64 protein-coding genes and 2 pseudogenes (1 of these 66 running past the window's edge) are annotated in these 54,932 nt (G+C 69.9%); 56 read left to right on the plus strand and 10 right to left on the minus strand.

Translation table 11 applies throughout. The annotated features are described in order from the left end of the window. Positions 1 to 110: 110 nt before the first annotated feature. On the minus strand, positions 111 to 497 hold the full coding sequence (locus Asi02nite_RS11865; protein WP_203712530.1) for a GntR family transcriptional regulator: 387 nt from the start codon (positions 495 to 497) through the stop codon (positions 111 to 113). Continuing rightward, positions 494 to 1,270 (minus strand): hypothetical protein, encoded by a 777-nt coding sequence (locus tag Asi02nite_RS11870; protein WP_203712531.1) that lies wholly within the window; start codon positions 1,268 to 1,270, stop codon positions 494 to 496. Before Asi02nite_RS11870 ends, Asi02nite_RS11865 begins: the two co-directional genes overlap by 4 nt. Positions 1,271 to 1,383: 113 nt before the next feature. Between Asi02nite_RS11870 and Asi02nite_RS11875 the strand changes: the two genes are divergently transcribed. From Asi02nite_RS11875 to Asi02nite_RS11900, 6 genes are all read left to right on the plus strand, one after another. Then, entirely contained in the window at positions 1,384 to 2,103 is a 720-nt protein-coding gene (locus Asi02nite_RS11875) for an ATP-binding cassette domain-containing protein (protein WP_203712532.1), read from the plus strand. A 2-nt stretch (positions 2,104 to 2,105) separates the two neighbouring features. Then, on the plus strand, positions 2,106 to 2,768 hold the full coding sequence (locus Asi02nite_RS11880) for a hypothetical protein (RefSeq protein WP_203712533.1): 663 nt from the start codon (positions 2,106 to 2,108) through the stop codon (positions 2,766 to 2,768). A gap of 251 nt (positions 2,769 to 3,019) precedes the next feature. Further along, positions 3,020 to 3,574, plus strand: coding sequence for a 50S ribosomal protein L10 (gene rplJ / locus Asi02nite_RS11885; RefSeq protein ID WP_203712535.1), 555 nt, complete (start codon positions 3,020 to 3,022; stop codon positions 3,572 to 3,574). Between the two features lie 44 nt (positions 3,575 to 3,618). Then, complete coding sequence (gene rplL, locus Asi02nite_RS11890) at positions 3,619 to 4,005, plus strand: 50S ribosomal protein L7/L12 (RefSeq protein ID WP_203712537.1); 387 nt, start codon at positions 3,619 to 3,621, stop codon at positions 4,003 to 4,005. Positions 4,006 to 4,451: 446 nt separating this feature from the next. Further along, positions 4,452 to 7,883, plus strand: coding sequence for a DNA-directed RNA polymerase subunit beta (rpoB, locus tag Asi02nite_RS11895; protein ID WP_203712538.1), 3,432 nt, complete (start codon positions 4,452 to 4,454; stop codon positions 7,881 to 7,883). A gap of 77 nt (positions 7,884 to 7,960) precedes the next feature. Continuing rightward, the gene (locus tag Asi02nite_RS11900) at positions 7,961 to 11,848 is read left to right on the plus strand and encodes a DNA-directed RNA polymerase subunit beta' (protein ID WP_203712539.1); all 3,888 of its coding nucleotides are present in this window, start codon (positions 7,961 to 7,963) and stop codon (positions 11,846 to 11,848) included. Between the two features lie 61 nt (positions 11,849 to 11,909). Here Asi02nite_RS11900 and Asi02nite_RS11905 read toward each other — a convergent pair whose 3' ends face one another. Both Asi02nite_RS11905 and Asi02nite_RS42725 read right to left on the minus strand, forming a co-directional pair. Next, the gene (locus Asi02nite_RS11905; protein ID WP_239126661.1) at positions 11,910 to 12,482 is read right to left on the minus strand and encodes a dihydrofolate reductase family protein; all 573 of its coding nucleotides are present in this window, start codon (positions 12,480 to 12,482) and stop codon (positions 11,910 to 11,912) included. A 92-nt stretch (positions 12,483 to 12,574) separates the two neighbouring features. Further along, a pseudogene (locus tag Asi02nite_RS42725) lies at positions 12,575 to 13,277 on the minus strand (APH(3') family aminoglycoside O-phosphotransferase). 4 nt (positions 13,278 to 13,281) lie between these two features. On the opposite strand from Asi02nite_RS42725, the gene Asi02nite_RS11915 reads away from it, so the two are divergent. The 41 genes and pseudogenes from Asi02nite_RS11915 to truA all read left to right on the plus strand — a co-directional run bounded on the left by Asi02nite_RS11915 (position 13,282) and on the right by truA (position 38,742). Next, on the plus strand, positions 13,282 to 13,626 hold the full coding sequence (locus Asi02nite_RS11915; RefSeq protein WP_203712541.1) for a hypothetical protein: 345 nt from the start codon (positions 13,282 to 13,284) through the stop codon (positions 13,624 to 13,626). 72 nt (positions 13,627 to 13,698) lie between these two features. Beyond that, complete coding sequence (locus Asi02nite_RS11920) at positions 13,699 to 14,184, plus strand: hypothetical protein (RefSeq protein WP_239126662.1); 486 nt, start codon at positions 13,699 to 13,701, stop codon at positions 14,182 to 14,184. Between the two features lie 395 nt (positions 14,185 to 14,579). Continuing rightward, the gene (gene rpsL, locus Asi02nite_RS11925) at positions 14,580 to 14,954 is read left to right on the plus strand and encodes a 30S ribosomal protein S12 (protein ID WP_014440718.1); all 375 of its coding nucleotides are present in this window, start codon (positions 14,580 to 14,582) and stop codon (positions 14,952 to 14,954) included. Between the two features lies 1 nt (position 14,955). Continuing rightward, positions 14,956 to 15,429: a 30S ribosomal protein S7 gene (gene rpsG / locus Asi02nite_RS11930; protein WP_203700023.1), complete on the plus strand. Its 474-nt coding sequence runs from the start codon at positions 14,956 to 14,958 to the stop codon at positions 15,427 to 15,429. 33 nt (positions 15,430 to 15,462) lie between these two features. Beyond that, positions 15,463 to 17,559, plus strand: coding sequence for an elongation factor G (gene fusA, locus Asi02nite_RS11935; protein WP_203712542.1), 2,097 nt, complete (start codon positions 15,463 to 15,465; stop codon positions 17,557 to 17,559). Between the two features lie 114 nt (positions 17,560 to 17,673). Then, positions 17,674 to 18,867: an elongation factor Tu gene (tuf, locus tag Asi02nite_RS11940; RefSeq protein WP_203712543.1), complete on the plus strand. Its 1,194-nt coding sequence runs from the start codon at positions 17,674 to 17,676 to the stop codon at positions 18,865 to 18,867. A gap of 258 nt (positions 18,868 to 19,125) precedes the next feature. Then, the gene (gene rpsJ, locus Asi02nite_RS11945) at positions 19,126 to 19,434 is read left to right on the plus strand and encodes a 30S ribosomal protein S10 (RefSeq protein WP_007073037.1); all 309 of its coding nucleotides are present in this window, start codon (positions 19,126 to 19,128) and stop codon (positions 19,432 to 19,434) included. A 12-nt stretch (positions 19,435 to 19,446) separates the two neighbouring features. Further along, positions 19,447 to 20,109: a 50S ribosomal protein L3 gene (gene rplC / locus Asi02nite_RS11950; protein ID WP_203712544.1), complete on the plus strand. Its 663-nt coding sequence runs from the start codon at positions 19,447 to 19,449 to the stop codon at positions 20,107 to 20,109. Then, complete coding sequence (gene rplD / locus Asi02nite_RS11955; protein WP_203712545.1) at positions 20,106 to 20,753, plus strand: 50S ribosomal protein L4; 648 nt, start codon at positions 20,106 to 20,108, stop codon at positions 20,751 to 20,753. The genes rplC and rplD overlap by 4 nt, the downstream gene beginning before the upstream one ends. Next, a complete protein-coding gene (rplW, locus tag Asi02nite_RS11960; protein ID WP_203700028.1) occupies positions 20,753 to 21,055 on the plus strand; it encodes a 50S ribosomal protein L23 in 303 nt (100 codons plus the stop codon). The genes rplD and rplW overlap by 1 nt, the downstream gene beginning before the upstream one ends. A gap of 12 nt (positions 21,056 to 21,067) precedes the next feature. After that, the gene (gene rplB / locus Asi02nite_RS11965) at positions 21,068 to 21,907 is read left to right on the plus strand and encodes a 50S ribosomal protein L2 (protein WP_203700029.1); all 840 of its coding nucleotides are present in this window, start codon (positions 21,068 to 21,070) and stop codon (positions 21,905 to 21,907) included. Between the two features lie 6 nt (positions 21,908 to 21,913). Further along, positions 21,914 to 22,195: a 30S ribosomal protein S19 gene (gene rpsS / locus Asi02nite_RS11970; protein ID WP_046567212.1), complete on the plus strand. Its 282-nt coding sequence runs from the start codon at positions 21,914 to 21,916 to the stop codon at positions 22,193 to 22,195. A 35-nt stretch (positions 22,196 to 22,230) separates the two neighbouring features. Continuing rightward, a pseudogene (rplV, locus tag Asi02nite_RS11975) lies at positions 22,231 to 22,647 on the plus strand (50S ribosomal protein L22); the annotation flags it as partial. Between the two features lie 176 nt (positions 22,648 to 22,823). Next, positions 22,824 to 23,702 (plus strand): 30S ribosomal protein S3, encoded by an 879-nt coding sequence (gene rpsC / locus Asi02nite_RS11980; RefSeq protein ID WP_203712549.1) that lies wholly within the window; start codon positions 22,824 to 22,826, stop codon positions 23,700 to 23,702. 5 nt (positions 23,703 to 23,707) lie between these two features. After that, positions 23,708 to 24,133 carry a 50S ribosomal protein L16 gene (gene rplP / locus Asi02nite_RS11985; protein WP_089244873.1) on the plus strand — a complete coding sequence of 142 codons (426 nt, stop codon included), beginning with the start codon at positions 23,708 to 23,710 and terminating at the stop codon, positions 24,131 to 24,133. Then, positions 24,133 to 24,366 (plus strand): 50S ribosomal protein L29, encoded by a 234-nt coding sequence (gene rpmC, locus Asi02nite_RS11990; protein ID WP_203712551.1) that lies wholly within the window; start codon positions 24,133 to 24,135, stop codon positions 24,364 to 24,366. Before rplP ends, rpmC begins: the two co-directional genes overlap by 1 nt. Next, the gene (gene rpsQ, locus Asi02nite_RS11995; RefSeq protein ID WP_203712553.1) at positions 24,366 to 24,641 is read left to right on the plus strand and encodes a 30S ribosomal protein S17; all 276 of its coding nucleotides are present in this window, start codon (positions 24,366 to 24,368) and stop codon (positions 24,639 to 24,641) included. Before rpmC ends, rpsQ begins: the two co-directional genes overlap by 1 nt. Before the next feature lie 64 nt (positions 24,642 to 24,705). Further along, positions 24,706 to 25,074 (plus strand): 50S ribosomal protein L14, encoded by a 369-nt coding sequence (rplN, locus tag Asi02nite_RS12000; protein WP_089244879.1) that lies wholly within the window; start codon positions 24,706 to 24,708, stop codon positions 25,072 to 25,074. Then, entirely contained in the window at positions 25,071 to 25,391 is a 321-nt protein-coding gene (rplX, locus tag Asi02nite_RS12005; protein WP_203712610.1) for a 50S ribosomal protein L24, read from the plus strand. The genes rplN and rplX overlap by 4 nt, the downstream gene beginning before the upstream one ends. Next, complete coding sequence (gene rplE, locus Asi02nite_RS12010; protein ID WP_203712555.1) at positions 25,391 to 25,957, plus strand: 50S ribosomal protein L5; 567 nt, start codon at positions 25,391 to 25,393, stop codon at positions 25,955 to 25,957. The genes rplX and rplE overlap by 1 nt, the downstream gene beginning before the upstream one ends. Positions 25,958 to 25,961: 4 nt before the next feature. Further along, on the plus strand, positions 25,962 to 26,147 hold the full coding sequence (locus Asi02nite_RS12015) for a type Z 30S ribosomal protein S14 (protein WP_033342853.1): 186 nt from the start codon (positions 25,962 to 25,964) through the stop codon (positions 26,145 to 26,147). 73 nt (positions 26,148 to 26,220) lie between these two features. Beyond that, the gene (rpsH, locus tag Asi02nite_RS12020; protein WP_203712557.1) at positions 26,221 to 26,628 is read left to right on the plus strand and encodes a 30S ribosomal protein S8; all 408 of its coding nucleotides are present in this window, start codon (positions 26,221 to 26,223) and stop codon (positions 26,626 to 26,628) included. 17 nt (positions 26,629 to 26,645) lie between these two features. After that, complete coding sequence (rplF, locus tag Asi02nite_RS12025) at positions 26,646 to 27,185, plus strand: 50S ribosomal protein L6 (RefSeq protein WP_203712558.1); 540 nt, start codon at positions 26,646 to 26,648, stop codon at positions 27,183 to 27,185. Further along, the gene (rplR, locus tag Asi02nite_RS12030; RefSeq protein ID WP_203712560.1) at positions 27,182 to 27,571 is read left to right on the plus strand and encodes a 50S ribosomal protein L18; all 390 of its coding nucleotides are present in this window, start codon (positions 27,182 to 27,184) and stop codon (positions 27,569 to 27,571) included. The genes rplF and rplR overlap by 4 nt, the downstream gene beginning before the upstream one ends. A 31-nt stretch (positions 27,572 to 27,602) precedes the next feature. Then, entirely contained in the window at positions 27,603 to 28,217 is a 615-nt protein-coding gene (gene rpsE / locus Asi02nite_RS12035; protein ID WP_203712562.1) for a 30S ribosomal protein S5, read from the plus strand. Next, positions 28,217 to 28,399, plus strand: coding sequence for a 50S ribosomal protein L30 (gene rpmD / locus Asi02nite_RS12040; protein ID WP_203700040.1), 183 nt, complete (start codon positions 28,217 to 28,219; stop codon positions 28,397 to 28,399). The genes rpsE and rpmD overlap by 1 nt, the downstream gene beginning before the upstream one ends. Then, positions 28,399 to 28,842, plus strand: a complete 444-nt coding sequence (gene rplO, locus Asi02nite_RS12045; RefSeq protein WP_203712564.1) for a 50S ribosomal protein L15 — start codon at positions 28,399 to 28,401, stop codon at positions 28,840 to 28,842. Before rpmD ends, rplO begins: the two co-directional genes overlap by 1 nt. A 230-nt stretch (positions 28,843 to 29,072) precedes the next feature. Further along, complete coding sequence (gene secY, locus Asi02nite_RS12050; protein WP_203712566.1) at positions 29,073 to 30,404, plus strand: preprotein translocase subunit SecY; 1,332 nt, start codon at positions 29,073 to 29,075, stop codon at positions 30,402 to 30,404. After that, positions 30,404 to 31,057, plus strand: a complete 654-nt coding sequence (locus Asi02nite_RS12055) for an adenylate kinase (protein ID WP_203712568.1) — start codon at positions 30,404 to 30,406, stop codon at positions 31,055 to 31,057. The genes secY and Asi02nite_RS12055 overlap by 1 nt, the downstream gene beginning before the upstream one ends. Before the next feature lie 18 nt (positions 31,058 to 31,075). Next, the gene (gene map / locus Asi02nite_RS12060; RefSeq protein ID WP_203712569.1) at positions 31,076 to 31,936 is read left to right on the plus strand and encodes a type I methionyl aminopeptidase; all 861 of its coding nucleotides are present in this window, start codon (positions 31,076 to 31,078) and stop codon (positions 31,934 to 31,936) included. A gap of 37 nt (positions 31,937 to 31,973) precedes the next feature. After that, positions 31,974 to 32,768 (plus strand): DPP IV N-terminal domain-containing protein, encoded by a 795-nt coding sequence (locus tag Asi02nite_RS12065; RefSeq protein WP_203712571.1) that lies wholly within the window; start codon positions 31,974 to 31,976, stop codon positions 32,766 to 32,768. Positions 32,769 to 32,905: 137 nt separating this feature from the next. Beyond that, entirely contained in the window at positions 32,906 to 33,592 is a 687-nt protein-coding gene (locus Asi02nite_RS42730; protein WP_373312236.1) for an alpha/beta hydrolase family protein, read from the plus strand. Next, positions 33,522 to 33,968 carry a DUF1707 SHOCT-like domain-containing protein gene (locus Asi02nite_RS12070; protein ID WP_373312237.1) on the plus strand — a complete coding sequence of 149 codons (447 nt, stop codon included), beginning with the start codon at positions 33,522 to 33,524 and terminating at the stop codon, positions 33,966 to 33,968. Before Asi02nite_RS42730 ends, Asi02nite_RS12070 begins: the two co-directional genes overlap by 71 nt. A gap of 190 nt (positions 33,969 to 34,158) precedes the next feature. Then, positions 34,159 to 34,380, plus strand: coding sequence for a translation initiation factor IF-1 (gene infA / locus Asi02nite_RS12075; RefSeq protein WP_007073013.1), 222 nt, complete (start codon positions 34,159 to 34,161; stop codon positions 34,378 to 34,380). A 96-nt stretch (positions 34,381 to 34,476) separates the two neighbouring features. Beyond that, positions 34,477 to 34,590, plus strand: coding sequence for a 50S ribosomal protein L36 (gene rpmJ / locus Asi02nite_RS12080; RefSeq protein ID WP_023358216.1), 114 nt, complete (start codon positions 34,477 to 34,479; stop codon positions 34,588 to 34,590). Positions 34,591 to 34,742: 152 nt separating this feature from the next. Continuing rightward, a complete protein-coding gene (gene rpsM, locus Asi02nite_RS12085; protein ID WP_203700047.1) occupies positions 34,743 to 35,123 on the plus strand; it encodes a 30S ribosomal protein S13 in 381 nt (126 codons plus the stop codon). Between the two features lie 18 nt (positions 35,124 to 35,141). Further along, positions 35,142 to 35,549 carry a 30S ribosomal protein S11 gene (gene rpsK / locus Asi02nite_RS12090; RefSeq protein WP_030329919.1) on the plus strand — a complete coding sequence of 136 codons (408 nt, stop codon included), beginning with the start codon at positions 35,142 to 35,144 and terminating at the stop codon, positions 35,547 to 35,549. 14 nt (positions 35,550 to 35,563) lie between these two features. Continuing rightward, positions 35,564 to 36,190 carry a 30S ribosomal protein S4 gene (rpsD, locus tag Asi02nite_RS12095; RefSeq protein WP_203712575.1) on the plus strand — a complete coding sequence of 209 codons (627 nt, stop codon included), beginning with the start codon at positions 35,564 to 35,566 and terminating at the stop codon, positions 36,188 to 36,190. Between the two features lie 98 nt (positions 36,191 to 36,288). Continuing rightward, complete coding sequence (locus Asi02nite_RS12100; protein WP_090787972.1) at positions 36,289 to 37,311, plus strand: DNA-directed RNA polymerase subunit alpha; 1,023 nt, start codon at positions 36,289 to 36,291, stop codon at positions 37,309 to 37,311. 32 nt (positions 37,312 to 37,343) lie between these two features. Continuing rightward, a complete protein-coding gene (gene rplQ, locus Asi02nite_RS12105; protein ID WP_203712577.1) occupies positions 37,344 to 37,856 on the plus strand; it encodes a 50S ribosomal protein L17 in 513 nt (170 codons plus the stop codon). A 55-nt stretch (positions 37,857 to 37,911) separates the two neighbouring features. After that, a complete protein-coding gene (truA, locus tag Asi02nite_RS12110) occupies positions 37,912 to 38,742 on the plus strand; it encodes a tRNA pseudouridine(38-40) synthase TruA (RefSeq protein WP_203712611.1) in 831 nt (276 codons plus the stop codon). A gap of 1 nt (position 38,743) precedes the next feature. Here the strand turns inward: truA and Asi02nite_RS12115 are convergent, their stop codons facing one another. After that, on the minus strand, positions 38,744 to 39,493 hold the full coding sequence (locus Asi02nite_RS12115) for a hypothetical protein (RefSeq protein WP_203712579.1): 750 nt from the start codon (positions 39,491 to 39,493) through the stop codon (positions 38,744 to 38,746). Positions 39,494 to 39,606: 113 nt separating this feature from the next. Between Asi02nite_RS12115 and Asi02nite_RS12120 the strand changes: the two genes are divergently transcribed. Genes Asi02nite_RS12120 through Asi02nite_RS12135 form a run of 4 tightly spaced genes read left to right on the plus strand, consistent with a single transcriptional unit; the run spans position 39,607 to position 44,127 of the window. Continuing rightward, positions 39,607 to 40,209, plus strand: coding sequence for a class I SAM-dependent methyltransferase (locus tag Asi02nite_RS12120; protein ID WP_203712613.1), 603 nt, complete (start codon positions 39,607 to 39,609; stop codon positions 40,207 to 40,209). 37 nt (positions 40,210 to 40,246) lie between these two features. Continuing rightward, on the plus strand, positions 40,247 to 41,926 hold the full coding sequence (locus Asi02nite_RS12125; protein ID WP_203712580.1) for an ABC-F family ATP-binding cassette domain-containing protein: 1,680 nt from the start codon (positions 40,247 to 40,249) through the stop codon (positions 41,924 to 41,926). A 19-nt stretch (positions 41,927 to 41,945) separates the two neighbouring features. Then, positions 41,946 to 42,950 (plus strand): lysylphosphatidylglycerol synthase transmembrane domain-containing protein, encoded by a 1,005-nt coding sequence (locus tag Asi02nite_RS12130; RefSeq protein ID WP_203712581.1) that lies wholly within the window; start codon positions 41,946 to 41,948, stop codon positions 42,948 to 42,950. 37 nt (positions 42,951 to 42,987) lie between these two features. Then, a complete protein-coding gene (locus Asi02nite_RS12135; RefSeq protein WP_203712582.1) occupies positions 42,988 to 44,127 on the plus strand; it encodes a glycosyltransferase in 1,140 nt (379 codons plus the stop codon). Positions 44,128 to 44,337: 210 nt separating this feature from the next. Here the strand turns inward: Asi02nite_RS12135 and Asi02nite_RS12140 are convergent, their stop codons facing one another. Both Asi02nite_RS12140 and Asi02nite_RS12145 read right to left on the minus strand, forming a co-directional pair. Then, positions 44,338 to 45,846 (minus strand): ArnT family glycosyltransferase, encoded by a 1,509-nt coding sequence (locus Asi02nite_RS12140; RefSeq protein ID WP_203712583.1) that lies wholly within the window; start codon positions 45,844 to 45,846, stop codon positions 44,338 to 44,340. 11 nt (positions 45,847 to 45,857) lie between these two features. Continuing rightward, positions 45,858 to 46,811, minus strand: coding sequence for a glycosyltransferase family 2 protein (locus tag Asi02nite_RS12145; RefSeq protein WP_203712584.1), 954 nt, complete (start codon positions 46,809 to 46,811; stop codon positions 45,858 to 45,860). 191 nt (positions 46,812 to 47,002) lie between these two features. Between Asi02nite_RS12145 and Asi02nite_RS12150 the strand changes: the two genes are divergently transcribed. Beyond that, positions 47,003 to 47,947 (plus strand): aldo/keto reductase, encoded by a 945-nt coding sequence (locus Asi02nite_RS12150; RefSeq protein WP_203712615.1) that lies wholly within the window; start codon positions 47,003 to 47,005, stop codon positions 47,945 to 47,947. 94 nt (positions 47,948 to 48,041) lie between these two features. Then, positions 48,042 to 48,848 (plus strand): bifunctional hydroxymethylpyrimidine kinase/phosphomethylpyrimidine kinase, encoded by an 807-nt coding sequence (gene thiD, locus Asi02nite_RS12155; RefSeq protein ID WP_203712585.1) that lies wholly within the window; start codon positions 48,042 to 48,044, stop codon positions 48,846 to 48,848. 399 nt (positions 48,849 to 49,247) lie between these two features. On the opposite strand, the gene Asi02nite_RS12160 is transcribed toward thiD, so the two are convergent. The 3 genes from Asi02nite_RS12160 to Asi02nite_RS12170 all read right to left on the minus strand — a co-directional run bounded on the left by Asi02nite_RS12160 (position 49,248) and on the right by Asi02nite_RS12170 (position 52,741). Then, entirely contained in the window at positions 49,248 to 52,130 is a 2,883-nt protein-coding gene (locus Asi02nite_RS12160) for a hypothetical protein (RefSeq protein ID WP_203712586.1), read from the minus strand. Positions 52,131 to 52,200: 70 nt separating this feature from the next. Then, the gene (locus tag Asi02nite_RS12165) at positions 52,201 to 52,494 is read right to left on the minus strand and encodes a type II toxin-antitoxin system PemK/MazF family toxin (RefSeq protein WP_203712587.1); all 294 of its coding nucleotides are present in this window, start codon (positions 52,492 to 52,494) and stop codon (positions 52,201 to 52,203) included. Continuing rightward, entirely contained in the window at positions 52,484 to 52,741 is a 258-nt protein-coding gene (locus tag Asi02nite_RS12170; RefSeq protein WP_203712589.1) for a hypothetical protein, read from the minus strand. The genes Asi02nite_RS12165 and Asi02nite_RS12170 overlap by 11 nt, the downstream gene beginning before the upstream one ends. 141 nt (positions 52,742 to 52,882) lie before the next feature. Between Asi02nite_RS12170 and Asi02nite_RS12175 the strand changes: the two genes are divergently transcribed. From Asi02nite_RS12175 to rpsI, 3 genes are all read left to right on the plus strand, one after another. Next, positions 52,883 to 53,950, plus strand: a complete 1,068-nt coding sequence (locus tag Asi02nite_RS12175; protein ID WP_203712591.1) for a uroporphyrinogen-III synthase — start codon at positions 52,883 to 52,885, stop codon at positions 53,948 to 53,950. Positions 53,951 to 54,238: 288 nt separating this feature from the next. Then, the gene (gene rplM / locus Asi02nite_RS12180; RefSeq protein ID WP_203712593.1) at positions 54,239 to 54,682 is read left to right on the plus strand and encodes a 50S ribosomal protein L13; all 444 of its coding nucleotides are present in this window, start codon (positions 54,239 to 54,241) and stop codon (positions 54,680 to 54,682) included. 23 nt (positions 54,683 to 54,705) lie between these two features. After that, on the plus strand, positions 54,706 to 54,932 hold the beginning of the coding sequence (rpsI, locus tag Asi02nite_RS12185) for a 30S ribosomal protein S9 (RefSeq protein WP_203712595.1). The gene runs 259 nt beyond the window's last position; the window shows 227 of its 486 coding nt (coding positions 1–227); the start codon lies at positions 54,706 to 54,708; the stop codon falls past the right edge of the window.

Raw genomic sequence — 54,932 nt, forward strand, 5'->3', positions numbered from 1 at the left:
GTCGACAACAGCCGTGTGGCAATGCCTCTTTGTCGGTTGTTGCGCTTCGAGGGTCGGTCGTGGGTTGTGGATCCGGTCGAGCACGTCGCCGGTTCTCGCCCTGGCCGTGGTTATCGGCGGGGCAGGGCCGTTGTGAAGGCTGTGCTGACCGCGGCCAGGGCCTCGTCGTGGGTTACGCCTAGGCGGCGCATTGTGGTGGCGAAGTCTTCCGCGTGTTGGCGGAGGACGTCGGCGCGGCGTTTGCCGTGGTGCGGGGCCACCCTTGTGCCGCCGCCGCGGCGGGTTTCCAGGTGGCCCGTTGCCTCCAGTTCCTGGTAGGCGCGGGCTACCGTGCCGGTCGCCAGGCCCAGGTCAGCCGCCAGTTGGCGGACCGGGGGCAGGCGCGTGCCGGCCGTGAGCGAGCCCGTGCTGACCAGGTCGGCGATCTGGTCGCGGATCTGGACGTACGGCGGCACCGGTTGATCCGAGTCCACTGTGATCAGTGGTTCCGTGGTCATCGGGTCGGCACCAGCGCGCCCACGACGCGGTTGGTCGGGGCCGACGGGGGCAGCACCAGCCGGGTCGCGTAGTACGCGAACGAAGCCAGCGCCACCAGCATCAGCCCGACCAGCCACCGCCGGGCGTCCAACGCGACCGGCTCGTCGCAGACGCCCGCCTGCCCCAGGACCGAGTGGGTGAACCAGGCCGCGCCGCCCAGTGCCACCGCTACCAGCACGCCCAGGGCCGACACGACGCCGCTCGCGGTCGTCCGGCGGTACGCGTCGCCCGCCGCACCGTCGACGGGTCGGGTCGGGAGGCGGCGCAGGGCGATGACGGCGACCACCGCGGCGACGAGCAGCGTGCTGCCGATCGTGATCGCGTAGAACCAACCCGGCCACGGGCCCTGCTGGGCGACCCCGCCGGACACGCAGCCGATGTGCCGGCCGTCGTTCGGGTGGTTGGGCATCAGGTCCGAGTGCTTGTGCGGCGTCGACGCCGGGCCCGTCACGCCGAGCAGCCCACCCAGCGCGACCGTCAACAGCACCACACCGGCCGCGGGCGCCGCCGGCACCAGATCCAGCGTCCGGCGCCGGACCAACCGCGCGGTCCGTACGCCGGCGCCGGCCGGGCGGGCGACCGTGCGGTCCGCCAGCACCAGGCCGCCGGCCAGCAGCGCGGCCAGGGCCGGCACCGCGAACGCGGGAGCGACGACGCCCCACGCGCCCAGGACGCAGGCCAGCAGCACGCCCCCGGTCAGGCCGGTCAATCGCATGAGTCGTCCCCGCGCCATGCCTCTCCCTCCTCCGCCACTTGTATCGGCTGATTGTGACAAGCGACGCGACTTGTATCAAGGCCTTGGTGCAAGGGTTCCGTTTCCCCGTCCCGCGTGGGAGAGTCAGCCGCGTGCGGCTGGACGGGGTTTCGTACCGCTACGGGCGGCGTGGGGCGTGGGTGCTGCGGGACGTCTCGGTCGACCTGCCGCCCGGCGGCACGGGCGTCGTGCTCGGGCGCAACGGCGTCGGCAAGTCCACGCTGCTCCAACTCGTCGCCGGTGTCCTGCGGCCCAGCGCGGGCGAGATCCGCGAGCGTCCCGGGCCCGTCGGCTGGGTCCCCGAGCGCTTCCCCGCCGACCAACCGTTCACGGTGCACGGCTACCTGACCGCGATGGCCCGGCTGCACCCCATGACGGACCCGGTGGACACCTGGATCGACCGCCTCGGCCTGACCGCCTACCGCCGCACCCGCCTGGGTGATCTCTCCAAGGGCACCGCGCAGAAGGTCGGCCTCGCCCAGGCGCTGATCCCGCGGCCGAAGCTGCTGGTCCTCGACGAGCCGTGGGAGGGCCTCGACGCCGCCGCCCGGGAACTCGTGCCCGAGATCGTCGAAGAGGTGACCGCCGCCGGCGGCATCGTGCTCGTCAGCGACCACCGCGGCGAGACCGGCCGGCTGCCCGGCGCCATCACCTGGACGGTCGCCGACGGCACCGTGACCCAGGGCGACGTCGCGCAGGCCCACGCCGTCATCGAGATCGCGGTGCCCGCGGCCGAGGCGGAGGCGACCGCGGCCGACCTGCGGGCTGCGGGCCACGACGTGATCGCCGTGCGTACGAAGGCGGTGGTCTGAGCATGTCCGCCCTGGTCCGGATGCGGTTGACCGCCTTCGTCCGCGGCGGCCGCGCCCTGCCCGGCCTGCTCGGCACCCTGGTAATGGTCGGCATCATCTACGGCGGTGGCCGGTCCGACGCGGCCGAGGCGTACGGCTTCTCCGCCGTGGCCCTCTTCCCGGTGGTCGCCTGGCAGGCGAAGCTGCTGCTGGACACCGAGCCCGACGTCCAGCGCCGGCTCGCTGTCACCGCCGTCGGCCCGCACCGCGAACTCGCCGCCGGCCTGCTCGCGGCCGCCGCGGTCGGCGCCGGCACCGTCGCGTTCGCGATGATCCTGCCCTGGCTGTTCGGCGCGATCACCGGCCCGGCCGGCATCGCGCCCGGCCTCTGGGCGCACGCCGCGAGCCTGGTCGCCGCCGTCGGCCTCGGCGCCCTCGCGAGCCGGGCGGTGACAAGATCGACGTTGTACGGCATCGCCGTCCTCGTCACCGGCTCGGTCCTGGCGATCGTGCTGGGCCTCGACGGCTCGGTCGTGCCGTGGCTCGCGCCACCCCTGATGGCCGCCGCCCGCCGCCTGGCCGACCATCCGGACAGCGCCTCCCTCGTGACCCTGTCCGCGCACGCCCTGCTCTGGACCGCCGTGGTGATCGCCGGCTACGCCCGGATGCGGCGCACGCGCAGCTGACCGCCGTACCGGAAGCGGATTTGGCAGCGAGCTGTCGCGTCGCGTAACCTAGCGGCGAAGTTCCACCAAAGACCGCTGGTCATCGTGCCGTGAGGCGCGATCGAAGGCCCTGGCTCATCGGGCGGCCCGCGCAGGTTGGACGGTTCGTGAGTCAGCGACCATGTCGCCTCCCGCCCCGTGCGCCCTGCGCCGGGGCGTTTCCATTGCCGGAGCCGAGCACGACCAGCTTCGAGCATTGTGAAGGGAGGGACATGGCGGACAAGCCGGTTCGGGCCGACAAGGCCACGGCCGTCGCCGAGCTCACCGAGCAGTTCCGTAACTCGGGCGCCACCGTGCTGACCGAGTACCGGGGTCTGACGGTGTCGCAGCTGACCCAGCTGCGGCGCTCGCTCGGCAAGGAGGTCACGTACTCGGTCGCCAAGAACACGCTGGCCAAGCGTGCGGCGTCGGAGGCGGGCATCGACGGCCTCGAGCAGCTGTTCTCCGGTCCTACCGCGCTCACCTTCGTCTCCGGCGACGTCGTGGAAGCGGCGAAGAGCCTGCGCGAGTTCGCGAAGGCCAACCCGCTTCTCGTCATCAAGGGCGGCGTCTTCGAGGGCAAGGCGATCACGGCGGCTGAGGTCAACCGTCTCGCCGACCTCGAGTCCCGCGAGGTGCTGCTGGCCAAGCTGGCCGGCGGCATGAAGGCCAACCTGGCCAAGGCCGCGGCCCTGTTCCAGGCGCCGCTGTCGAAGACCGTCCGTACGGTCGCCGCTCTGCAGGACAAGCGCGAGCAGGAAGGCGCCCCGGCCGCCGACGCGGCCTGAGCGCACCACCGAGACCCACGATCTACCAAAAGAGGTTAGGAAACATGGCGAAGCTCAGCACCGACGAGCTGCTCGACGCGTTCAAGGAGATGACGCTGATCGAGCTCTCCGAGTTCGTGAAGCAGTTCGAGGAGACCTTCGACGTCAAGGCCGCCGCGCCCGTCGCGGTCGCGGCTGCCGGCCCGGCCGGCGGCGCCGCCGCCGAGGAGGCCGTCGAGCAGGACGAGTTCGACGTCATCCTCGACGCCGACGGTGGCAAGAAGATCCAGGTCATCAAGGTCGTGCGCGAGCTGACCGGCCTGGGCCTCAAGGAGGCCAAGGACCTCGTCGAGGCGGCCCCCAAGGCTGTCGTCGAAAAGGTCAACAAGGAGACCGCGGAGAAGGCCAAGGCCAAGCTCGAGGCCGAGGGCGCCAAGGTCACCCTCAAGTAATTCGCGTGTACGTCAACGGGCGGTGACCAGGACAGGTTGCCGCCCGTCGGCGTACCCTTAGGTCCGGATCAAGTTCAAAGACCTGGTCCGACCCGCGTCAGAACCCTTGACGCGGAGTGTGCTTACAGGCACGCTGACATCAGCAAGCAAGACCTTCCGCGCTTGCAACAGCCGCCGGTTGGGTATGGGACACCAAGCCCGATCGAGGTGGAGAAGACGCGTTCTGAGCGGCCAGGTGGCGCCCGTTTGGTGCCCCGGAGACACGCTCCGCGGACTTCTGCGCCATGGGCTGGACAGCGGTTAGCCGTTCGGCTACACTGCTAGTTTGCCGTGTCTTCCGTCTTTGACCCTGTCCGTAATGTCCAACTGGACGTTTGTGGGTAGGGCCCGTCGGACTGCACGAACAACGGCCGTATCAGCAACACCGGTCCTCGGAAGGACGCATCTTGGCAGCTTCCCGCCCTGCGAAGACCAGTCGTACGTCGAGCGCTTTCGCTCCCCGCCGAATTTCCTTCGGCCGGATCACCGAACACCTCGAGGTCCCCAACCTCCTCGCCATCCAGACCGAGTCGTTTGACTGGCTGGTCGGCAACGAGGCTTGGCAGGGCCGGTCGGCTGATGATCCGCACGCCCGCTCGGGTCTCGCAGAGATTCTCGATGAGATCAGTCCGATTGAAGACTTCTCTGGCACCATGTCCCTTTCCTTCTCCGCGCCCCGCTTCGACGAGGTCAAGGCCTCGATCGAAGAGTGCAAGGAGAAGGACCTGACCTACTGCGCGCCGCTCTTCGTGACCGCGGAGTTCACCAACAACACGACTGGCGAGATCAAGAGCCAGACCGTGTTCATGGGTGACTTCCCGATGATGACGCCCAAGGGCACGTTCATCATCAACGGCACCGAGCGGGTCGTGGTCAGCCAGCTCGTCCGGTCTCCGGGCGTCTATTTCGACAAGCAGCCGGACAAGACCTCCGACCGCGACCTCTCCAGCGTCAAGGTGATCCCGAGCCGGGGTGCCTGGCTGGAGTTCGACATCGACAAGCGCGACACCGTCGGCGTCCGCATCGACCGCAAGCGTCGGCAGGCGGTCACCGTCCTGCTGAAGGCGATCGGCTGGACCAACGAGCAGATCCGTGAGCGTTTCGGCTGGTCCGAGCTCATGATGACCACGCTCGAGAAGGACCACATCGCCGGCGTGGACGAGGCGCTCCTCGACATCTACCGCAAGCTGCGGCCGGGTGAGCCGCCGACGCGGGAGAACGCGCAGACCCTGCTCGACAACCTCTTCTTCAACCCGAAGCGGTACGACGTCGCCAAGGTCGGTCGATACAAGTTCAACAAGAAGCTCGAGCTCGACGTCCCGATCAACAAGGGCACGCTGACCGAGGACGACATCGTCGCCACCGTGGAATACCTCTGCCGGCTGCACGCCGGTGAGGAGGGCTACGAGGCCGACGACATCGACCACTTCGGCAACCGCCGCCTGCGGACGGTCGGCGAGCTGATCCAGAACCAGGTTCGGGTCGGCCTGTCCCGCATGGAGCGCGTCGTCCGCGAGCGGATGACCACCCAGGACGTCGAGGCGATCACGCCGCAGACCCTGATCAACATCCGCCCCGTCGTGGCGGCGATCAAGGAGTTCTTCGGCACGTCGCAGCTCTCGCAGTTCATGGACCAGACCAACCCGCTGGCGGGTCTCACCCACCGGCGCCGGCTGAGCGCGCTCGGCCCGGGTGGTCTGTCCCGTGAGCGCGCGGGCTTCGAGGTCCGTGACGTGCACCCGTCCCACTACGGCCGGATGTGCCCGATCGAGACGCCGGAAGGCCCGAACATCGGCCTGATCGGTGCGCTCTCGACGTTCGGACGGGTCAACCCGTTCGGCTTCATCGAGACGCCGTACCGCAAGGTCGAGGACGGCCGGGTCACCGACCAGATCGACTACCTGACCGCCGACGAGGAGGACCGTTTCGTCAAGGCGCAGGCCAACGCTGTGCTCAACAGCGACGGCACGTTCGCCGACGACCGGGTCCTGGTGCGTCGAAAGGGTGGTGAGGTCGACTTCGTGGCCGGCACCGCGGTCGACTACATGGACGTCTCGCCGCGGCAGATGACCTCGGTCGCCACCGCGATGATCCCGTTCCTCGAGCACGACGACGCCAACCGCGCGCTCATGGGCGCCAACATGCAGCGTCAGGCCGTGCCGCTGGTCAAGGCCGAGTCGCCGCTGGTCGGCACGGGCATGGAATACCGTGCCGCGGTCGACGCCGGCGACGTGGTCGTGGCCGAGGTCGGTGGCGTGGTCGAGGACCTGTGCGCCGACTACGTGACGGTGCACCAGGACGACGGCCACCGCCGTACGTACCTGCTGCACAAGTTCCGTCGGTCCAACTCCGGCTCCTGCGTCAACCAGAAGCCGGTGGTCTTCGAGGGCGACCGCGTCGAGGCCGGCCAGGTCATCGCCGACGGGCCGTGCACCGACGAGGGCGAGATGGCGCTCGGGCGCAACCTGCTCGTGGCGTTCATGCCCTGGGAGGGTCACAACTACGAAGACGCGATCATCCTGTCCCAGAAGCTGGTGCAGCAGGACACCCTCACCTCGATCCACATCGAGGAGCACGAGGTGGACGCCCGCGACACCAAGCTGGGGCCGGAGGAGATCACCCGCGACATCCCGAACGTCAGCGAGGAGATGCTCGCCGACCTCGACGAGCGGGGGATCATCCGGATCGGCGCCGAGGTCGTCACCGGCGACATCCTGGTCGGCAAGGTCACGCCGAAGGGCGAGACCGAGCTGACCCCGGAGGAGCGGCTGCTCCGCGCGATCTTCGGTGAGAAGGCGCGTGAGGTCCGGGACACCTCGCTGAAGGTTCCGCACGGCGAGACCGGCACGGTCATCGGCGTCCGCACCTTCTCGCGCGAGGACGGCGACGAGCTGCCCCCGGGCGTCAACGAGCTGGTCCGCGTCTACGTGGCCCAGAAGCGCAAGATCCAGGACGGCGACAAGCTCGCCGGCCGCCACGGCAACAAGGGCGTCATCTCCAAGATCCTGCCCGTCGAGGACATGCCGTTCCTCGAGGACGGGACGCCGGTCGACATCGTGCTCAACCCGCTCGGTGTGCCGAGCCGGATGAACATCGGCCAGGTCCTGGAGACCCACCTCGGTTGGGTCGCCAAGACCGGTTGGAAGATCGACGGCGACGACGCCAAGTGGAAGAGCGCGCTGAAGTCCATCGGTGCCGGTGAGTCCGTGCCGGACACCAACGTGGCCACGCCGGTCTTCGACGGTGCCAAGGAAGAGGAGATCACCGGGCTGCTCAGCAGCACCCTGCCCAACCGGGACGGAGTGCAGCTGGTCGGTGGCTCGGGCAAGGCGCAGCTGTTCGACGGCCGGTCCGGCGAGCCGCTGCCCGACCCGATCGCGGTCGGATACATCTACATCCTGAAGCTGAACCACCTGGTCGACGACAAGATCCACGCTCGGTCGACCGGCCCGTACTCGATGATCACGCAGCAGCCGCTGGGTGGTAAGGCGCAGTTCGGTGGCCAGCGGTTCGGCGAGATGGAGTGCTGGGCGATGCAGGCCTACGGCGCGGCGTACGCGTTGCAGGAGCTGCTCACGATCAAGTCCGACGACGTCCTGGGCCGCGTCAAGGTCTACGAGGCGATCGTCAAGGGCGAGAACATCCCGGAGCCGGGCATCCCGGAGTCGTTCAAGGTGCTGCTCAAGGAGCTGCAGTCGCTGTGCCTCAACGTCGAGGTGCTCTCCAGCGACGGCGTCGCCCTCGAGATGCGCGAGACCGACGACGAGGTGTTCCGCGCCGCGGAGGAACTCGGCATCGACCTGTCCCGGCGTGAGCCGAGCAGCGTCGAGGAAGTGTGAGTTGGGGGCCGGGACCGCGAGGTCCCGGCCGCCCCGCCCGGTAGGTAAAGAGCAACGACAGACTCGAGGGACATAAATTGCTCGACGTCAACTTCTTCGACGAGCTGCGCATTGGCCTGGCAACGGCTGACGACATCCGTCAGTGGTCGCACGGCGAGGTCAAGAAGCCCGAGACGATCAACTACCGCACCCTGAAGCCGGAAAAGGACGGGCTCTTCTGCGAGAAGATCTTCGGTCCTCAGCGGGACTGGGAGTGCTACTGCGGTAAGTACAAGCGTGTCCGGTTCAAGGGCATCATCTGTGAGCGCTGCGGCGTCGAGGTGACCCGGTCCAAGGTGCGGCGCGAGCGGATGGGCCACATCGAGCTCGCCGCCTCCGTGACGCACATCTGGTACTTCAAGGGTGTGCCGAGCCGCCTCGGCTACCTGCTCGACCTGGCGCCCAAGGACCTCGAGAAGATCATCTACTTCGCGTCCTACGTTGTCACCAGCGTGGACACCGAGGCCCGCCACCGCGACCTTTCCACCATCGAGAACGAGATCCTCGCCGAGAAGCGGCAGTCCGAGAACAGCCGGGACTCCGCGGTCGAGGGTCGCGCCGCCAAGCTCGAGGCCGACCTGGCCGAGCTCGAGGCCGAGGGTGCCAAGGCCGACGTGCGTCGCAAGGTCAAGGAGGGCGGAGAGCGCGAGATGCGCCAGATCCGCGACCGGGCGCAGCGCGAGATCGACCGCCTCGACGAGGTGCTCGACACCTTCCGCAAGCTCGACTCCAAGCAGCTGGTCACCGACGAGCTGCTCTACCGCGAGCTGCGCGACCGCTTCGGTGAATATTTCACGGGCGGCATGGGTGCCGAGGCCATCAAGGCCCTGCTCGAGAACATGGACCTGGACGCCGAGGCCGACCTGCTGCGCGAGATCATCCGCAGCGGCAAGGGCCAGCGGAAGATCCGTGCGCTCAAGCGGCTCAAGGTCGTCGCGGCGTTCCTCAACACCCGCAACTCGCCGCTCGGCATGGTGCTCGACTGCGTTCCGGTGATCCCGCCGGACCTGCGGCCGATGGTCCAGCTCGACGGTGGCCGGTTCGCCACCAGCGACCTGAACGACCTGTACCGCCGGGTGATCAACCGGAACAACCGGCTCAAGCGCCTGATCGACCTGGGCGCGCCCGAGATCATCGTCAACAACGAGAAGCGGATGCTGCAGGAGGCCGTCGACGCGCTGTTCGACAACGGCCGCCGCGGCCGGCCGGTCACCGGCCCGGGTAACCGCCCGCTGAAGTCGCTGTCCGACATGCTCAAGGGCAAGCAGGGCCGGTTCCGGCAGAACCTGCTCGGCAAGCGCGTCGACTACTCCGGCCGTTCGGTCATCGTCGTCGGCCCGCAGCTCAAGCTCCACCAGTGCGGCCTGCCCAAGCAGATGGCGCTCGAGCTGTTCAAGCCGTTCGTGATGAAGCGGCTCGTCGACCTCAACCACGCCCAGAACATCAAGTCCGCCAAGCGGATGGTCGAGCGCCAGCGCCCGGTCGTGTGGGACGTGCTGGAAGAGGTCATCGGCGAGCACCCGGTGCTGCTCAACCGCGCGCCGACGCTGCACCGCCTCGGCATCCAGGCCTTCGAGCCGCAGCTGGTCGAGGGCAAGGCGATCCAGATCCACCCGCTGGTCTGCACCGCCTTCAACGCCGACTTCGACGGTGACCAGATGGCGGTGCACGTGCCGCTGTCCGCCGAGGCCCAGGCCGAGGCGCGGATCCTGATGCTGTCGTCGAACAACATCCTCAAGCCGGCCGACGGCAAGCCCGTCACCATGCCCACCCAGGACATGGTCATCGGCCTCTACCACCTCACCCACTTCTCTCCGGAGGAGAAGGGCGCGGGCCGGGCGTTCAGCTCGGACGCCGAGGCGCGGATGGCGTTCGACAACGGCGAGCTGCACCTGCAGGCGCCGATCAAGGTCCGCCTCCAGAACGTCGTCGAGGTCGACAACGGCGCGGGCCAGCCCGCGTGGGAGGCGCCGGAGGAGTGGACGCAGGGTCAGCAGCTGACCGTCGACACCACCCTCGGCCGGATCCTGTTCAACGAGACCCTGCCCGCGGGCTACCGGTTCGTGAACTACGAGATCCGGCGGGGCCAGCTCTCGGCGATCGTCAACGACCTCGCCGAGCGGTTCCCGAAGGTGGCGCTGGCCGCGACCCTCGACGGGCTCAAGGAGGCCGGTTTCCACTGGGCCACCTGGTCCGGCGTGACGATCGGCATGGAGGACGTCATCCAGCCCCCGCGCAAGTGGGAGATCCTGGAGCGGTACGAGCGCGAGGCCGAGCAGATCGACAAGCAGTACCAGCGTGGTTTGATGACCGCGGAGGAGCGGCGTGGCGAGCTGATCGAGATCTGGACCAAGGCGACCAACGAGGTCGCCAAGGAGATGGAGACCGCGCTGCCGCAGGAGAACCCGCTGTGGAAGATGATCAACTCGGGTGCTCGCGGTAACCTCCTCCAGCTCCGGCAGATCGCCGCGATCCGTGGTCTGGTGGCCAACCCCAAGGGCGAGATCATCCCGCGGCCGATCAAGGCCTCGTACCGTGAGGGTCTGTCCGTGCTGGAGTACTTCATCTCCACGCACGGTGCCCGTAAGGGTCTGGCTGACACCGCCCTGCGTACCGCCGACTCGGGTTACCTGACCCGTCGTCTGGTGGACGTCTCGCAGGACGTGATCATCCGCGAGGAGGACTGCGGCACCGACCGGGCGATCACCATGCAGGTGGGCACCGCCGGCCCCGACGGCCTGATGGTCCACGAGCACGCCGAGACCGGTGTGCACGCGCGGACGCTGGCCGACGACATCAAGGGTGCCGACGGCTCGCTCGTGGTGGAGCGGGGCGCCGACCTCAACTCGATCATGGTCGACAAGCTCGTCGCCGCCGGTGTCGACACCGTGCGGGTGCGCAGCGTGCTGACCTGCGAGTCGAAGCTGGGCGTCTGCGCGGCCTGCTACGGCCGTTCGCTGCCGACCGGCAAGACCGTGGACGTCGGCGAGGCGGTCGGCATCATCGCCGCCCAGTCGATCGGTGAGCCGGGTACGCAGCTGACGATGCGAACCTTCCACACCGGTGGCGTCGCGGGTGAGGACATCACCCAGGGTCTGCCGCGTGTCCAGGAGATCTTCGAGGCCCGTGTCCCCAAGGGCAAGGCGCCGATCGCGGAGTCTCCGGGCCGCATCCGGATCGAGGACGGCGAGCGCTCGCGGAAGATCATCATCGTGCCGGACGACGGCAGCGACGAGATCGTCCACGACAAGGTGTCCCGCCGCGTCAAGCTCCGGGTCTCCGACGGTGGTCACGTCGAGGTGGGCGAGAAGCTCACCGAAGGCACCATCGACCCGCACGAGCTGCTCCGCATCCTCGGCCCGCGCGCGGTCCAGGTCCACCTGACCCACGAGGTCCAGGAGGTCTACCGCTCGCAGGGTGTGCTCATCCACGACAAGCACATCGAGATCATCATCCGCCAGATGCTCAAGCGGGTCACGGTGATCGACTCCGGCTCGACCGAGTTCCTGCCGGGTGTGCTGGTCGACCGGGCACTGTTCGAGTCGGAGAACCGCCGGCTGGTGTCCGAGGGTGGCGAGCCCGCGGCCGGTCGTCCGGTGCTCATGGGTATCACCAAGGCGTCGCTGGCCACGGACTCGTGGCTGTCGGCGGCCTCCTTCCAGGAGACGACCCGGGTGCTGACGGACGCGGCGATCCACGCCCGCAGCGACTCGCTGATCGGCCTGAAGGAGAACGTGATCATCGGAAAGCTCATCCCGGCGGGTACGGGCATCAGCAAGTACCGCAACGTCCGGGTCGAGCCGACCGAGGAGGCGAAGGCCAAGGTGTACTCGATGACCGGATACCCCGAGACCGACTACGGTTTCGGCCCGGCCAGCGGCCAGGCTGTTCCGCTCGACGACTTCGACTTCGGTTCCTACCGCTAGTCGCGGTCCGCACGACGGAAACGGGCGCTCTCCCTTCGGGGAGGGCGCCCGTTCCGTTTGCCTATCGCCGCACCCGGTAGCGCAGGTGGGTCGCCTCGGGAGTGTCGACGACCCGGACGATCTCGAGTTCGACCTCGGCCGGCAGCACGTCGAAGAGCCGGCGGCCCTGACCGAGCAGCACCGGGATCAGGTGGAGCTGGATCTCGTCGAGCACACCGGCGGCCAGCGCGCGCTGCGCCGTGTACGCGCCGTGGACCAGCACGTCCTTGTCACCGGCGGCCGCTCTGGCCTGGGCCATCGCGCTCTCGATGCCGTCCTGGACGTAAGTGACCAGCGGGTAGTTGGCGACCGTGGGACCGGGCGGCCGGTGGGTGGGCACGAAGATGGGCATGCCGTGGTGGGTGCCGCCCCAGTGGTCGGTGATCTCGGCGGTGCGCCGGCCGGCCACGACCGCGCCGGTCTCGTTGTAGAGGGCCATCAGCGCGCCGGCCGCGCCCTCGGTGCGGAAGGTCTCGCCGTCGGGCTTGAGGCCCCAGTGGTGCAGGCGGTTGCCGTCCTTCCCACCCAGCGCGTCGTTGGGGTCGGCGATGAAGCCGTCCACGGACATCGACATGAAGAGCACGGACGCTGCCAAGCGAACCTCCTCGAAATGCGGCGAGCATCGGGCAAGGTCGACACCACCTCCGGGTACGAGCCGGGCGTCGACGTCCTCGTCGGCTTTGTCGGTCAGTAGAACTCGTCCAGCAGGCGGTAGAACGCGATCCGCGCCGGATCCGGCGCGGGCAGGCCGTAGGCCGCCAGCAGCGCGGGGGACCAGCGGGCACCAAGGTTTCTCGTGGCGATCGCCAGGTCGTTGTGGCGGTCCGCGACGCCCAGGCGGCCGACGTCGAGCACCCCCGTCACGCGGCCGCGGTCGTCGAACAGGATGTTCGGTCGGCAGGGGTCACCGTGGCCGACGACCAGGTCCTCCGCGGCCCGCGGACGGGTGGCGTGCAGTTCCGCCAGCAGGCGCTCGGCCGACCAGCCGGCCCGGGCGGCGTCCAGGGCCTCGATGTCGACCCGGCCCGCGCGGGCGACACCCTCCGCCTCCGCGATCGTCACGGCCAACCGGCGGTCGAAGGGGCAGTCCGCCACCGGGAGCGCGTGCAGGTCGCGGAGCACGCCGCCGATCGCCGCGGAAGCCGGCGCGCCGGCCGGGTGACCCGGCCGGCGCCGCCGTGACCAGCTCGCCGGGGGAGTGGTCCAGCACCTCGGGGCACGGGAAGTTCTTGAGCCCCAGCCAGCGCAGCCTTTCGGCCTCGGCGGCGATCTCGGCCGGCGGGCCCTGCTTGCGGTACGCGTCGCGGCTTCGCCAGACCCGCGCCCCGGACTTGCCCGTGCGCACCGGGTGCCATTCCGTCACGCGCTCATGATGGGCGGATAGGGTCAGGTTCGTGCAACCCACGGAGGAGCTGCGGCATCCGTTCGATCCGGATCCCGTGCGGTCGACCAAGGCCGGCGCGGTGTTCGGGCTCGGGCTGCTCGCCGCCGTGACCGGGGTCTTCGTCGGCGGCATCGTGCCGGCCACCGTCGCGCTGCTGATCGTGCGGCAGGCGCGGCGCGAAGCGTACGCCTCCCGCGGTTTCCTGACCGGCAACATCTGGCTGCGCCGCGGCGAGCGGCTGGCCTGGGTCGGGATCATGCTCGCGGTGGCGACCATCGTCGTGCTCACCGTGATCGGCATCCTGACCTCGGCGAACCCGGCCGGCGTCCAGGATTTCGCGCCCGGCGTCGACTGACCGGCGAACCCGGGGTGAAACCTCGGCGAACTCCGCACCGGGCCGGGTGACCCGGCATGGCATGCTCGTGACGTGGCAGTGCAGGGCGGAGGCGGACCGCCGTACCCGGTGAACCAGCCGCGGCCCGTGTCGGTGCCGCCGCCCCCGGACGGGCAGCAGCGCGCCCGGCGCGTCGATCCGATCGCGGGCACGGCGTTCGGCGTCGTCCACCTGGAGGTGCCGCCGGCGACCTCGGGTCTGGCGATCGGCGCCCTGATCGCCGGCATCGCCTCGATCCTGGTGTCGTTCGTCGTGGTCTGCTTCGGGCTGCTGGGCGCCGAGGCCGGCTGGGGTGCCTGGGCAGCGGGCGCGTTCACCGTGTTGGCGGTGGCGGCCGGTGGGGCCGGTGTGGCGCTCGGCGTCCTCGGGAGGCGGCAGATCCGGCGGGTGGGCCTGGCCTCGTCGATGCGGTTCGAGGGCAAGGGCCTGGCTTCGGCCGGCCTCGTCTGCGGGATCCTCGGGCTGGCCATCGCCCTGATCGCGTTCGTCGCGGCGCTCACGCTGCAGGTCGCCGTGTAAGGGGTGATCCGGGCATAGCGCCTCCCTCGGCAGTCCCCCTGGGTAGCCGCTACAATTGACGGAGATAGAGGCCAACCGCGGGTGTCACAGGGGTTTTGACCTGCGCGCTCGCGATGGGTACTCTTTCCTTTCGTGCCCGGGCTCGCCCGGGCAATCCGTGCGTGCGCGCACCGTTCTGGCCAGGCAGCGACAAGCCGCCGAGTGCGTGAGCACGAACAAATGGCAGAAACCCCGGGCTCGCGTCAGCGCGCACGGGGACCGTGGAGGGGCCGACACGCCCGACCGCGGGTACCGGGAGCACCTGGCCCGGTCGGAGTGTTGGAGAACCGCCCGCCCGGGCGGTTGAGGCGACAGGCGCGGCCGCGAGGAAGCGGCCGAAGGGAGCGGAAAACCCGGTGCCAACCATTCAGCAGCTGGTCCGAAAGGGCCGGCAGGCGAAGACGAGCAAGACGAAGACCCCGGCGCTGAAGGGCAGCCCTCAGCGGCGCGGTGTGTGCACCCGCGTGTACACCACCACCCCGAAGAAGCCGAACTCGGCGCTGCGCAAGGTCGCCCGCGTCAAGCTCAGCAGCCAGATCGAGGTGACCGCCTACATCCCCGGCGTCGGCCACAACCTGCAGGAGCACTCGATCGTGCTCGTGCGTGGCGGCCGTGTGAAGGACCTTCCCGGCGTCCGTTACAAGATCGTGCGTGGCTCGCTCGACACCCAGGGTGTCCGCAACCGCAAGCAGGCCCGCAGCCGCTACGGCGCCAAGAAGGAGAAGAGCTGACATGCCGCGTAAGGGACCCGCTCCGCGCCGTCCGCTGGTCGCGGACCCGGTTTACAACTCCCCGCTGGTGACCCAGCTGGTCAACAAGATCCTGCTGCGCGGCAAGCGCCAGCTCGCCGAGCGCATCGTGTACGGCGCGCTCGAGGGCGCCCGTGAGAAGAGCGGCGGCACCGACCCCGTCGTCATCCTCAAGCGGGCGATGGACAACGTGAAGCCGGCCATCGAGGTGAAGAGCCGCCGTGTCGGTGGCGCCACCTACCAGGTGCCGATCGAGGTGCGCGCGCCCCGCCAGACCACGCTCGGTCTGCGCTGGCTGGTGCAGTACTCGAAGGCCCGCCGGGAGAAGACCATGGTCGAGCGCCTCATGAACGAGCTGCTCGACGCCAGCAACGGCCTCGGTGCCGCGGTGAAGCGACGCGAGGACACGCACAAGATGGCGGAGTCCAACAAGGCCTTCGCCCACTACCGGTGGTAACCACCACCCGAACGACGACGAAGAGGGATTGAAGTGGCCGCCGCAGACGCGCTCGCCAAGGTTCGCAACATCGGCATCATGGCGCACATCGACGCTGGTAAGACCACGACCACCGAGCGGATCCTGTTCTACACCGGCATCACGTACAAGATCGGTGAGGTCCACGAGGGCGCTGCCGTCATGGACTGGATGGAGCAGGAGCAGGAGCGGGGCATCACGATCACTTCCGCCGCCACCAAGTGCGAGTGGAAGGATCACACGATCCAGATCATCGACACGCCCGGCCACGTCGACTTCACGGTCGAGGTCGAGCGGTCGCTGCGGGTCCTCGACGGCGCGGTGGCCGTCTACGACGGCGTCGCCGGCGTGGAGCCCCAGACCGAGAACGTCTGGCGTCAGGCCGACAAGTACAACGTCCCGCGGATGTGCTTCGTCAACAAGCTCGACCGGACCGGTGCCGACTTCTTCCGCTGCGTGCAGATGATGATCGACCGGCTCAACGCGACCCCGTTGGTGCTGCAGATCCCGATCGGCAACGAGTCCGACTTCATCGGCGTCGTCGACCTGATCGGGATGCGCGCGCTGACCTGGCGTGGCGAGACCCAGAAGGGTGAGGACTACGCGGTCGAGGAGATCCCGGCCGACCTCGCCGACCAGGCCGCCGAGTGGCGCGAGAAGCTCATCGAGACTCTCGCCGACGTGGACGACACCATCACCGAGAAGTACCTCGAGGGTGAGGAGCTCACCGTCGAGGACATCAAGGCCGGCATCCGTCGCGCCACGATCGCGGGCAAGGCCAACCCGGTGCTCACCGGTTCGGCCTTCAAGAACAAGGGCGTCCAGCCCATGCTCGACGCGGTCGTCGACTACCTGCCCTCGCCGCTGGACGTGCCGGCGATCGAGGGTGTGGCCACCGACGGTGAGACCCCGATGCTGCGCAAGCCGTCGAACTCGGAGCCCTTCGCGGCTCTCGCGTTCAAGATCCAGACGGACAAGCACCTCGGCAAGCTCACCTACGTCCGGGTCTACTCGGGCACGATCGACTCCGGTTCTCCGGTCATCAACTCGACCAAGGACCGCAAGGAGCGCATCGGCAAGATCTACCAGATGCACGCCAACAAGCGTGAGGAGCGGGCGACCGCGCAGGCGGGTGACATCATCGCCGTGCAGGGTCTCAAGCAGACCACCACCGGCGACACCCTCTGCGACCCGGCCAACCCGGTCATCCTGGAGTCGATGACGTTCCCGGAGCCGGTCATCTCGGTGGCGATCGAGCCGAAGACCAAGTCCGACCAGGAGAAGCTGGGCACCGCGATCCAGCGCCTCGCCGAGGAGGACCCGACCTTCCGGGTCCGCAACGACGAGGAGACCGGCCAGACGGTCATCTCCGGCATGGGTGAGCTCCACCTCGACATCCTGGTCGACCGGATGCGGCGTGAGTTCAACGTCGAGGCCAACGTCGGCAAGCCGCAGGTGGCGTACCGCGAGACCATCCGCCGCAAGGTGGAGAAGATCGAGTACACCCACAAGAAGCAGACCGGTGGCTCCGGCCAGTACGCGCGGGTCATCGTCAGCCTCGAGCCGTTGCCGCTCGACAACGACGCCCCGACGTACGAGTTCGCCAACGCCGTCAGCGGTGGCCGCATCCCGAAGGAGTTCATCCCCTCCGTGGACGCGGGCGCCCAGGACGCCATGCAGTACGGCATCCTCGCCGGCTACCCGCTGGTGGGCCTCAAGCTGACCCTGCTCGACGGTCAGTACCACGAGGTCGACTCGTCGGAAATGGCGTTCAAGATCGCCGGTTCGATGGTGCTGAAGGAGGCGGCCCGCAAGGCCGACCCCGCGCTGCTCGAGCCGATGATGTCGGTCGAGGTCACGACGCCCGAGGAGAACATGGGCGACGTGATCGGCGACCTGAACAGCCGGCGCGGCATCATCCAGGCGATGGAGGAGCGCAGCGGCGCTCGCGTCGTCCGGGCCCTGGTGCCGCTCTCGGAGATGTTCGGCTACGTCGGCGACCTGCGGTCGAAGACCCAGGGCCGGGCCAGCTACAGCATGCAGTTCGACTCCTACGCCGAGGTTCCCGCGAACGTCGCGAAGGAGATCATCGCCAAGGCAACTGGCGAATAGCAGTTGTGCGGGTGCTGGGACTTCATCGTCCCAGCACCCACAAAGTGGACAGTGTCGTCGGTGCCGTAGGGTGCCGAGGACGCACGGAACAAGAAGTCCTTGAGGAGGACACCAGTGGCGAAGGCGAAGTTCGAGCGGACTAAGCCGCACGTCAACATCGGCACCATTGGTCACATCGACCACGGGAAGACGACGCTGACCGCGGCCATCACCAAGGTCCTGCACGACCGGTACCCGGACGTGAACCCCTACACGCCGTTCGACGAGATCGACAAGGCGCCGGAGGAGAAGGCCCGCGGTATCACGATCTCGATCGCGCACGTCGAGTACCAGACCGAGGCGCGGCACTACGCGCACGTCGACTGCCCCGGTCACGCCGACTACATCAAGAACATGATCACCGGTGCCGCGCAGATGGACGGCGCGATCCTGGTGGTCGCGGCGACCGACGGCCCGATGCCCCAGACCCGCGAGCACGTGCTGCTGGCTCGCCAGGTCGGCGTTCCCTACATCGTCGTGGCGCTCAACAAGAGCGACATGGTCGACGACGAGGAGCTGCTCGAGCTGGTCGAGCTCGAGGTCCGCGAGCTGCTCTCGGCTCAGGAGTACCCGGGCGACGACCTGCCGGTCGTGCGCGTCTCGGCGCTCAAGGCCCTCGAGGGTGACCCCGAGTGGACCGACAAGCTCATGGAGCTGATGAACGCGGTCGACACCGCGATCCCGCAGCCCGAGCGTGAGACCGAGAAGCCGTTCCTCATGCCCATCGAGGACGTCTTCACGATCACCGGTCGTGGCACGGTCGTGACGGGTCGCGCCGAGCGCGGCATCCTCAAGCCGAACGAGGAGGTGGAGATCGTCGGCATCCGCGAGAAGTCGATGAAGACGGTCTGCACCGGCATCGAGATGTTCCGCAAGCTGCTCGACGAGGCCCGTGCGGGTGAGAACGTCGGTCTGCTGCTGCGCGGCATCAAGCGCGAGGACGTCGAGCGCGGCATGGTCGTCGTCAAGCCGGGCACCTCGACCCCGCACACGGAGTTCGAGGCGACCGTCTACATCCTCTCCAAGGAGGAGGGCGGCCGGCACACCCCGTTCTTCCAGAACTACCGTCCGCAGTTCTACTTCCGGACCACGGACGTCACCGGCGTCGTCACGCTGCCTGAGGGCACCGAGATGGTCATGCCGGGCGACAACACCACGATGACCGTCAAGCTCATCCAGCCCATCGCCATGGACGAGAACCTCAAGTTCGCGATCCGTGAGGGTGGCCGGACGGTCGGCGCCGGTCGCGTCACGAAGATCATCAAGTAAATCAGGTAACCCCGATTAGACCTGCCGGAAGCGATACGGCATACTAGTCAGGTTGCGTACGCGACGGGTGGCTGTCGGCCCTCGGTTGACAGCCACCCTCGCGCGTGGCGCCCCATATTGGGACGCCCGATCCCCGAGAGACACCGCCGCGTTGCGGCGGAGCCTGGCCACAGGGCGCGACACGCCCGACCGCGGGGGTCGGAGGAGTGGGGCCAACCCACGACAAGAGCGGCATCGAGAGAAGGAACAGAAGCCACTATGGCGGGACAGAAGATCCGCATCCGGCTCAAGGCCTACGACCACGAGGTCGTCGACTCGTCGGCGCGCAAGATCGTCGAGACGGTGACCCGCACCGGGGCACAGGTCGCGGGCCCGGTGCCGCTGCCCACGGAGATCAACCGTTTCTGCGTCATCCGCTCGCCGCACAAGTACAAGGACTCGCGCGAGCACTTCGAGATGCGCACGCACAAGCGGCTGATCGACATCATCGACCCGACGCCGAAGACGGTCGACTCGCTGATGCGCCTCGACCTGCCGGCCGGTGTCGACATCGAGATCAAGCTGTAGGGACGCGAACTCATGGACAGGCAAGTGAAGGGCATCCTGGGCGCCAAGCTCGGCATGACCCAGGTCTGGGACAACAACCGTGTCGTCCCGGTCACCGTGGTCCAGGCCGGCCCCTGCGTCGTGACCCAGGTCCGCACCGGTGACAAGGACGGCTACTCGGCCGTGCAGCTCGCCTACGGCGCGATCGACCCGCGTAAGGCCAACAAGCCGAAGGCCGGTCACTACGCGAAGGCCGGTGTGGCGCCGCGGCGGCACATCGTCGAGCTGCGCACGACCGACGCGAGCGACTACGAGCTCGGCCAGGAAGTCACCGTCGACAGCTTCGCGCCCGGCGCGACGATCGACGTGACCGGCCGGACCAAGGGCAAGGGCTTCGCCGGCGTCATGAAGCGCCACGGCTTCCACGGCCTGCGCGCCAGCCACGGTGTCGAGCGCAAGCACCGCTCGCCCGGCTCGATCGGCGCCTGCGCGACCCCCGGTCGCGTCTTCAAGGGCGTCCGGATGGCCGGTCGCATGGGCGGTCGCCGCTTTACCGTGCAGAACCTGACGGTCCAGGCGGTCGACACCGAGAACAACCTGCTGCTCGTCAAGGGCGCCATCCCCGGCCCCAAGGGCGCGCTGATCCTGGTCCGCTCCGCGGCGAAGGTTCTGGCCACGAAGGGTGGTGCGAAGTGACCTCGGTCGACGTGATCACCGTCGACGGTGGCAAGAGCGGCTCGGTCGAGCTGCCCGCCGACATCTTCGACGTGCAGTCCAACATCCCGCTGATGCACCAGGTCGTGGTGGCCCAGCTGGCCGCGGCCCGTCAGGGCACGCACAAGGTCAAGACCCGGGGCGAGGTCCGCGGTGGCGGCAAGAAGCCCTACAAGCAGAAGGGCACCGGCCGCGCCCGGCAGGGCTCGCTGCGCGCACCGCAGTTCACCGGCGGTGGCGTGGTGCACGGCCCGGTCCCGCGTGACTACAGCCAGCGGACGCCCAAGAAGATGAAGGCCGCCGCCCTGCGTGGCGCCCTCTCCGACCGGGCCCGCGAGGGTCGCCTGCACGTGGTCGAGAGCTTCGTCGGCGCCGACACCCGGTCGACGAAGGCGGCTCTGACCACGCTGGCCAAGGTGACGACGGCCAAGCGGGTGCTCGTGGTGCTCTCCGAGACCGACGAGAACAACTGGCTCTCGCTGCGCAACGAGCCGCGGGTGCACCTGATCGAGGCCGGCCAGCTCAACACGTACGACGTGCTGGTCGCCGACGACGTGGTCTTCACGAAGGACGCCCTGGACGAGTTCCTGGGTGTGCCGGCGCAGGCCGCTCGGGAGGAGAACTGATGGCGACCATCGCGGATCCGCGCGACATCATCGTCGCGCCGATCGTCTCGGAGAAGAGCTACAGCGAGCTGAACCGCAACTGGTACACGTTCGAGGTGGCCACCGGCGCCAACAAGACGCAGATCAAGATCGCGATTCAGCAGATCTTCAACGTCCGCGTGCTGACCGTCAACACCCTCAACCGGGAGGGCAAGCGCAAGCGCACCCGTTCCGGCTGGGGCAAGCGCAAGGACACCAAGCGCGCGATGGTGAAGCTGGCCGAGGGCGACCGTATCGAGGCCTTCGGCGGCCCGGTCAGCTGAGGGGTATAGACAATGGCTATCCGTAAGTACAAGCCGACGACGCCGGGCCGCCGTGGCTCCAGCGTTGCCGACTTCGCTGAGATCACCCGGTCGACGCCGGAGAAGTCGCTGCTGGCCCCGCTGCCGAAGAAGGGCGGGCGCAACGCTCACGGCCGGATCACCACCCGGCACCAGGGCGGCGGCCACAAGCGGCAGTACCGGATCATCGACTTCAAGCGGGTCGACAAGGACGGTGTGCCGGCCAAGGTCGCGCACATCGAGTACGACCCGAACCGCACCGCGCGCATCGCGCTGCTGCACTACGCCGACGGCGAGAAGCGTTACATCATCGCGCCGAAGGACCTGAAGCAGGGCGACGCCGTGGAGTCCGGCCCCGGTGCCGACATCAAGCCCGGCAACAACCTGCCGCTGCGCAACATCCCCGTCGGCACCCAGGTGCACGGCGTGGAGCTGCGTCCCGGCGGTGGTGCCAAGCTGGCCCGCTCGGCCGGCGTGGGCATCCAGCTGCTCGGCCGCGAGGGCCAGTACGCGACGCTGCGGATGCCCTCGGGCGAGATCCGCCGGGTCGACGTGCGCTGCCGCGCGACCGTCGGCGAGATCGGCAACGCCGACCAGTCGAACATCAACTGGGGCAAGGCCGGCCGGATGCGCTGGAAGGGCAAGCGCCCGACCGTCCGTGGTGTCGCGATGAACCCGATCGACCACCCGCACGGTGGTGGTGAGGGCAAGACGTCCGGTGGTCGTCACCCGGTCAACCCGTGGGGCAAGCCCGAGGGCCGCACCCGCCGCAAGGGCCAGCCGAGCGACAAGCTGATCGTCCGCCGTCGTTACGCCAACCGGAAGCGGGGTTAACCGCAGATGCCACGCAGCCTGAAGAAGGGCCCGTTCGTCGACGACCACCTGATCAAGAAGGTGGAGACGCAGAACGACAAGGGTTCCAAGAACGTCATCAAGACCTGGTCGCGCCGTTCCACGATCATCCCGGAGATGCTCGGCCACACGATCGCCGTGCACGACGGCCGCAAGCACGTCCCGGTGTTCGTCACCGAGGCGATGGTCGGGCACAAGCTCGGCGAGTTCGCGCTGACCCGTACGTTCAAGGGTCACGAGAAGGACGACCGGAAGAGCCGCCGCCGCTGACGCGGTGCAGATAGAGGATCAGAGGGGTTACAGCGATGCCAGTCAAGGGCGACGCTCCGGCGCTTCCGGGCGCGCGGGCGGTTGCGCGTCACGTGCGCATCTCGCCGAACAAGGCGCGCCGAGTGGTCAACCTCGTCCGCGGTCTGCCCGCGAAAGAGGCGCTCACGGTGCTCCAGTTCGCTCCGCAGTCGGCGAGCGAGCAGGTCTACAAGGTGCTCGCCAGCGCGATCGCCAACGCGGAGAACAACGAGCGGCTGGACCCCGACGCGTTGCTCGTCAGCGAGGCGTTCGTCGACGAGGGGCCGACCATGAAGCGGTTCCGGCCGCGGGCCCAGGGCCGCGCGTACCGGATCCGCAAGCGCACCTGCCACATCACCGTGGCGGTCGAGGCGGTGGCTCCGGCCGCCCGCCCGGGCAAGAAGGCCGCGCCGGCGAAGAAGGCCGCCAAGGCCGCACCGGCGACGGAGGTCACCGAGGCCACCGCAGCCGAGGAGACGACCGAGGCCACCGCCGCTGAGCAGCCGGCGCCGGCCAAGAAGGCCGCCAAGAAGGCGACCAAGGCCACCAAGGCGACGCAGAGCAAGGCGACGGAGAAGGCGGACGAGACCGCCGAGGAAGGGACCGAGTAATGGGTCAGAAGGTTCACCCGCACGGGTTCCGGCTCGGCATCTCGACCGACTGGAAGTCCCGCTGGTACGCGGACAAGCTCTACAAGGACTACATCGCGGAGGACGTCAAGATCCGCCGCATGATGTCCAAGGGCCTGGAGCGCGCGGGCATTTCCAAGGTCGACATCGAGCGCACCCGCGACCGGGTCCGCGTCGACATCCACACCGCCCGGCCGGGCATCGTCATCGGCCGTAAGGGTGCGGAGGCCGACCGGATCCGCGGCGAGCTCGAGAAGCTCACCGGCAAGCAGGTGCAGCTCAACATCCTCGAGGTGAAGAGCCCCGAGTCCGACGCTCAGCTCGTCGCGCAGGGCGTGGCCGAGCAGCTGTCGAGCCGGGTCAGCTTCCGCCGGGCGATGCGCAAGGCCATGCAGTCGGCGATGAAGAACTCGGTCGTCAAGGGCATCCGGGTGCAGGTCTCCGGCCGCCTCGGCGGCGCCGAGATGAGCCGCACGGAGTTCTACCGTGAGGGTCGGGTCCCGCTGCACACGCTGCGCGCCAACATCGAGTACGGGTTCTTCGAGGCCCGCACGACGTTCGGCCGCATCGGCGTGAAGGTCTGGATCTACAAGGGCGACGCCGTTCCGGGTCGGGAGGCTCCGGCCGAGGCCGGCGCCCCGCGTCCGCGCCGCGAGCGCGGTGACCGTCCCGAGCGTCCGCGCCGCGGCCGGTCCGGCTCGTCCGGCACGACCGCCGGCGGCACCGAGGCGGGTCGCGCTGCGCAGCAGCAGGCCCAGGCCGAGCAGTCCGGTGCCGCTCCCGCCGCCGCGGAGCCCACCACGAACGACACCGCCAGCACGGCTCCGGCCGCGCCGGCGACTGAACAGCAGGAGGGCTGACCACCATGCTGATGCCGCGTAAGCCCCCGAAGGGCTTCCGCAAGCCGCACCACCCGGACCGCCACGGCGCGTCCAAGGGCGGCAACCGGGTGGTCTTCGGCGAGTTCGGAATCCAGGCGATCGAGTCGGCGTACCTCACCAACCGGCAGATCGAGGCGGCTCGTATCGCGATGACCCGCCACATCAAGCGTGGTGGCAAGGTCTGGATCACGGTGTTCCCGGACCAGGCGTTGACCAAGAAGCCGGCCGAAACCCGGATGGGTTCCGGTAAGGGTTCGCCCGAGTGGTGGGTCGCCAACATCAAGCCGGGTCGGGTCCTCTTCGAGATGTCCTTCCCGAACGAGCAGATCGCGCGAGAGGCGATGCGTCGCGCGATCCACAAGCTCCCGATGAAGTGCCGCATCGTGACGCGCGAAGTGGGTGAATCCTGATGGCAGCGGGCACGAAGGCCTCCGAGCTGCGTGAGCTCCCGGAAGAGGAGCTGATCTCGCTGCTCCGGGACGCCAAGGCGGAGCTGTTCAACCTCCGCGTGCAGTCGGCCACCGGTCAGCTGGACAACAACCGCCGGCTGCAGGTCATCCGTCGGGAGATCGCTCGGATCTACACGATCATGCGTGAGCGCGAGCTGGGGCTCTCGGCCGCGCCGACTGAGGTGACTGCGTGATGACTGAGAACACCACCGCCCCCGAGCGGGCCCGCCGCAAGACCCGTGAGGGTCTCGTGGTGAGCGACAAGATGGACAAGACCGTCGTGGTCGAGGTCGAGGACCGGGTCAAGCACCCGCTCTACGGCAAGGTCATGCGGCGTACGAGCAAGCTCAAGGTCCACGACGAGCAGAACTCCTGTGGCATCGGTGACCGGGTCATGATCATGGAGACCCGGCCGCTGTCCGCCACGAAGCGCTGGCGCGTCGTGGAGATCCTCGAGCGGGCCAAGTAAGCAAGCCGACCGGTTCTTCCAAGCTCCGGCAGCGCCGGAGGACTGGCAGACAGAGGAGATAGACGTGATTCAGCAAGAGTCGCGACTGCGTGTCGCCGACAACACGGGTGCGCGGGAGATCCTGTGCATCCGGGTGCTCGGTGGCTCGGGTCGGCGCTACGCGGGCATCGGCGACGTGATCGTCGCCACGGTCAAGGACGCCATCCCCGGCGCCGGTGTGAAGAAGGGCGACGTCGTCAAGGCGGTCGTCGTTCGCACCGCGAAGGAGAAGCGGCGCCCGGACGGCTCGTACATCCGCTTCGACGAGAACGCCGCCGTGATCATCAAGGATGGCGGCGACCCGCGCGGTACCCGTATCTTCGGCCCGGTCGGCCGTGAGCTGCGGGACAAGCGTTTCATGAAGATCATTTCGTTGGCACCGGAGGTGCTCTGACCATGAAGGTGAAGAAGGGCGACACGGTCGTCGTCATCGCCGGCAAGGACAAGGGCGCCAAGGGCAAGGTCATCCAGGCCATGCCGCGCCAGGACAAGGTCATTGTCGAGGGCGTCAACCGGGTCAAGAAGCACGAGCGCATCCAGACGACCCAGCGCGGCGCGAAGACCGGCGGCATCGTCACCCAGGAGGCCCCCATCCACGTCTCGAACGTGATGGTGTGCGACTCCGACGGCAAGCCGACCCGCGTCGGCTACCGGGTCGACGAGAACGGCGTCAAGGTGCGCATCGCACGCAGCACCGGTAAGGAACTCTGATGACCACCACAGCCGAGAAGACGCTGCCGCGCCTCAAGCAGCGCTACCGCGACGAGGTCGTGGGGCAGCTGCGGGAGCAGTACAACTACGCCAACCCGATGCAGATCCCGGGCCTGGTCAAGATCGTCGTCAACATGGGTGTCGGTGAGGCGGCCCGCGACGCGAAGCTGATCGACGGCGCCGTCCGTGACCTGACCACGATCACCGGCCAGAAGCCGCTGGTCCGCCGGGCCACCAAGTCCATCGCGCAGTTCAAGCTGCGCGAGGGCATGCCGATCGGCGCGAAGGTGACGCTGCGCGGTGACCGCATGTGGGAGTTCCTGGACCGGCTGCTCTCGATCGCCCTCCCGCGTATCCGTGACTTCCGCGGCCTCGACGCCCGCAAGCTCGACGGGAACGGCAACTACACGTTCGGGCTGACCGAGCAGTCGGTGTTCCACGAGATCGACCAGGACCGGATCGACCGCGTGCGGGGCATGGACATCACGGTGGTCACGACCGCGACGACTGACGACGAGGGCCGGGCGCTGCTCAAGCTCCTGGGCTTCCCGTTCAAGGAGAACTGAGCACATGGCTAAGAAGGCGCTGATCCTCAAGGCTGCCGCGAAGCCGAAGTTCGCGGTCCGCGCGTACACCCGTTGCCAGCGCTGCGGGCGTCCGAAGGCGGTCTACCGCAAGTTCGGTCTCTGCCGGGTCTGCATCCGGGAGATGGCTCACCGCGGTGAGCTCCCCGGCGTGTCCAAGGCCTCGTGGTAAGCCACCACCCGAAATGCCGCTTCGCCGCAGGCCCTTGGCGGGGAACCACGGCGAGAAAGGTTGACGAGAACTCATGACGATGACTGACCCGATCGCAGACATGCTCACCCGTCTGCGCAACGCGAACCAGGCCTACCACGACCGGGTGACGATGCCCTACTCGAAGATCAAGGCGAACATCGCCGAGGTCCTCAAGAGCGAGGGCTACATCGCCACCTGGGCGGTCGAGGAGCCCGCCGAGGGCGTCGTCGGCAAGCGACTGGTCGTCGAGCTGAAGTACGGCCAGAACCGCGAGCGGAGCCTGGCCGGGATCAAGCGCGTGTCCAAGCCCGGTCTGCGGGTTTACGCCAAGTCGGATGGGCTCCCGCGGGTGCTCGGCGGTCTGGGCGTGGCGATCATTTCGACGTCCCAGGGGCTGCTGACCGACCGGCAGGCCCGCAAGCGGAGCGTTGGCGGGGAAGTCCTCGCCTACGTCTGGTAACCGGGGAGATCTGAGAAATGTCGCGAATTGGACGTAAGACGATCCCGGTGCCGACCGGCGTCGACATCACCATCAACGGCCAGACCGTCAAGGTGAAGGGCCCGAAGGGTGAGCTCAGCCACACGCTGGCCGAGCCGATCACCATCGAGCGCGAAGAGAACGAGCTCGTGGTCAAGCGCCCGAACGACGAGCGCAAGGCCAAGGAGCTGCACGGGCTCTCCCGTACGCTGGTGGCGAACATGGTCGTCGGGGTGACCGACGGTTACCGCAAGAGCCTGGAGATCGCGGGCACCGGTTACCGGGTCACCGCGAAGGGCAAGGACCTCGAGTTCGCGCTCGGGTTCTCGCACCCCGTGGTCGTTCCGGCGCCGGAGGGCATCACCTTCACCGTGGAGCGGCCGACGCTGTTCCACATCGCCGGCATCGACAAGCAGCAGGTCGGTGAGGTGGCCGCCAACATCCGGAAGATCCGTCCGCCGGAGCCCTACAAGGGCAAGGGCGTCCGCTACCAGGGCGAGGTCATCCGCCGCAAGGCTGGAAAGGCAGGTAAGAAGTGACCGCCACGCTACTCAAGCGCCGTCGCGGCGTCGCCGCGAAGCGGGCCGTGGGCCGGGCGCGTCGGCACTTCCGCGTCCGCAAGCACCTGGTGGGTTCGGCCGAGCGTCCGCGCCTGGTCGTCACCCGCTCGCTGCGGCACATCAACGCCCAGATCGTCGACGACGCCAAGGGTCACACCCTGGCTTCGGCGTCGACCATGGATGCCTCGATCCGGGGCACCGACGGCGACAAGAGCGCCCTGGCCGGCAAGGTCGGCGCGCTCCTCGCCGAGCGGGCCAAGGCCGCCGGCGTGTCGAAGGTCGTCTTCGACCGCGGTGGCAGCAAGTACGCGGGTCGCATCGCCGCGCTGGCCACGGCCGCGCGCGAAGCCGGGCTCGAGTTCTGACCCCGTCACATCTGAGAAAGGAAGGCTGCTGATGCCAGGTCAACAGCGCCGTGGCGGCGGGTCCGGTGGCAACGAGGGTGGTCGCCGCGACAACCGCCGTGAGGGCGGCCGCGGAAACGCGCCCGTCGAGAAGACTCCGCACCTCGAGCGCGTCGTCGCGATCAACCGGGTTGCCAAGGTCGTCAAGGGTGGTCGTCGCTTCAGCTTCACCGCCCTGGTGATCGTCGGCGACGGCGACGGCACGGTCGGCGTCGGGTACGGCAAGGCCAAGGAGGTGCCCGCGGCGATCGCCAAGGGTGTCGAGGAGGCCAAGAAGCACTTCTTCAAGGTGCCGCGGATCGCCGCGTCGATCCCGCACCCGGTGCAGGGCGAGGACGCCGCGGGCGTGGTGCTGCTCAAGCCGGCCTCGGCCGGTACGGGCGTCATCGCCGGTGGCCCGGTCCGCGCCGTGCTGGAGTGCGCGGGCATCCACGACGTGCTCTCCAAGAGCCTCGGCTCGTCCAACCCGATCAACATCGTCCACGCGACCGTGGCGGCCCTCAAGGCGCTCGAGTCGCCGGAGGCCGTCGCCGCCCGTCGTGGCCTGCCGGTCGAGGACGTCGCGCCGGCCGCGATGCTGGCGAGCCGGGCTGGGGTGAGCGTCTGATGGCGCGGCTGAAGGTCACCCAGGTCCGGTCCGAGATCGGGTCGAAGCACAACCAGCGGGAGTCCCTGCGGTCGCTCGGCCTGAAGCGGATCAACGACGTGGTGGTCAAGGAGGATCGTCCCGAGATTCGCGGGATGATCTTCACCGTCAACCACCTCGTGAAGGTCGAGGAGGTCGAGTAATGACCATCAAGGTTCACCACCTGCGTCCGGCTCCTGGCGCCAAGACCGACAAGACCCGCGTGGGTCGCGGTGAGGGCTCCAAGGGCAAGACCGCCGGTCGCGGCACCAAGGGCTCCAAGGCCCGCAAGAACATCTCGGCGGCGTTCGAGGGTGGGCAGATGCCCCTCCACATGCGGCTGCCGAAGATGAAGGGCTTCCGTAACCAGAACAAGGTCGTCTTCCAGGTCGTGAACCTGGACAAGCTGGCCGAGCTGTTCCCCAACGGCGGCGAGATCGGCCCGGCCGAGCTCGTCGACGCCGGCGCCGTCCGCAAGGGCCAGCCGGTCAAGGTGCTCGGCAGCGGCGACCTGGGTGGCGTATCTCTCCGTGTGTCGGCGCACGCGTTCAGCGCGTCGGCCAAGGAGAAGATCGCCGCCGCCGGTGGGGCCACCACCGAGCTGTAAAGCGCTCAGGGGCGCGGCGCGGGCGGTCGAAAGACCGTCAGGTGCCGCGCCCTTCCGGCGTTGATCCGGAGCGATCCGGACGGATATCGTTTTTGATGGATGGGTACGGCCAGCCGGTCGTCATCCGCGCCAGATAAGTTAGAGTCCGTTCCCGACAGGGTGTCGGCCCACTACCGACAGCCACCCCGGCCGCCACGACCCCGGCGGTCCGCTCGCGCAGGAGGAAGACGTTGCTCTCCGCATTTCTGAGTGCGTTCCGCACGCCTGACCTGCGCAAGAAACTCTTGTTCACAGTCGGGATCATCGCGATCTACCGGCTGGGTGCCACGCTGCCCAGCCCGGGCGTCTCCTACGGGAACGTGCAGAAGTGCATGGACCTGATGGCGACCAACAACGCGGGTGGCGTCTTCAACCTGCTCAACCTGTTCTCAGGTGGGGCATTGCTGTCACTTTCGGTCTTCGCGCTGGGCATTATGCCCTACATCACAGCGTCGATCATCCTGCAGCTGCTGACGGTCGTGATCCCACGGCTCGAGCAGCTCCGCAAGGAGGGTCAGGCCGGCCAGGCGAAGATCACGCAATATACGCGCTACCTGACGTTGGGCCTCGGTGTCCTCCAGGCGTCGGCGTTCGTCGCCCTGGCCCGCTCGGGCCAGCTGTTCAACAACATGTGCGACCAGTTCCCGATCGTGCCCGACGGCACGGGCATCCCGACCTGGGTCACCCTGGTGGCGCTCGTGATCACGATGACCGCCGGCACCGGCGTGGTCATGTGGCTCGGCGAGCTCATCACCGACCGCGGCGTCGGCAACGGCATGTCGGTTCTGATCTTCACCTCGATCATGGCCCGCCTCCCCAGCGAGGGCTGGCAGATCAAGATCAGCCAGGGCTGGTGGAAGTTCTTCCTGGTGATCGCGCTCGTCCTGCTGATCATCTTCTTCGTGGTCTTCATCGAGCAGGCCCAGCGCCGCATCCCGGTGCAATACGCGAAGCGCATGATCGGCCGGCGGATGTACGGCGGCACGTCCACCTACATACCGCTGAAGGTCAACCAGGCCGGCGTCATCCCCGTCATCTTCGGGTCGTCGCTGCTCTACCTGCCCGCCCTGCTGCTGCAGTTCTACGACCGCAACAACCTCAACGGCTGGCAGTCGTGGATCCAGAACAACCTGGTCGACCCGACGAGCTACATCTACATCACGCTCTACTTCCTGCTGATCATCTTCTTCACCTACTTCTACGTGTCGATCACGTTCAACCCGACCGAGGTCGCCGACAACATGAAGAAGTACGGCGGGTTCGTGCCGGGCATCCGGCCGGGCAAGCCGACCGCTGAATACCTGGACTACATCCTGAGCCGGATCACCCTTCCCGGCGCGCTCTACCTGGGTGTCATCTCGATCCTGCCGAGCTTCTTCTTCATCTGGCTCGACCGTCAGCAGTACATGAACTTCCCGTTCGGCGGCACGGCCGTGCTGATCATGGTTGGCGTCGGCCTGGAGACGGTCAAGCAGATCGAGAGCCAGCTCATGCAGCGGAACTACGAAGGGTTCCTGCGCTAGTGCGACTTGTTCTCGTAGGTCCTCCGGGTGCGGGAAAGGGGACGCAGGCCGAATTCATCGCCGCGCACCTCGCCGTGCCCAAGATCTCGACCGGGGACATCTTCCGCGCGAACGTCTCCCAGGGCACGCCGCTCGGCGTGGAGGCCAAGCGCTACATGGACGCCGGCAAGCTGGTGCCCGACGAGGTGACCATCAACATGGTCCGGGAGCGGCTCGCCGAACCCGACGCCGGCGAGGGCTTCCTGCTCGACGGTTTCCCGCGTACGACGCCCCAGGCGGCCGCGCTCGACAAGCTGCTGGCCGACCTGGGCACGGCGCTCGACCTCGTGATGGAACTCGTGGTCGACGACGACGAGGTGATCCGGCGGCTGTCCGGCCGCCGGACCTGCCGCGGCTGCGGCAAGATCTGGCACGTCGAGTTCGACGCGCCGTCCCGCGAGGGCATCTGCGACCGCTGCGGCTCGGAGCTGTTCCAGCGCGACGACGACAAGGCCGAGACGATCGCCAAGCGCCTCGTGGAATACGCCGAGAAGACCGCGCCGCTGGTCGACTACTACGGCGCACAGGGCAAGCTGGTCGGCATCGACGCGACCGGGCCCGTCGAGGACGTCACGGTCCGGGCGATCGACGCACTGCGGTCGTACGGCGGATAAAGCAGTTAGTCTCGATTGATGCGCCGACACCAGCTGAACATTCAGCTGAAGACCCCTGAGCAGATCGACCTGATGCGGCGGGCCGGGCTCGTCGTGGCCAACGCGTTGGCCGCGATGCGGGCCGCGGTCGCGCCGGGCGTCAGCACCGCCGACCTCGACGCGATCGCCGAGGGCGTGATCCGCGACGCGGGCGGCGTGCCGTCGTTCAAGGGCTACCACGACTATCCGGCGTCGATCTGCTCGTCGGTCAACGAGCAGATCGTGCACGCGATCCCCTCGCCGAAGCAGGTGCTGCGCGAGGGCGACCTCGTCTCACTCGACTGCGGGGCCGTCCTCGACGGCTGGCACGGCGACGCGGCCATCACCGTGCCGGTCGGCGAGACCGACCCGGCGCTCGTCCGGATGGCGGAGGTCGCCGAGGAGTCGATGTGGGCGGGCATCGCGGCCGCGGCCCGCGGTGTCCGCTCGGGCCGCGGGCGTCTGACCGACATCAGCCACGCGGTGGAGACACGGGTACGCGCCGGCGGGGGCCGCTACGGCATCGTCGACGGCTACGGCGGGCACGGCATCGGCACCGAGATGCACCAGGACCCGCACGTGCTCAACCACGGCCGCCCAGGCCGCGGCATCAAGCTCAGCCCGGGCCTCTGCCTGGCTATCGAGCCGATGATCACAATGGGCTCACCACGCACGGTCGAGCTCGAGGACGGCTGGACGGTGGTCTCCCGCGACGGCTCGGTCGCCGCGCACGTGGAGCACTCGATCGCCCTGCTCGACGACGGCGCCTGGGTACTGACGGCCCCGGACGGCGGCCAGGCCCGCCTCGGCGACCTCCTCTCGGCCCGCGCCACCGCCCCGTCACCGTCCACCTCCTCCTGACCCTGGAGCGACGCCCCGACCCGATCTAGGTTGGGGCATGGACTTCCCGGAGTCGTCGGCGCGGACGCGCCGCTTCACTCTCGGCGTGCCCAACCGGTTCGCGATCCGCCGCGACGGGCGCCAGGTGCTCTTCACCCGCTCCCGCGCCGGTGACGACCCGGTCGCCTGCCTCTGGGCCTACGACGTCGCGACCGCGCGCGAGCGGCTCCTGCTCGACCCGGCCGACCTCGGCCTCGACGAGACGGCCCTGCCGGTCGCCGAACAGCGCCGGCGGGAACGGACCCGGCAGACCGGCCGGGGCGTGACCGCGTTCGCCGCGGACCGCGGGCAGTCAGTGGTCGCCCTGGCCCTGGGCGGCGAGCTCGTCGTGGTCGAACCCGGCAGCGGCGCCGTCCGGACGCTGGACACCGGCGGCGGCGTGGTCGATCCCCGCCCGGACCCGTCCGGCCGGCTCGTCGGCTACGTCCGTGCGGGCGGGCTGCACGTCGTCGGCGTCGACGGCACCGGCCACCGCACATTGGCGGCGCCGGACGGCCCGGTGGTTTCCTACGGGCTGGCCGAACACGTCGCGGGCGAGTCGATGCACCGTGACCGGGGTTGGTGGTGGTCGCCGGGCGGCCGCCGCGGCGCGGTCGCCCGGGTCGACGAGAGCCAGGTCCAGGTCTGGCACATCGCCAACCTCGCCGACCCGCTGGCCGCACCCGTGGCGCTGCGCTATCCGGGGGCCGGCACCACCAACGCCGACGTCTCGCTGCATGTCGTCGACCTCGACGGCGGCCGACGCAACGGCACGTCTGGCTCTGGACCGCGGACACCGGCGCGCGCTGCCTGACCCGGCCGGGCGGCGTACACGACGGCCTGCGCGCCGGTGGCACCACCGTGCTGGTCAGCCGGTCCGCGAATGAGCAGGCGACCCGGGTCACTGTCGACGGCACAGGCGTGATCACCTCTCGCGCCCTGACCGCGCCGGTGACACCGCGGTTCGACCTGTTCGAGGCCGGCGACCCGCGCCTGCGTACCGCCGTGTTGTTGCCGAGCGGCCACCGCGCCGGCGACAGACGGCTGCCGGTCCTGCTCGACCCGTACGGCGGCCCCGCGATGCAGCGGGTGGTCGACGCCCAGTTCTCCTATCTCACCGCGCAGTGGTTCGCCGACCAGGGCTTCGCGGTCGTGGTGATCGACGGCCGGGGCACGCCCGGCCGAGGTCCCCGCTGTGAGAAGACGGTGCACGGCGACTTCGGCGCGGCCGCGCTGGAGGACCAGGTCACCGGCCTGCACGCCGCGGCCGAGCGGCGGCCGACCGTCCGCACCAGGTGCTGGCGCTGCCCACGAGCAGCCACTTGCTCAACGGTATGGACGCGGCGCATCTGCTGCGAGCGGAGCACGCCTTCCTGCGGGACACCCTCGGTCAGGAGGGGTAGCTGGGACCACAGGCGAAACGGCCTTGCGCAATTCGCGGAGACATTCATGAGACCGCACGTTCACGGCCGCCCGGTGGCATCCTCGAACTATGGACCGGCGTCAGATGCGGGCGGGCGACGCGGAGCGGCAGAACGTCGCGGACCAGCTCCGGGCGGCCCTCGAACTGGGGCGGCTGGACCTCACCGAGTACGACGAGCGCCTGAGCAGGACGTACGCGGCCAAGACCTTCGGTGATCTCGACGGGATTCTCGACGACCTCCCGGACACCGTCGCCCCTACCGCCGGCTCGCAGCTCATGGTCCCCAGGCGTCACGACAGCCTCGTCGCCGGCCCCGACGGCCGCTTTCCGAACGCCACCGCCCGTTGGCTCGCGCACACCTGGGACGGCTACTTCGCCACCGTCGCGATCGTCGTGGCGATCTGGGCCGTGCTGTGCCTGATGACCGCCGAATGGCTCTATTTCTGGCCCGCCTGGGTCGCCGGTCCCTGGGGCGCTGTGCTGCTGGTTTCCACCCTCGGTGGGCTCGCCAGCGGCGAACCGCAGAAGTGGGCCGCCGAGCGGGCGCGCGAACAGAAGCGCAAAATGGCCAAGGAAGACGACGAGGACTGACCGCGACCGGCGCCGGTTTGGCGTCGATGCGTTCGCCCGCGTAGTATCTACTGTCGGCGCACAGCGTCCGCTCTGTCATGCCCGCCACGCGCTTCGGCGGTCGACAGGGCCCGCGGCTGGCCTGAGCGATCCCTCGCTCGGGAGACTCTGTGCATCGATCCGGAACACCGACGTCAGGACAGCGGAGGATATGCCGAAAAAAGACGGGGCCATCGAGATCGAGGGTCGGGTCATCGAGCCATTGCCGAACGCCATGTTCAGGGTTGAGCTCGCCAACGGCCACAAGGTTTTGGCTCACATCAGCGGCAAGATGCGGCAGCACTACATCCGTATCCTGCCCGAAGATCGGGTCGTGGTGGAACTTTCGCCCTACGACCTGACCCGTGGGCGCATCGTCTACCGCTACAAGTAACACCTGGCGACGGGGTCCCAAGTCCCCGTCCGTTACGACGGTCCGGCAATGCCAAGTGCGGCGCCGCCGGGCGTTGATGGGAAGTAAAGGCAAACCGTGAAGGTCAAGCCGAGCGTCAAGCGAATCTGCAACAAGTGCCGCGTCATCCGCCGGCACGGCCGGGTCATGGTCATCTGTGACGACCCGCGCCACAAGCAGCGCCAGGGCTAGTCCCCGGCGGCACCAACTGAACAAGCTCGTCCCAGCCGCGGGAGCACATGGCGCACTCGTGGCAGACCCCTGGTCGGAGGCCAGGGCCCGCGCGGGCACGCGGGGTGGGATGGGCACAGACCTCCGCGAACACACGAGGAGTACGCCCGCGCATGGCACGTCTAGCCGGCGTCGATCTCCCGCGCGAAAAGCGCATGGAGATCGCGCTCACTTACATTTACGGGGTCGGTCGGACCCGCGCCAAGGAGGCCCTTGGCGCGACCGGCGTTTCCCTGGACAAGCGTGCGAAGGACCTCACGGACGAGGAGCTGGTCCAGCTCCGCGACTACATCGAGGCCAACTTCAAGGTTGAGGGCGACCTGCGCCGCGAGGTCGCCGCGGACATCCGCCGCAAGGTCGAGATCGGCACCTACCAGGGCATCCGGCACCGCCGGGGTCTCCCTGTCCGTGGGCAGCGCACTCGTACCAACGCGCGCACCCGCAAGGGTCCGAAGCGGACCGTCGCCGGCAAGAAGAAGCCCGGCAAGAAGTAATAGGAGCGCAGAAGACTTATGCCACCGAAGGCTCGTGCCGGGGCCGCTGTCAAGAAGGTCCGGCGCAAGGAACGCAAGAACGTCGCCCACGGGCAGGCGCACATCAAGAGCACCTTCAACAACACCATCGTGTCGATCACCGACCCGACCGGTGCGGTCATCTCCTGGGCCTCCGCCGGCCAGGTTGGCTTCAAGGGCTCCCGCAAGTCGACTCCGTTCGCCGCGCAGCTGGCTGCCGAGGCCGCCGCGCGTCGGGCCATGGAGCACGGCATGCGCAAGGTCGACGTGTTCGTCAAGGGCCCCGGCTCCGGCCGGGAGACCGCCATCCGTTCGCTGCAGGCCGTGGGCCTCGAGGTCGGTCAGATCGCCGACGTCACCCCGCAGCCGCACAACGGTTGCCGTCCGCCGAAGCGTCGTCGGGTCTGAGAGGTTAGAGAGAGATGGCTCGTTACACAGGTGCTGACTGCCGCCGCTGCCGGCGGGAGAAGATGAAGCTGTTCCTCAAGGGCAGCAAGTGCGACGGTCCGAAGTGCCCGTTCGAGTCCCGGCCCTTCCCGCCCGGACAGCACGGCCGCGGCCGCACCAAGGAGACGGAGTACCTGCTCCAGCTTCGTGAGAAGCAGAAGGCCCGCCGCGTGTACGGCGTGCTGGAGAAGCAGTTCCGCGGTTACTACGAGGAAGCGGTCTCGAAGAAGGGCAAGACCGGTGAGGTCCTGCTCCAGATCCTCGAGTCCCGTCTCGACAACGTGGTCTACCGGGCCGGCCTGGCCAAGTCCCGCGACCACGCGCGTCAGCTCGTCAAGCACGGCCACTTCGTGGTCAACGGCAAGAAGGTCGACATCCCCTCGTACCGCGTCAAGGAGCACGACATCGTGCAGGTGCGGGAGAAGTCGCAGGAGCTGACCCCGTTCATCGTGGCTCAGGCCGAGGCCGGTGCGAAGACCGTTCCGGCGTGGCTCGAGGCCATCCCCAGCCAGCACAAGGTGCTGGTGCACACGCTCCCGGCCCGCCAGGTGATCGACACCCAGGTCCAGGAGCAGCTGATCGTCGAGCTCTACTCCAAGTAGCGCTCGGTGGCCCCGCGCCGCCGTCGCGAGACGGCGGCGCGGGGCAACCACAGGCGACCGTCAAATAGTGGGCGGTCCCGAACGAAGGAAGAAACGAAGTGCTCATCACCCAGCGGCCGACCCTCTCCGAGGAGTCGATCAGCGAAACTCGTTCCCGGTTCACCATCGAGCCGCTCGAGCCCGGCTTCGGCTACACGCTCGGCAACTCGCTCCGGCGCACCCTGCTCAGCTCCATCCCGGGCGCGGCCGTCACCAGCATCAAGGTCGACGGTGTGCTGCACGAGTTCACGACCATCCCGGGCGTCAAGGAGGACGTCGTCGAGCTGGTCATGAACGTCAAGGAGCTGTGCGTCAGCTCGGAGCACGACGAGCCGGTCAGCATGTACCTGCGCAAGCAGGGCCCGGGCGACGTGACGGCGGGCGACATCCAGCCCCCGGCCGGCGTCTCGGTGCACAACGCGGACCTGAAGCTCGCCACGCTCAACAGCAAGGGCCGGCTCGACATGGAGCTGACCGTCGAGCGGGGTCGTGGCTACGTGACCGCGAACCAGAACAAGAGCGCGGGTGCCGAGATCGGCCGGATCCCGGTCGACTCGATCTACTCGCCGGTGCTCAAGGTCACCTACAAGGTCGAGGCGACCCGTGTCGAGCAGCGCACCGACTTCGACCGGCTGATCATCGACGTCGAGACCAAGCCGTCGATCGGCCCGCGCACCGCCCTGGCATCCGCCGGTTCCACCCTGGTCGAGCTGTTCGGCCTGGCCCGCGAGCTGGACGAGACCGCCGAGGGCATCGACATCGGCCCGTCGCCGCAGGACGCGCAGCTCGCTGCCGACCTGGCGCTGCCGATCGAGGAGCTGGACCTCACCGTCCGCTCGTACAACTGCCTCAAGCGCGAGGGCATCAACACCGTCGGTGAGCTCATCGGGCGCACAGAGGCCGATCTTCTGGATATAAGGAATTTCGGTCAGAAGTCGATCGACGAGGTCAAGATGAAGCTCGCCGGCATGGGTCTGGGCCTGAAGGACTCGGCGCCCAACTTCGACCCCGCGCACGTCGTGGACTCCTTCGGCGAGGTTGACTACGACACGGACGACTACCGCGAGACCGAGCAGCTCTGACACCCCGCTGCGACACCTGAGGAGCACCAACGATGCCCACGCCCACGAAGGGTCCCCGCCTCGGCGGTAGCCCGGCGCACGAGCGGCTGCTGCTGGCCAACCTGGCCACGGCGCTGTTCCGGCACGGGAAGATCACCACGACCGAGGCCAAGGCGAAGCGCCTGCGCCCGCTCGCCGAGCAGCTGATCACCAAGGCCAAGCGCGGTGACCTGCACGCCCGGCGCCGGGTGCTGACCGTCGTCCGGGACAAGGACGTGGTCTTCGCCCTGTTCGATGACATCGCCCCGCGGTACGCCAGCCGGAACGGCGGCTACACGCGGATCATCAAGACCGTTCCCCGCAAGGGTGACAACGCGCAGATGGCGATCATCGAGCTCGTCGAGGAGCTGGTCGAGGCCCCGACCGCGCCGGCGAAGAAGGCGGCCCGCAAGGCCGCCGCGCAGCAGGACAAGGTCGAGGCGCTCGCCCGCGAGGAAGAGCCCCCGACCAGCGCGACGTCGACCGAGGCGCCGGTGGCGACCGAGGCCAAGGACGACGACAAGTAAGCAGCACGGCAACGACGTTGAGGGCGCCCTTCGCGGGGCGCCTTCTTCGTCTCATCTGGGGGTACGCGTGCGCGCGCGACTGGACATCGCCTACGACGGCACCGACTTCTCCGGCTGGGCGGTGCAGCCGGAGCGGCGTACCGTCGCGGGCTCCCTGCTCGCGGTCCTGGAGCAGATCCTCGGCGCCGGCGTGGCCACCGGCCTGACCGTGGCCGGCCGCACCGACGCGGGCGTGCACGCCACCGGCCAGGTCGCACACGTCGACCTGCCCGACGCGGTCTGGGCCGCGACCGGCCCGACCCTGCTGCGCCGGCTGGGCGGCCTGCTGCCCGGCGACGTCCGGGTGACGGCGCTGGCCGAGGCACCGGCCGAGTTCGACGCCCGGTTCTCGGCGACCTTCCGCCGCTACCAGTACCGCGTCACCGACGCGCCCTGGGGCGCCGAACCGCTGCGCCGCCGGGACACCCTGGCCTGGCCCCGCACGCTCGACGTGGGCCTGCTCAACGCCGCCGCCGCGGGTCTGGTGGGCGAGCACGACTTCGCCGCGTTCTGTAAGCGCAAGGAGAACGCCACCACGGTGCGCGAGGTGACCCGGCTCGACTGGCACCGGGTCGCCGCCGACGGCGTGCTGGTGGCGACCGTGCAGGCCGACGCGTTCTGCCAGGCGATGGTGCGCAGCCTGGTCGGGGCGATGCTGGTCGCAGGTGACGGCCGCCGCCCGCCGGAGTGGCCGGCGGCCCAACTGACCCGGCGCGAGCGCAGCAGCGCGGTGACCGTGGCGCCGCCGCACGGCCTGACGCTGGTCGAGGTGGGCTATCCGGCGGACCCGGGCGCGCTGGCGGCCCGCGCGGCCGCCACCCGCCGCCTGCGGGTGCCGGCGGAGTAGCTCAGCACCCCGCGGCGTCGCCGCAGCCGGCCGCGCGGCGGTCGAGGACGCTGGTGCGCAGGTAGCGCTCGATGAGGTCCGACAGGATCTGCCGGGCGATCGGATCGTCCGGATAAATCTTGCCGCCGTCCGTGCGCGCGATCACCGCGTACGCCAGGAAATGGCCCCTGACGTGCCAGCCGTGCTGGGTGTTGTCCCGGGCCAACCCGCCGGTGCCCTGGCCCGCCGGCAGGCCGCGTAGCCGACCGGCCTCGGCGTCGAGCAGGGGCTTGATCCCGCTGTGCACGGTGTCGGCGCCGGCCGAGTCGGCGAGGTTGAGCAGCCCGGCGGTGATGACGTAGCGGCCGTCGGGGGAGCGCAGCGTCGCCCGGACCACCTGGTTGCAGCCGGCCGCCTCGAGCAGCGGCACGACCTCGCCCTCCGCCACGACGGAACAGCGCTGCAGGGCCTGCACCCGCAACACCCGGTACGCGGACCCCGCGACGACCTCCGTGCCGGGGAAGACCTCGGCGGTGGTCAACGGGCGGGGGTCGTCCGCCCGCGAGGACAGTTCGCGCAGCACGGTGGCGGCCGCGGGTTGCCCGGTCACCTCGACGCCGGCGACCGGCGGGTCGTCGCCGGCCACCAGGTAGGTGCCGTACCCGCACAGGGCGAGCAGGGTGAGCGCCGTGAGCACACACGCCGGGCGCAGCTGTCGGGGCGGCTGCCAGTCCGGTGAGCGCCAGGCCGCGAGAAGGCGGCGGAGAAGCACGCGGGCCACGCTAGGCGGTGCCGGCGCTCCCATGGCCGCGATCGCGGCGGCGCAAGCCGAACGGGTGGCGCCCGTTCGAGTGACCGAGCGCGCGGTGGGCGAGAATGCGGGGCGTGACCGGCGACCACTACTTCACCGCTGAACCCTCCGAAGCGACCGCGGGCGCCGAGCGCACCGTCGAGTTCGCCGCCGGTGGCCACGAGTTCCGGCTGCGGGCGGCGGGCGGCGTGTTCTCCGCGGGCCGGCTCGACCCGGGGACGGCGGTGCTGCTGCGCAAGGCCACGCTGCCCGGGCCCGACACGACCGGGGATCTGCTCGACCTCGGCTGCGGGTACGGACCGATCGCCTGCGTGCTGGCCACGGTCGCGCCGCGGGCGACCGTGCACGCCGTCGACGTCAACGCGCGGGCGCGGGCGCTGGCGGCGGTCAACGGCGAGCCCCTGGGCGTGCGGGTTTCCGCGCCGGAGGAGGTCGCCGAGTCGGTCCGGTTCGCGCAGATCTGGTCCAACCCGCCGTTCCGGGTCGGCAAGACCGAGTTGCACGCGCTGCTCGGGAGGTGGCTGGAGCGGCTCACGCCGGACGGCGTGGCGTGGTTGGTGGCGGGCCGGCACCTCGGCGGCGACTCGCTGCACAAGTGGCTGGTCGACGAGGGTTGGCAGGTGACCCGGCAGGCGAGCCAGAAGGGCTTCCGGGTGCTGCGCGTCGCCCGGAATTAGGGCGACGGGGACCGGGCTCGTCCGGCACCATTTCGGCGTGGGTTACATCGATGTCGCCGGGGTCGGGCATGTGCTGCCCGACGGCCGTGAGCTGTTCGCCGACGTCTCGTTCCGGGTGGGCGAGGGTGCCAAGGTCGCGCTGGTCGGGCCGAACGGCGCCGGCAAGACCACGCTGCTGCGGATGGTCGCCGGCGACCTGCCCGTGCGCACCGGTGTCGTGGCCCGGTCGGGCGGGCTCGGCGTCATGCGGCAGTTCATCGGCATGGTCGGCGACGAGACCACGCTGCAGGAGCTCGTGCTCTCGCTCGCGGCGCCGCCCCTGCGCGCGGCCGGCGAGCGGCTGGCCACGGCCGAGGCCGCCATGCACGCGGCCGAGCTGCGCGGCAAGTTCAGCACCGCGGCGGGCAAGGCACAGGTGGCGTACGCGGACGCGCTGGCCGCCTGGGGCGAGTCCGGTGGCTACGACGCCGAGGTGCTCTTCGACACCGTCTCGACGATCGTGCTCGGCAAGCCGTGGGAGTCGGTCCGGACCCGCCCGGTGCGGACCCTCTCCGGCGGCCAGCAGAAGCGGGTCGCACTCGAGCTGCTGCTCCGCGGCGCAGACGAGGTGCTGCTGCTCGACGAGCCCGACAACTTCCTCGACGTGCCCGGCAAGCGCTGGCTCGAGGCCCGGCTGCGGGAGTCGGCCAAGTCGGTCCTCTACGTCTCGCACGACCGCGAGCTGCTCGCCCAGACCGCCGACCGGGTCGTCGCGGTCGAGGGCGGCAGCGCCTGGGTGCACCCGGGCGGCTTCGCGTCGTGGCACGAGGCCCGGGTGGCCCGCCACGAGAAGCTCGAGGAGGACGGGCGGCGCTGGGAGGAGGAGCACCAGAAGCTGCGCGAGCAGATGCTGATGTACAAGCAGAAGGCGGCCTACAACTCCGACATGGCGTCGCGCTACCGGGCCGCGCAGACCCGCCTGCGCAAGTTCGAGGAGGCCGGGCCGCCCCCGACACCGCCGCGCGACCAGGACATCCGGATGCGGCTGACCGGTGGGCGCACCGGCAAGCGGGCGGTGATCTGCTCCGAGCTGGAGATGGACGGGCTGACCTACCCGTTCGACCTGGAGCTCTGGTACGGCGACCGGCTGGCGGTGCTCGGTGCCAACGGCACGGGCAAGTCGCACTTCCTGCGGCTGCTGGCCCGGGGTGGCACCGACCCCGACCCGGCCAACCTGCCCGTCGACGGCGGCGAGAAGCTCGCCCCGGTGGCACACGGCGGCGTGGCCCGGCTCGGTGCGCGGGTCCGGCCGGGGCACTTCTCGCAGACGCACGACCGGCCCGAGCTGGTCGACCGTACCCTCGTCGAGATCCTGTGGCGGGGTGACGAGCACCGCGGCGGCCTGGACCGGCACCAGGCGATGAAGGTGCTCGGGCGCTACGAGCTGGCCGGGCAGGGCGACCAGCGGTTCGGCACGCTGTCGGGCGGCCAGCAGGCGCGGTTCCTGGTCGTCCTGCTGGAGCTGTCCGGTTGCACGTTGCTGCTGCTCGACGAGCCCACCGACAACCTCGACCTGGCCTCGGCCGAGGCGCTCGAACAGGGCCTGGCGGCGTTCGAGGGCACCGTGATCGCGGTGACCCACGACCGCTGGTTCACGCGCTCGTTCGACCGGTTCATCCGCTTCGCCGGCGACGGGGAGGTGACCGAGACCCCGGAGCCCGTCTGGGGTGACGAGTGAGACTGAGTATCGTGCTCGTGTGACCACCCCGGTGAAGAAGCGGAAGTCCGTGCTACGCCGGGTCGCCGAGATCGTCATCACGGTGGCGTTCGTGGCGTACGTCGGCTACGCGGTGAGCAAGCGGTGGGCCGAGGTGCGCACCGTGATCGGCGACCTGTCGGCCGCCGCGATCGTGCTGTCCCTGCTCGGGGCGCTGGTCGCGGTCTGGTTCTCGTTCCTGAGCTGGCGGGTGCTGCTCGCCGACTTCGGCAGCCAGGTCCCCCTGGCCGGCGCGATGCGGATCTTCTTCGTCGGTCAGCTCGGCAAATACCTTCCCGGCAAGGTCTGGCCGGTGCTGACCCAGATGCGGCTCGGCAAGGCCTACCAGGTGCCGGGGCGCTCGTCGGCCGCCGCCGTGCTGATCACCATGTTCATCTCGCTGGGCACCGGACTGCTGCTCACCGCCGTGGTGCTGCCGGTGCTCGGGGGGCAGGCCTGGGACGACTACTGGTGGACGCTGCTGACCGTGCCGGTCGCCGTCGTGGTGCTGCTGCCGCCGGTGCTCAACCGGCTCCTGGCGCTGGCCATGCGGCTGGCCCGGCGCGACCCGATGCCCAAACCCCTGTCGGCCCGGGCGATCGGGCTGGCGGTGTTCTGGTCGGTGGCGAGTTGGGTCTGCTTCGGCGCGCACCTGTGGGCGCTGCTGCTCGACCTCGGCGCCGGTGGCTCCGACCTGATCGTCAAATCCGTCGCGGCGTACGCGGGTGCCTGGTCGATCGGGTTCCTGCTGGCGATCGCGCCGGCCGGTCTCGGCCCGCGCGAGACGGCGCTGGTGGTGCTGCTGGCGGGGTCGGTGACCGAGCCGGTCGCGCTGGTGGCCGCGCTGGTCTCCCGACTGCTGATCACGGTCGCGGACCTGTTCTGGCCGGCGGTCGCGCTGCTGGGCAACCGCCGGCAGCGCCGGCCGATCGTGACGGCGCCCGACATCGACACGGTCCCGGACCCGGCGCAGCCGGCCGCTCCAGCCGCACCGGCCGCGCCCTGATCGTCCGGTTTCTGCGCTGGTCCGTTAGGCTTTCGCGATGCGTTGGCTCGCTTTCGGCACCTACGACGTGCAACGGCACCCCCGGGTCGGCGTCCTGATCGAGGGCCTCCGGGCGGCCGGTGACGAGGTCGTCGAGGTCAACGTCCCGCTCGCACTCGACACAGCCGGGCGCGTCGCGATGCTGCGCCAGCCGTGGCGGCTCCCCAAGCTGGCCTGGATGCTGGGCCGCTGCTGGACCCTGCTGGCCGTGCGCGCCCGGCGCGCGCCCGCGGCCGACGCGGTGCTGGTCGGCTATCTCGGGCACTTCGACGTGCGGCTGGCCCGGCGGCTGTTCCGCCGCACCCCGATCGTCCTGGACCACCTGGTCTCGGCGGCCGGCACGGCCCACGACCGGGCATTGACCGGCGGCGGGGGCGGGCTCAAGGCCAAGCTGATGCGCTGGATCGACCGGGGCGCCCTGCGCTGCGCCGACGTCGTCGTCGTCGACACCGACGAGCACCTGGCGGCGCTGCCCGCCGACGCCGCCGCGCGGGGCGTGGTGGCGCTGGTCGGCGCGGGTGCGCAGTGGTTCGCGGCCGGTGCCGCGCGGCCTGTCGCGGATCCTTCGCGGCCGCTCAAGGTGGTCTTCGTGGGGCTGTTCACGCCGCTGCACGGCACCGAATATCTCGGCGACGCGCTGGCCCGGCTGGCCGGCGACGCGGACATCGCCGTGACGATGGTGGGCAAGGGCCAGGACTACGCGGCGTGCCGCGCGGCCGCGGCCGACAACCCGCGGGTGACCTGGCTCGACTGGGTCGACGCGGCGGACCTGCCGGCGCTGGTCGCGGAGCACGACGTGGCGCTCGGCATCTTCGGCACGACGGCGAAGGCGCAGAACGTGGTCCCGACCAAGGTCTTCCAGGGGGCCGCGGCGGGCTGCGCGGTCGTCACCTCGGACACGGCACCGCAGCGGCGCACGCTGGGCGACGACGCGCTGTTCGTGCCGGCGGGCGACGCCGAGGCTTTGGTGGCGATGTTGCGCTCGCTGGCTTCGGACCGCGCGCTGCTGGCGTCGTCTCAGCACAAGGCGGCGGCCCGCGCGGCCGACCGGTTCGCGGCCGCCACCGTCGTCGAACCGATCCGCGCCCGCGCGGCCCAGTCACCCGCCACACCGCCTGCGATGCAGCAGACCTACTGAGCCGGACCCGACACGACCCCGCTGACGCGCTGAGCCGGTTTGTCAGCCCCCGCGGTTGGGGTGTGTGCCGCGGGCCTGGCAGCGGAGCGGTGTCTGGCGGGAGCAACGGTCGTGCGCACCGCGGACCCGAGCAATGAATCGGCATTTGATCGTGCGAAACGAAAACCGCCGCCTCCGAAGGAGCGGAAGCGGCGGCGTTCGTCGTGGTCGCTATGGCGTGACGACGGCGGCCTTCAGGTCTGACATGTGGAAGAAGGCGTAGGTGCCGCGCTTGTCGACCGCGCGGTCGCCGATGTTCTTCGGGAGCCACTTCGGGACCTTGCGGAGGTCCATCAGCACCAGGTCGGTCGGGTTGCCGTCGTTGGCGGCCAGTTTCTCCGGCGTGACGTCCTGGGGCTTGAGGCTCCAGTAGTACGCGTACCAGCGCGGGACCGAGAGGCCGCCGCCGGCCACCCAGGCGAACTTCTGGCCCGGGGCCGGGTCGTGCGCCACGACCAGTTTGCCGACGTTGGCCGGGTCCGAGACGTAGACGCGGTCGATGCGGCCCGTGACGACCACCAGCAGGGCGGCCAGCAGGGCCAGGCCGGCCGCCGCTGTGCCGATCATGGTGAAGCGGGCCTTGACCTTGCCGTCGAGCCAGGTCAGGACGCGGTCGAGGAGCACGCCCATGCCGACCAGGCCCAGGATCAGCAGCGGGTAGTTCCAGTAGTCGTGGATGTAGGCGCCGTTGTTGAGGCCGAACGTCCAGAACGCGTTGAACAGGAGCGCGAAGCCCATGTAGAGCCGCGTGCGCTTGTCCCACAGGCCGGCCACCGCGCCGAGGACGAGCAGCAGCAGGTACCAGTTCGGGAGCAGCGCGCCGAGGCTCTGCCGCTGGCGGCCGAGGAACTGCTCGGCCGTGAAGGTGCCGCCCTGCGTGCGGTATTCGGCCTGGCTGGTGAGGTCGTGGATGCCGCTCACGCCGACGATGAAGGTCAGGCTGATCAGCACGCCCAGGACCATCGAGGCGCCGACCCAGAGGACGACCTTGTCGAGCTTGCGGCGGCTGATCCACAGCCACAGGCCCATCGCGCCGGCGAAGCCGATGCCCGGCCAGGAGATCAGGGTCGCGAGCAGGCCCGCGGCGCAGGCGATCACCAGCAGCCAGCGCGGCGGCTGGTAGTCCTTGCGCCGGAGCACCACCACGATCGCGGAGATCAGCAGGATCGGGCCCAGGTCGAACATGATCGGGCTGTAGACCCAGAAGAACGCCGTGGACGCCATCAGGCCGACCGCGAGCAGCGTGGCCGACCAGCGGATGCCGAGGCCGCGCAGCAGTGCCGCACCGGCCGGGACGACCAGCAGGGCGAGCAGGAACGGCGCGAGCCAGATCTCGATCGGCTGCTCGCCCGGGAACAGGCTGAACAGCGCGGTCAGGATGTTGAGGCCCGGCGGGTGATGCGCGTACGGGGTGTTGCTGTACGGCATCCAGTCGGCGCCGAAGTCCGAGCCGACGATGCCCTGGTCGTGCAGGTTGGCGACGTGCAGCGCGTACCGGCTGATGATCCGGCCCGGGTGGTTGTCGCCGAACGGCAGGTTGATGCGGGGGATCCAGGTCGCCGCGACCGTCAGGCTGATCGCGGCGACGCCGATCCAGCCCCAGCGGTCCTCGCGGGAGAGCTTGGACCGTGGCGGCTCTTCGGTTGTCTCGTCGGGTGGGGCGACGTCGGTGACGGTCACGGGTGGTCAGCCTATTCGGAACGGGACCGCACGATGAGGTCGGCCAGCAGGGCTACGGCCGTGATGATCAGTCCGGCCATCAGGAGCATCACCGTGTTGTTGGCGACCCGCACCGGGTGGGCGATCACGTCGTAGATGATCTTCACCAGGCCGATGCCGACCAGCCACAGCGCCGGCGGCATCAGCACCTTGAGCGGGTTGAAGTACATGACCATCCGGACGACCTGGAGGATGTAGCGGTAGGCGTCGCGGACGAAGTGGAACTTGGACGAGCCGGCGCGCTTCGCGTAGTCGATCGAGACGTACCGCACGTCGTGCTGGTTGTGCAGGAACGCCATCGTGATCGTCGTCACGCAGGAGAAGCCGGGAGGCAGCAGGCGCAGGTACGGCAGCGAGACGTCGCGCCGGAACGCCCGCAGGCCCGAGTTGAGGTCGGGGATCTTCACGCCGGTCAGCCGCTCGGCGATCTTGCGGATGATCCACTTGGCCGGCACCCGGAGGAACTTGTGCGTGCCCTGCTCGCTCGTCCGCGCACCGACCACCTGGTCGATGTTCTGGTCCTTCTCGAGCAGCTGGACGAGCTCCGGGATGCGCTCGTTGGGGTAGGTCATGTCGGCGTCGGTCCACACGACGATCTCGCCGCGCGCCTGCTGCGTGCCGATGCGCCGGGCCGTGCCGGAGCCGCCGTTGCGGTGGAAGGGCATCACCCGCAGGCTCGGGAAGCGCAGTTCGGCCTCGCGCAGGACGGCGAGGGTGTTGTCGGTGGAGCAGTCGTCGATCGCGAGCAGTTCGTAGCTGTAACCGCTGCGGTCCATCGCGGCGGAGATCCGTTCGATCTCCTTCAGTACGTGGTCCTGCTCGTTGTAACACGGCAGCACGACCGTCACGTCCAGCCGCTCCGGCGCCGTGACGTCTGATGATTCCAGCGCGGCGGACCGCTGCTGGAACCTGTTGGTTGCCGTCATTCCGGCCCACGCTCCCATCGGGGGCGACCGAAAATGGGTGGCCGCCGCAAGGTGTCAGACTCTAGCAATGCCCGCGCAAAGGATAGTGCCACGCGTTGCGGCGCGGGTTAACGGCCGACACCGTCGCCCATGGTGTGTAAATGGGCGCGCGGCGTGACAGAACCACTTTTACGGAGTGCCGCGTGAGCACCATGAGCTATCGGCGGCTCGGCGAATCGGGACTGGTCGTCTCCGTCGCCGGCCTCGGCTGCAACACCTTCGGCCGCGATATCGACGAGCCGTCGGCACGGGCGGTCGTCGATGCCGCGCTCGACCTGGGGATCAATTTCTTCGACACGTCCGACACCTATGGCGGGCCGGGCCACGAGCTTTCTGAGCTTTTTCTGGGTACGGCGCTCAAGGGGCGCAGGGACGACGTCGTGGTGGCGACGAAGTTCGGGAAGCCGATGTCCGGCCTGAACGGGCCGGACCATGGCGCCCGGGGTGCCCGCCGCTACGTGCTGCGGGCCGTCGAGGCCTCGCTGCGGCGGCTCGGCACCGATCACATCGACCTCTACCAGATGCACGAGCCGGATCCGCTGACGCCTGTGGAGGAGACGCTGTCGGCGCTCGACGATCTGGTGACGGCGGGGAAGGTCCGCTACATCGGGTGCTCGAACTTCGCCGCCTGGCAGGTCGCGGACGCCGCGTGGGTGTCGCGTACCCGGGGGTGGGCACCGTTCGTCAGCGTGCAGAACCATTACAGCCTGCTGAACCGGTCGATCGAGGCCGAGTTGGTGCCGGCGTGCGCGCGGTTCGGGCTCGGGGTGCTGCCGTTCTTCCCGCTGGAGAGTGGGCTGCTGACCGGGAAGTACCGGCGTGGCGTCTCCGCCCCGTCGGGGACGCGGCTGACGAAGGACCGGTTCGCGCACCATCTGGCGTCGGCGCCGTGGGATCGGCTCGACGCGCTGCGGGCGTTCGCGGAGGAGCGGGGCGTTACGTTGCTCGACGTCGCGCTGGGCGGTCTGGCGGCGATGCCGGCGGTCGCGTCGGTGATCTCCGGTGCGACGACGCCGGAGCAGGTCCGCTCGAACGCGGCGGCGGTGGGGTGGCAGCCCTCTCCCGCGGATCTTCGTGCGTTGCGTGCCCTGAGGTGATTTGCCGCGCGCCTGTCGATCGATAGTGCGATTTAGTCCGTTGCCTGTCCCGTCTCTCCTGCTACCCGTGTAGGACGAGAGGCGGGAGGACCCCATGACACCACTCGCGGTGCTCGCGATCGGCGGTTCGGACTCCAGCGGCGGATCCGGGCTGCAGGCGGATGTGAAAGTGTTCGCGGCCATGCGCCTGTACGGCGCGACGGTCGCGACCTCGGTGACGGCGCAGAACACCCGCGGCGTCCAGGACGTGTTCGAACTCCCCGGCAACGTCGTGTCGGCCCAGCTGTCGGCGGTGCTCGAGGATCTGCCGATCAAGGCCGTCAAGGTCGGCATGCTGGCAACGGCCGAGGCGGCCGCGGCGGTGACCGCCAAGGCCCGGGCGGGCGTGCTGCCCAACCTGGTCGTGGACCCGGTCCTGGAGGCGGCCGCCGGCCGCCGCCGAGGAGTAGTCAGCGCGCTGGAGCGCCTGTTGCCGTTCGCGGCGGTGGCAACCCCGAACCGCGACGAGGCGTCGGCGCTGGTGGGCTGGCAGGTCTCGACACCGGCCGACATGGCGGGGGCGGCGGCGCAGATCGCCTCGAACGGCCCGAAGTACGTGGTGGTAACGGGCGGCGACATGGTCGCGGGCGACGAGGCGGTGGACGCGGTCTGGACAGACGCGGGGGCGCGGTTCCTGCGGTACCCCCGGGTCCAGACGCGCAACAACCGCGGCACGGGCTGCACGTTCTCCGCGGCGATCACATCCCGCCTGGCCCAGGGCGACGACGTCTTGGAGGCGTTGGTGGCGGCCAAGGAGTATGTGACGCGGAGTTTGGTTGGTGCTCGGGACTGGGATCTGGGGAACGGGAGTGGGCCACTCAACCATTTCGACTGGCCTACGTTCGCGGCGTTCTCGGCTTAGATCCCGCCGGTCCTGGTAGGCGGCCGGCGCCGGGTGCTGCGGTCCGTGCCGCGCGGCGGTCCGCGCCGGGTGCTGCAGTGCGTGCGCGCGGACGTGCGTGCCTCCGCGGCCCGTGCCGGCTCCGCGTCGTGTCGGGCGTTGTGGTCCGTGCCGCACGGCGGTCCGCGCGGGGTGCTGCAGTGCGTGCGCGCGGACGTGCGTGCCTCCGCGGCCCGTGCCGGCTCCGCGTCGTGCCGGGCGCTGTGGTCCGTGCTCGGCACGTGGCCAGCGCCGGGCATCACCCTCCCGATCCCGGCGCCCGAGTGTTCGCGAGAGCCATTCGCCACCGCCGGCCGTGGCGCGGTCTGCGGGTGGCAGGGTGCTACGCCATCCGGGCCGCGCGGTGTCGCGTGGTCGCGGCTACTCGTCCTTGCCGCGGCCCGTCGGGCGCAGGCTGCGGCGCGGTGCGTCGTCGCGGCGGCGTTCGTTGACCGGCTCGGGGGCGCCTAGGCCGGCGACCCAGTCCACGTACTCTTCGTCGCGTTCCTCGATCGGCTTTTCGCTCTTGCCGCGCCGGCCCTTGGTCGGCTCCGGCTTGTCGCCTGGCTCGTCTCGGGTCTCGGTGGTATCCGAGTTGTTCCGGCTGCGCCGGAACAGGCCGCGGGAGGGTGCCCGCTCCGTCGTCGCCTCGGTGTCTTCCGAACTCGGCGTGTCGGCGTCCGGCGCTTCGCTCGCCTTGGTGTCGGCCCCCGCCGAGGCCGCGGGGCGGATGCCCCGCGTCGGTGGCACCGGGTCGTCGATGTCCCAGCTGCCGGCGTCGCTGTCAACCGCCGCGCGGGGGCGCTTGGGCTGGTCGCCGGCCGAGTCGACGCTGCGTAGGTGGCGTTCGGCTCGTCCCGGCCTGCGCTCCTTGGCCGGTCGGTCCGACGGGCCAGCGGCCGCGGCCGAATCGTCGGTGGCCGGGTCCGCGCTGCCCCCCGGCCGGTTGCGGTTGGACCACGATGCTGCGGGTGCTTGGTCGGCGCCGGTCGCGGCGGAAGGCCGCCCACGGTCCGACCAGGACGTCGCGGTTGCGGCGCTGTCGCCCGCGGCGCTGGTGGGCCGCGCGCGGTCGGACCAAGACGTTGGCGCAGCGCTGTCGTCCTCGCCGGGGTTAGGCCGTGCGCGGTCTGACCAGGACGTTGCGGTGGCGGCGCTATCGCCCGCGGCGGTGGTGGGCCGTGTGCGGTCGGACCAGGAGGCCGGGGCCGTCCGGTCGTCGGTCGGCGAGCGGTCACCGTCACCACGACGGTCGCCATCGCGGTCGGTGGCTGGGGAGTCGTCGCCGAAGCGGTTGCTGACCAGGCCGCCGAAGCCGAAGCCGCGCGGGCCCCTTGGAGTCGTGTCGGCCGCTGGCGGGTCGGTGTCGGGTCCGGGGGCCGGCGGCACCTCGACCCAGTCGTCGCCGCCTGCATCCGGCGCCGGCGGGGTCGGTTCGGGGGCCGACTTGTCCTTGCGGCGGAACAGGCCGCGCCGCTTCTGGGGTTTTTCTGGCTGCGGCACCGGCGTCGGCTCCTGCGGGATGCTCGATGTCTCCGCCGCGGGGGCGCCCGGTGTGATCGGTGGTGGCGGTGTCCACGCCGGCGGTGCGAGCCGCCAGTCGGGCATCTCCGGGCCGCTCGCGGCCGGCGCGTCCGAGGCCGCCTTCGGCGACCGGCCGGTCGCGGGCGCGGAGCCCGGACCTCCGGACCAGTCGGATCCGCCGGCCTGGTCGTCGACTGGCGTCGGGTCCAGCCGGAACGACCAGTCGGACCCGGCGGTCCGGTCGCTCGCGGGCGTCGACCGCGACGACCAGTCGGACGCGGCGGCGCCCCCGCGCGACGACCAGGACCGCTCCGGCGTGTCGGTGCGGCCGTCCGGCCCGTCCGACTGGCGAGGCACCTGGCCGGAAGCCGGCGGCTGAGGTCGGATCGAGGTCGGCCGCTGGCCGGCGTCGCCGCCGACACCCGGGCCGGCAGCCGGCACGACCGGCACCGATGCCGACGGGAAGGTCGAGGTCTTGTCGGTCAGCCAGTCGCCCGGGCCCGATGCCGGCTGCCGATCGAACGGGCGGATCGGGGTCGGCTCAGGGCCCGGCGGCGGCGACACGATCTCTGGTTGGCGCAACGGCGCCACCGGCGTCGGTGACGTGAACAGCGAGCCCTCCTCGGGCTGCGGCGCCGCCCGCTCCACATCGCCCAGGTCCCGCGCCCGCCTGGGCCCGGGCACGTCCACCCCGAAGCCCGGCGACGCCCCGCCCAGGGCGCTCGTCGAGTCGTCGTCGCCCCGATCGGACGGCGGCTTGTCGTTGCCCCACGCGTCGAAGTCGCCGGCCCGCGTCGGGGAGGCGTCGTCGGCGCCAGGTCGGGTGCTCGGGAAGATCTCCGCCGTGTGGTCACCGTGGCGCGGTGCCGGCGGGGTCGAGCCGCCCCGGTCACCCGCCGTGAGCTGCCGCGCCACCGCTGCCAGCACCGAGCCCAGACCGCCCGCCGCCACCGCGATCAGCGCACCCCAGTAGGGCGCCGCCTGGTAGCGGTCGGGGTCGTCGCCCGGCCCCGCGATCAGGTAGGCCAGCGCCAGCAGCGCCGGACCGACCACGCCCGAGACCGCCACCGGGATCAGGGGTAGGCCGCGCCAGCGGGCCAGCGCGCCGATGCCCGCGCCCGCCAGCAGGGCGATGGCCGGCATCGCGATCACGGCCAGGCGCTGCGCCAGGCCGTCGCCGAGCCAGGCCGCGTCGAGCACGCCGAGGCGTACCTCGGGTAGTGGGTCCTCCGGGCCCAGCGACGGCGCCACCGAGAGCAGGGCCACCAGCCAGACCACCAGCGTGACGGCCCCCAGGTTGAGGCCCGCCACCCGCTGCGCCAGCACGGCGACCGCGGCGAACACGCCCACCAGCGCACCCAGGGCCGCCGACAGGCCCGCGATGGTCACCGCGTTGCCCGACGCGATGCCCGCGACGCGGGCGGGCAGCATCGCCAGCGGCGCGACGGCCAGCGCGCCGACCCCGCCGGCGACCGACACCGCGACCTGGGCGCCGAGGGTCATCCGCAGGCCGTCGCGGCGGGCCAGCCAGTTGCCGGCCAGGCCGCCGGCCACCGCCGCCAGCATCGCGAACCACGCCACCCAGGCGAGGTGCGCCGTCCACTGCCCGGGCAACTCCGCAAAGTCACGGGCGAACCGCACCACGCCGAGCCCGTAGGCGAAACCGAGCTGGCCAGCACCAGCGAGCAGGCCGACGCCGAGCGCCGCGAGCAGCACCCTGCCCCAGGTCCGATAGGCCATGCGGGCACGGTACGGCGCTGGCTGGCGGACCGCCACCCGCCGATTGGAGACTGTGGATAACTACCCAGTGTCAGAGGTTCTGCAGGATACGCAGGGCGCGCGAGACCCGGAACATCGTGTCACTGTCGGCGACGTCGACCACCTCGGTGAACCACTTCTTCATCGGTGACGACAGCCGGTCGGGCATGACCACATAGGACCCCATCGGCACGGCCAGGGGTGAGTCCCGCAACAGGTCGTTCTCGACCACTTCGGCGACGATCACGATGGGCACGTCGGTGCTGTTGTAGAGGTCCGAGCTGATCACCAGGCCGAGGCGTTCACGGGCGCCGTCGACGCGCCAGATCTCGCCCCTACGCGGCACGCCCGTCGCCTCCGAAGAGGGCTTCGTCGACCATCGCGGCCTCGCGCTCGTCGGCGAGCGCGGCCGCCTCGAGATCGGCACCGGCCCGGCCGACCACCGCGGCGTGCGCCGTGAACACCTCGCGGACCGCCTTCTCGCGCGCGGCCTGGTCCATCCACGCGGAGAGCGACAAGCCGTCGCGGGCCGCGAACCGACGGGCCTCTTCGATGGTCTCGTCGGAGAACGAGAGAGTCACCTTGGCGGTCATACCAAAGACCATACCAAGGGTACGGCGTACGAGACGTCCCACGGCTCTTAGCACTTTCGAAACAAACGGGACGCGACGCCGAAACGGGGCACCGGCACGCTTCGGCACATGTACCAGCGGTCGGCTCGGACAACCGGACCGATGTCGGCGGAGCTGACCGGTTTCACGGTCGGCGTGACACCCTCGGAAGGCCGCGGCCGCGACGCCCTGAGCACGCTGCTGGAACGCCGCGGCGCCCGGGTCGTGCTGGCGCCCGCCCTGCGCATCGTCCCGCTGGCCGACGACACCGCGTTGCGCGCCGCCACCCGCGCCTGCCTGGACCGCCCGCCGGACGTCGTCGTGGCGAACACCTCGATCGGCACCCGCGGCTGGCTGGAGGCCGCCGACGCCTGGGGCCTGGCCGAGCCGCTGCGCGGCGTGCTGGCCCAGGCTTACCTGGTAACCAGGGATCCCCGGGTCCGTGGCGGCGGACCCCTTGTCGAGGAGAGCTACGCCGAGGTCATCGACCATCTCCGCGAGCGGGGCGTACGGGGCCAGGTGGTGGCCATGCAGCTACCCGGCGAACGCCAACCCGAGTGGACCGCCGCGCTGGAGGAGGCCGGCGCCACGGTGATCGAGATCCCGGTCTACCGCTGGGCGCCCCCGCTCGACTCCGCCCCGCTGCACCGCATGGTCGACCTGGTCGCCGGCAGGCTGGTGGACGCCGTCGCCTTCACGAGCGCCCCCGCGGTCAACGCCCTGCTCCGGGCGGCCGGCCCGCGTACCGATGACCTGCTCGCCGCCCTCCGCACCGACGTGCTCGCCGCCTGCGTGGGCCCGGTCACCGCGGCCCCGCTGCGCCGGCACGGGGTGCCGGTGGTCGCCCCGCGCCGGGCCCGGCTGGGCGCCCTGGCCCAGACGATCATCAAGGAGTTGCCGCCCCGGGCCGTCGACGTGCGAATCAAGGGCCATGACCTCACCCTGCGGGGCCACGCCGCGGTGGTCGACGGCGCCCTGCGACCGCTCGCGCCGGGACCGATGGCGGTGCTCCGGGCGCTGGCCGCGGAGCCGGGGCGGGTCTTCTCCCGGACGGCCCTGCTGCGCGCCCTGCCGCGCGGCGCCGACGAGCACGCGGTGGAGATGGCGGTAGCCCGCTTGAGAGCCGGTCTGGGAATCCCTAGAGTGGTGCAGACGGTGGTGAAGAGGGGCTATCGGCTAGCTGTAGACTAGGTTTCGCCCTGCCGCCCAGCGCGGCCTGCGACGGGCCCAGACGCCGTCTGGCGGAGTCCCGAGATCACCCGGATACGACACCGGTATCCGTGCAATCTCGGGCCACCACCAGACAACGTCTGGACTCCGTCTCGGCTCGCACTGGACGACAGGGCGAAACCTCAGCGGCCACGGCCACAACCCCGTTTTGACCCTGCCTGCTCGCAGCAGGTATTGTTGTCTGCTGTTGTGCGCGACGTGTCTTTCTAGGCGTACGACCCCAGACCGACGACGAGACAAGGTAAACCTGTGCGTACGTACAGCCCGAAGCCGGGTGAGATCCAGCGGCAGTGGCACATCATCGACGCGTCCGACGTCGTGCTGGGCCGGTTGGCCACCCACGCGGCCACCTTGCTGCGCGGCAAGCACAAGCCGACCTTCGCCCCCCACGTCGACACCGGTGACTTCGTGGTGATCGTCAACGCTGGCAAGGTCGCGCTGACCGGCAACAAGCGCCAGACGAAGGTCGCCTACCGGCACTCGGGTTACCCGGGTGGTCTCAAGCAGGTCGGCTACGACGAGCTGCTGACCAAGCGCCCCGAGCACGCGATCGAGCTCGCCGTCAAGGGCATGCTCCCGCACAACAAGCTCGGCCGTCAGCTGATCAAGAAGCTGAAGGTGTACGCCGGTGCCGAGCACCCGCACTCCGCGCAGCAGCCGGTGCCGTTCGAGATCAAGCAGATCGCGCAGTGAGCGCGGACGAGGAAGCCACTGAGATGACCGACATCAGCGCCCCCACCCCGGTCGCCGTCGCCGAGGCCGTTGCCGAGGCCACCGCTCCGGCGCCGGCGCCCGCCGCCCGCGGCCCGCGCGGTGACCGCCCGATCCAGACCGTCGGCCGGCGCAAGGAAGCCATCGTCCGGGTGCGCATCGTGCCGGGCAGCGGCAAGATCACCTGCAACGGGCGCGAGCTCGAGGAATACTTCCCCAGCAAGGTCCACCA

The organism is Asanoa siamensis, assembly GCF_016862555.1.
GTDB classification, from domain to species: domain Bacteria; phylum Actinomycetota; class Actinomycetes; order Mycobacteriales; family Micromonosporaceae; genus Asanoa; species Asanoa siamensis.

Excerpts from the sequence above, each read along its gene's own strand:
- rpsJ (WP_007073037.1), top strand. The coding sequence starts at position 19,126 with ATGGCGGGACAGAAGATCCGCATCCGGCTCAAGGCCTACGACCACGAG.
- rplL (WP_203712537.1), top strand. The coding sequence starts at position 3,619 with ATGGCGAAGCTCAGCACCGACGAGCTGCTCGACGCGTTCAAGGAGATG.
- Asi02nite_RS12135 (WP_203712582.1), top strand. The coding sequence starts at position 42,988 with ATGCGTTGGCTCGCTTTCGGCACCTACGACGTGCAACGGCACCCCCGG.
- rpsM (WP_203700047.1), top strand. The coding sequence starts at position 34,743 with ATGGCACGTCTAGCCGGCGTCGATCTCCCGCGCGAAAAGCGCATGGAG.
- Asi02nite_RS11880 (WP_203712533.1), top strand. The coding sequence starts at position 2,106 with ATGTCCGCCCTGGTCCGGATGCGGTTGACCGCCTTCGTCCGCGGCGGC.
- rpsQ (WP_203712553.1), top strand. The coding sequence starts at position 24,366 with ATGACTGAGAACACCACCGCCCCCGAGCGGGCCCGCCGCAAGACCCGT.
- Asi02nite_RS12150 (WP_203712615.1), top strand. The coding sequence starts at position 47,003 with ATGAGCTATCGGCGGCTCGGCGAATCGGGACTGGTCGTCTCCGTCGCC.
- rplP (WP_089244873.1), top strand. The coding sequence starts at position 23,708 with ATGCTGATGCCGCGTAAGCCCCCGAAGGGCTTCCGCAAGCCGCACCAC.
- Asi02nite_RS12175 (WP_203712591.1), top strand. The coding sequence starts at position 52,883 with ATGTCGGCGGAGCTGACCGGTTTCACGGTCGGCGTGACACCCTCGGAA.
- rplQ (WP_203712577.1), top strand. The coding sequence starts at position 37,344 with ATGCCCACGCCCACGAAGGGTCCCCGCCTCGGCGGTAGCCCGGCGCAC.
- infA (WP_007073013.1), top strand. The coding sequence starts at position 34,159 with ATGCCGAAAAAAGACGGGGCCATCGAGATCGAGGGTCGGGTCATCGAG.
- rpsE (WP_203712562.1), top strand. The coding sequence starts at position 27,603 with ATGCCAGGTCAACAGCGCCGTGGCGGCGGGTCCGGTGGCAACGAGGGT.
- Asi02nite_RS11865 (WP_203712530.1), bottom strand. The coding sequence starts at position 497 with ATGACCACGGAACCACTGATCACAGTGGACTCGGATCAACCGGTGCCG.
- rplE (WP_203712555.1), top strand. The coding sequence starts at position 25,391 with ATGACCACCACAGCCGAGAAGACGCTGCCGCGCCTCAAGCAGCGCTAC.
- Asi02nite_RS12015 (WP_033342853.1), top strand. The coding sequence starts at position 25,962 with ATGGCTAAGAAGGCGCTGATCCTCAAGGCTGCCGCGAAGCCGAAGTTC.
- rplW (WP_203700028.1), top strand. The coding sequence starts at position 20,753 with ATGGCGACCATCGCGGATCCGCGCGACATCATCGTCGCGCCGATCGTC.
- Asi02nite_RS12170 (WP_203712589.1), bottom strand. The coding sequence starts at position 52,741 with ATGACCGCCAAGGTGACTCTCTCGTTCTCCGACGAGACCATCGAAGAG.
- rpsD (WP_203712575.1), top strand. The coding sequence starts at position 35,564 with ATGGCTCGTTACACAGGTGCTGACTGCCGCCGCTGCCGGCGGGAGAAG.
- rpsH (WP_203712557.1), top strand. The coding sequence starts at position 26,221 with ATGACGATGACTGACCCGATCGCAGACATGCTCACCCGTCTGCGCAAC.
- rpsK (WP_030329919.1), top strand. The coding sequence starts at position 35,142 with ATGCCACCGAAGGCTCGTGCCGGGGCCGCTGTCAAGAAGGTCCGGCGC.
- thiD (WP_203712585.1), top strand. The coding sequence starts at position 48,042 with ATGACACCACTCGCGGTGCTCGCGATCGGCGGTTCGGACTCCAGCGGC.
- Asi02nite_RS12065 (WP_203712571.1), top strand. The coding sequence starts at position 31,974 with ATGGACTTCCCGGAGTCGTCGGCGCGGACGCGCCGCTTCACTCTCGGC.
- rpsG (WP_203700023.1), top strand. The coding sequence starts at position 14,956 with ATGCCGCGTAAGGGACCCGCTCCGCGCCGTCCGCTGGTCGCGGACCCG.
- Asi02nite_RS11870 (WP_203712531.1), bottom strand. The coding sequence starts at position 1,270 with ATGGCGCGGGGACGACTCATGCGATTGACCGGCCTGACCGGGGGCGTG.
- rpmC (WP_203712551.1), top strand. The coding sequence starts at position 24,133 with ATGGCAGCGGGCACGAAGGCCTCCGAGCTGCGTGAGCTCCCGGAAGAG.
- Asi02nite_RS12160 (WP_203712586.1), bottom strand. The coding sequence starts at position 52,130 with ATGGCCTATCGGACCTGGGGCAGGGTGCTGCTCGCGGCGCTCGGCGTC.
- rplF (WP_203712558.1), top strand. The coding sequence starts at position 26,646 with ATGTCGCGAATTGGACGTAAGACGATCCCGGTGCCGACCGGCGTCGAC.
- rpmD (WP_203700040.1), top strand. The coding sequence starts at position 28,217 with ATGGCGCGGCTGAAGGTCACCCAGGTCCGGTCCGAGATCGGGTCGAAG.
- rplO (WP_203712564.1), top strand. The coding sequence starts at position 28,399 with ATGACCATCAAGGTTCACCACCTGCGTCCGGCTCCTGGCGCCAAGACC.
- map (WP_203712569.1), top strand. The coding sequence starts at position 31,076 with ATGCGCCGACACCAGCTGAACATTCAGCTGAAGACCCCTGAGCAGATC.
- Asi02nite_RS12145 (WP_203712584.1), bottom strand. The coding sequence starts at position 46,811 with ATGACGGCAACCAACAGGTTCCAGCAGCGGTCCGCCGCGCTGGAATCA.
- rplB (WP_203700029.1), top strand. The coding sequence starts at position 21,068 with ATGGCTATCCGTAAGTACAAGCCGACGACGCCGGGCCGCCGTGGCTCC.
- rpsC (WP_203712549.1), top strand. The coding sequence starts at position 22,824 with ATGGGTCAGAAGGTTCACCCGCACGGGTTCCGGCTCGGCATCTCGACC.
- rplJ (WP_203712535.1), top strand. The coding sequence starts at position 3,020 with ATGGCGGACAAGCCGGTTCGGGCCGACAAGGCCACGGCCGTCGCCGAG.
- rpsS (WP_046567212.1), top strand. The coding sequence starts at position 21,914 with ATGCCACGCAGCCTGAAGAAGGGCCCGTTCGTCGACGACCACCTGATC.
- rplC (WP_203712544.1), top strand. The coding sequence starts at position 19,447 with ATGGACAGGCAAGTGAAGGGCATCCTGGGCGCCAAGCTCGGCATGACC.